The organism is Mesorhizobium sp. B2-3-7, assembly GCF_006442695.1.
GTDB lineage: Bacteria > Pseudomonadota > Alphaproteobacteria > Rhizobiales > Rhizobiaceae > Mesorhizobium.
The window spans coordinates 110,741-164,398 of record NZ_VFVV01000008.1 but is presented as its reverse complement, the minus strand read 5'-3'; the positions used below and the strand labels follow the sequence as shown (position 1 = coordinate 164,398).

The following is a 53,658-nucleotide window of genomic DNA, read 5'->3' as shown; positions in this document are numbered from 1 at the left end:
CAGCAGGATGTTGAGCGCGATCTCATTCGGGGTCTTCTGGCGCTCGGCGCCCTCGACCAGCGAGATCATGCGGTCGAGAAAGGTGTGGCCGGCGGCGGCGGTGATGCGCACGCGGATCCAGTCGGAGAGCACCTGCGTGCCGCCGGTGACCGCGGAGCGGTCGCCGCCGGATTCGCGAATGACAGGCGCCGATTCGCCCGTGATCGCCGCCTCGTTGACCGAAGCCACGCCTTCGATCACCTCGCCGTCGGAGGGGATGATGTCGCCGGCCTCGACCAGCACGGCGTCGCCCACCTTCAGGCTGGTGCCGGGCACCAGCTTGAATTTCGTCCGGTCCTCGCCGGTCAGGAGCTTGGCCTGGGTCTCGGTGCGCGCCTTGCGCAGCGAATCGGCCTGCGCCTTGCCGCGGCCTTCGGCGACGGCTTCGGCGAAGTTGGCGAACAGCACGGTGAACCACAGCCAGATGATGATCTGGATGGTGAAGCCGAGATTGCCGCCGCCGCTGGCGAGGTCCTTGACGAAAAGCACTGATGTCAGCGCCGAGACGACGGCAACGACGAACATTACCGGGTTCCTGGCCAATGTGCGTGGGTTCAGCTTTCTGAAGGCGCCGCCGATGGCGGGCCATAGGATGCCGGCATCCATGATGCTCGCTGATTTTGACTGGCTCATTTTGAAGCTCCAGCTTCGGTGTTGGTGAGCGGCACCGAGCGGTCGGATGCCGAAAGAAGATGCGGAAGCCCGTAGGCCAGCAACCACAGAACGATCATGACGGCGGCGATGCCGAGGAATGTCGACATGGTGGGGAAAGGAGGAGGCCGTTCCTCCTTTCCGTTGTCGGCGGGATGGCGATCGTTGCGATGCCTGTTGTTGAACCAGGACATTTCCGTTTCAGCCAGGACACTTCCGTCTCAGAATGTCTGCCCGTGGATGGCGGCCAGATGCTCGACGATCGGTCCGACGGCGAGTGCCGGGAAGAAGGTCAGGCCGCCGACGATGACGATGACGCCGACCAGCAGCCCGACGAACAGCGGGCCGTCGGTCGGGAAGGTGCCGGCCGAGGCGGGCACGGTCTTCTTCGCCGCCAGCGAGCCGGCGATGGCGAGCGCCGGGATGATGACCAGGAAGCGGCCCATGAGCATGCCGAGGCCCAGCGTGATGTTGTACCAGGGCGAGTTGCCGGTGAGGCCGCCGAAGGCCGAGCCGTTGTTCGCCGCCGCCGACGTATAGGCGTAGAGGATCTCGGAGAAGCCGTGCGGACCGCCATTGGCGATCGATGCCACGGCGCTCGGCAGGACCACCGCGATGGCCGTGAAGATCAGCATCGCCAGCGGCAGGCACAGGATTGCCAGCATCGCCATCTTGACCTCCTTGGCCTCGATCTTCTTGCCCAAATATTCGGGCGTGCGCCCGACCATCAGGCCGGCGACGAAGACGGCGATGAGGATGAACATCAGCATTCCGTAGAAGCCGGCGCCGACGCCGCCGACGATGACTTCGCCGAGCTGCATGTTGATGAGCGGGATCATGCCGCCGAGCGCGGTGAAACTGTCATGCATGGCGTTGACCGCGCCGCAGGAAGCCGCCGTGGTGATGACCGCGAACAGCGCCGAAAGCGCGATGCCGAAGCGGGTTTCCTTGCCTTCCATGTTGCCGCCGTCGATGCCCAGCGCATGGACCAGCGGATTGCCCGCGGCTTCCGCCCAATAGCAGACCGCGACCCCGGCGATGAACAGCGCGCCCATAGCGGCCAGGATCGCCCAGCCCTGGCGCTGGTTGCCGACCATGCGGCCGAAGACGTTGGTGAGCGCCGCGCCGATGGCGAAGATCGACAGCATCTGGATCAGGTTGGAGATGGCGTCCGGATTCTCGAAGGGATGCGCGGCATTGGCGTTGAAGAAGCCGCCGCCATTGGTGCCGAGCATCTTGATGGCGATCTGCGAGGCGACCGGCCCGACGGCGATGGTCTGCTGCACGCCTTCGAGCGTGGTGGCGTCGACATAGGCTCCCAGCGTCTGCGGCATGCCGAGCCAGACATAGACCAGGGTGAGCACGACGCAGAGCGGCAAAAGCACGTAGAGCGTGGCACGGGTCATATCGACCCAGAAATTCCCGATCGACTTGCCGGAAGCGCGGGCAAAGCCGCGGATCAGCGCCATGGCGATGGCGATGCCGGTGGCCGCCGACAGGAAGTTCTGCACGGTGAGGCCGGCCATCTGCACGAGATAGGACATCGTGCTCTCGCCGCCGTAGTTCTGCCAGTTGGTATTGGTCATGAAACTGGCGGCGGTGTTGAAGGCGAGCCCCGGTTCGACCGCGCTCATGCCGGCCGGGTTGTAGGGCAGGCCGCCTTGCAGGCGCTGCAGGAAATAGAGCGCCAGGAAACCGGCAAGGTTGAACAACAGCATGGCGGCGGCATAACCCGTCCAGTGCTGCTCCTGGTCGCCGGTTCCAGCCAGGCGGTAAAGGGCCCGCTCGACGGGGCCGAGCACCGGCGACAGCAAGGTGCGGTCGCCGGTGAAGACGCGATGCATGTAGCCGCCCAGCGGCTTCACGAGCAAAACCAGGATCCCGCAATAGAGAAGGATCTGTATCCATCCGTTGATAGTCATGATGTGGCTTTCCGTGCGCCGGTCAGAAGCGTTCCGGGCGGATCAGGGCGTATGTCAGATAGGCGAGCAGGAACAACGTCACGCCGCCACCGAGGATGTAATCGACAAGCATGGCCCGATCGCTCAAATTCTGTCGCAGGCTTTGACGTAGGCAAAGGAGAGGGCGAAAAACAAAACCCCGATCCCGAGAACAATGATGTCCATTGTGCTTGTCCTTGCTTTGATTTTTCCACTTTGCGCCCGCTCGAAGCAGCTTGGCGATTACGTGAGAACGCCCCGCCCACTTGGGTGACGGCGTCCGACGTTTTTCTCAAAGCGGAATATGGACCCGATCGCCATAAAGGTTCGAGACGGGGCAAAGCGGAAAGAAATAGGAATTTTATAAAGATTTTCGGCGGATGAATTGGAAGTGGTGAACGCGTCCTGGCGCTCCAGCGATATCGTCAGTCGTAAGGGGTAACAGGTTGGCCGACGAAACGGCTCGCCGCCGGTAAACGCATTCTACCCCTGCGGCTCGACCGCCTTGAGGGTCACGCCTTCTTTACGAACTCGGTTTTGAGCACGAGGCCCTTCACTTGCCTGGTACTGCATTCGATCTCACCGGGATTACCGTTAAGGCGAATGTTCTTCACCAACGTGCCCCGCTTGATCGTCTCCGAAGTGCCCTTGACCTTGAGGTCCTTGATCAGCGTAACGGAATCGCCGTCACTCAACTGAGCGCCGTTGCTGTCGCGCACCATTACATCGTCCGGCATGCCATCTCCTGTGATCGGGATTACCACTACCAGATCACCAGGAATTCCAAAACCGGGTCGTGTGCGGCGTGTTCATAGAATGCCCAAGGATCACTCGACGCGCTTCCCAAAGCGCTCGAAACTAACAGCTGCTTTTTTAATCGTGCAAGCCGGTCGGCAAGGTTGATGACCCTGCCCTCCTACGCTGAAGCTTCGGAGGGCATCCTGCTTCGCGCTGTCGATTGAGCCAATCCTGCGAAGCTCGAAGAGCGAAGCAGGATGGCGGAGAGAGCGGGATTCGAACCCGCGTTACGGTTTCCCGTAAACACACTTTCCAGGCGTGCGCCTTCAACCACTCGGCCACCTCTCCGTCCTTGCCTTTCGCGTCGGCCGGTTTCGCCGCGCGGGTTGGGGAGATGCTCTCCCTTTGGGCTGCGGAACTTTCCGCACCGGGCGCCGCCAACCAGCGGACGCCCTGCCCGCACCTGAGCCGTCAAAGCAACAGGCGCGGGGCTCATCTAGTCGATCCGGCGCCGAATGCCAAGCCATAACGGCGGTCAATTCGCTTTGCCGGCCGCACGGCGTTCATGGGGGCCGCCGGCACATCCGTTTGGAGTCCCGCCACTTCAATCGCTGCTTGATGATGTGCACGGGCAAGGCTGCGAGGCCAGCCGCGCTTGACTTCGTCCCGGGCGGCCTGTCGAGTGTCCGAAAGGCTTTGCGGGGGGCATCGTCGCAACATGGCGTCGAGCAGCGGAATTCCGGGCGGTACGCCGGACAACGGACAGCCACCAGCCGGGGGAAAGGTCCCGGCCGGACGTCCGGACAGCGGACTTTCCTACGTCCCGGTGGGCTGGCTCGTTATCGTCATGGCCCTGTCGGTCTATTGGCTGGCGTCGGCCTTGTGGCTGGTGGGGAGTTCAGGCCTGCCGGACGCCGTTTTCTATTTCCTCTTCAGCGGGCTCGTCGCCGACGTCATCACCATCCTATGGGGACTTTACCTGCTCGGCCTCGCCTTCGGCCGTTCGGCGCGCTTCCCCAGCCATTTCACCATCTGGCAGGCCGCCACGATCATCTGGCTGCTGGCAAGTCACGCTTACGCACTTGCCGTGCCGGGCTTCGTCTTCTCCGCCAGAAACCTGGCCATCACCGCCGCCGAGATCGCCATCGGCCTGCTTTGCATCTACCTGTTGCGCCGCGGCTCCGGCGCCGAGACCGTTTATGCCAGGCCCCGAGCCGAAGCGCCGTCGGTCTTCGTTTCCATTGTCGCCGCGCTGCTCGGCATCATCCTCGGCGCGGTCGTCGGCGCGGTGGGTGGCTTCCTGGCCGGTTCGCTCATCGCCGATATCACCGACGTGAGTTGCTTCGAGGGTGCGTGCGGCTACTTCGCCGCCTTCATCGGCCTGGCCGGGCTGGTGGTCGGCGCCATTGCCGGCGGCATTCTCGCCGTCTGGCTCGCCAACCGGCGCAAGCGCAGGCCGGCCGGCTAGGCTGCGTCGGCCGCGATTCAATTCGCGTGCCGTGATTGCGAATAGGGCCTGCGCGCTCTATTTCTCGTTCGGAACACCGCCGGAGATCCTCGGGAGGATGTTGAGGATCGGCCAGGGGAAAGGTCTTTGATGTTTCGCTTTGTCTTTCGTCTCGCGGCCATGGTCGCGCTGTCGATTTCGGTCATCATGGCGGTGCTTGACACGACACGCACTGTGGCCGCCTCGGCACTGGTGCTGACCCCGCTCAATGCGAGCTGGCTGGCCGTGTCGCCCGACACGCGCGCCGCCTTTGAAAGCTTCGTTCGCGCCAAGGCCGGCCCGCCGCTATGGGACGGCCCCATCGCCTGGGTGCTCAACCAGCCGGGCTTTGCCGTGTTCGCGGTGCTGGCCTTGCTGCTCTACGCCATCGGCTACAGGCGGCAGCGGCGCACGGGGCAGTTCGCCTGAAGGACACGGGCGTCACACCCCGCCATGCTTTTCCAAAAGGTCAAAATTCCACGTGAATTTTGTTTCGGGCCGTGCCAGATTGCCGCTGAGCGGGAGGGGAATATACACTCCTGGCTAACGTCGCGCGCATGCCGGAGAACCGGGCAGGCGCGCGGGGCGTAACGGAAAAAAATAACCGACAGGGTGTGGATCACATGAAACGTATCGTTCTCGGCCTTCTGGCCGCAACTGCAATGGTTCTTCCGGCTTTCGCCGCGGATGTGCAGCCGGCCATCCTCTATGATCTCGGCGGCAAGTTCGACAAATCCTTCAACGAGGCGGCCTATCATGGCGCCGAAAAGTTCAAGACCGAGACCGGCGTCCCCTATGTCGAGTTCGAGGTCTCCAACGCTTCGCAACGCGAGCAGGCGTTGCGCCGCTTCGCCGAGGACGGTCACAACCCGATCGTCATGGCCGGCTTCGCCTGGGAGGATGCGCTGAAGAAGGTCGCGACCGAATATCCTGACCTCAACTTCGCCATCATCGACGATGCCGTCGACCTGCCCAATGTCCGCTCGCTGGTATTCAAGGAGAATGAAGGCTCCTATCTCGTCGGCATCATGGCGGCGATGGCCTCCAAGACGAAGAAGGTGAGCTTTGTCGGCGGCATGGACATTCCGCTGATCCGCAAGTTCGAATGCGGCTATGTCGGCGGCGCCAAATCGGCAGGCGCGACCGACGTCATCCAGAACATGACCGGCGACACGCCGGCCGCCTGGAACGACCCGGCCAAGGGCGGCGAGATCGCCAAGACGCAGATCGACCAGGGTTCCGACGTGGTCTATGCGGCCGCCGGCGGCACCGGCGTCGGTGTGCTGCAGGCGGCGGCTGATGCCGGCAAGCTCGGCATCGGTGTCGATTCCAACCAGAACGGCCTCCAGCCCGGCAAGGTTCTGACCTCGATGCTAAAGCGCGTGGACGTTGCCGTCTACACCGCCTTCATGGACGGCAAGAACGGCACCTTCAAGGGCGGCGTCGAAAATCTCGGCCTCAAGGAAGGCGGCGTCGACTACGCCATGGACGACAACAACAAGGCGCTGGTGACCGACGAGATGAAGGCGGCGGTCGAGAAGGCCAAGGCCGACATCATCGCCGGCAAGGTCGAGGTGCACGACTACACCGCCGACAACGCCTGCCCGTATTGATCTGCCAAACCGACAGCAAACCGCCGGGCATGGTCCCGGCGGTTTTGTTTTGGAAGTCGCTGCCGGGTAGACGCAGACGTCTCGCAAGAAACACGACCCCAGGCCAATGGTGCAGTTGACAGTCGAACCCATGAACGAACGTGACATTGCAGCGGTGGCGCGATTGCGCGTTGCCGCCTTTTTCACGGGCACCGGACGAACGCTGGACGACGACGTGGCCGGACTTCGTAAACTGCTGCACGGCGACGGCTTCGAAACGGCGTTCGTGGCCCGGATCGGCGACGTGCCGGTCGGGACCTGCCTGCTGGTCCGCGACGAACTCGAACCGGCGCATGATCTGACACCATGGCTGGCCGGCCTGGCCATCGCTCCCGAGCACCAGCACCGAGGGATCGGCACTGCGCTGGTCAGGGCAATCGAAGCTCATGCCACATCGCTCGGCGTGGAGGCGCTTTATCTCTACACGTGGGAGGCGCGCGATTACTACATGAGGCTTGATTGGATGGTCGTCGAGCCGTTCAGGCAGAACGGGGAGCCGATGGCGCTGATGTCGCGCCAATGTGGGCTATAGCTTTCCCGCCAGATAACCCAATGCGAAAGCCACGACCAGTCCAATGGCGACCGCAAGTCCGCGCCGGTCGCCGAGAGAATAGAAGCCGACATCATGCGGCTTGGCGGGGCCCCGGATCACCGGTTTAGCGTCCTCAAGACCGACAGCGCGCATCTGCGGCAAGTCGCCGATGCGCTGCGTGATCTGCCGCCAGCGCTCCGCGCCACCGGCGGCTTCGGTGCGGTCGAAAATATGCAGGTGCTCAGCAAGCTGGACCACGGCATCGCGAAAGGCTGGATCGATCTCCAGATCGCGCTCGGCCCGTTCGCGCTCTGCATCGTTCATCAGGCCAAGCACGTAGTCGCCGGCTCTTGCGATGCGATCGCTGGCCATCGCTCGACTTCCCTCCCCTACCAGTGCGGCGGCTTAGTCACCGGCACGTCGGGTGCCGCCTGTTCCTCCAGCGCCAGGAAGCGGTCGGTCAGCGCGTCGAGCTTGCGCTGCATGCGCTCGATCACCTTCCACTGCTCGGCGATCTGGCCGGACAGTTCCTCGATGGTCTTCTCCTGCTCGGCGGAGCGGATCTCCAGCGTCGTCAGCCGGTCGGCGGGCATGGTCATGCAAAGTCCTCAGGTGTCGCGCGCAGTGTCAAATCGGCTTGCCATATTAGCGAATATGAGAGCTTCGGCCACGTTCGAAATTGACAAGCGCGCCGGGATTTGTCGAGAGTGGACGCTGCTCCGGCCAATTGGCACGGGCGGAGCGTCATGCTAGGCATTTTGACCAAGCGATAAAAAAATAAGAGTGGGACAGGCTGCATGGCGCATGCCGCGATTGAACTGGCCGCAATCGAACTGATTGGCATCAACAAGAGCTTTGGCGCCGTGCGCGCCAACCGTGACATCAACCTGGAAATCGCGCGCGGCACCATCCACGGCATCGTCGGCGAGAACGGCGCCGGCAAGTCGACGCTGATGTCGATTCTGTATGGCTTCTACCAGGCCGACAGCGGCGAGATCCGCGTCGGCGGCAAGCCGGCATCGATAAGCACGCCCAACGATGCGATCGCGCTCGGCATCGGCATGGTGCACCAGCATTTCATGCTGGTCGACAATTTCTCGGTCCTGGAGAACGTCATCCTGGGCGCCGAAAGCGACGCCTTGCTGAAGAAAAGCATCGCCAAGGCGCGTTCCGAACTGGAGCGGCTGGAGCGTGAATACGGCCTCGAGGTCGATCCCGACGCCATCGTCGAGGAATTGCCGGTCGGCCTGCAGCAGCGCGTCGAGATCCTCAAGGCGCTCTATCGCGGCGCCGAGATCCTGATCCTCGACGAGCCGACGGGCGTGCTGACGCCGGCCGAGGCCGACCACCTCTTCCGCATCCTCAAGCAATTGAAGGAGCAGGGAAAGACGGTGGTGCTGATCACCCACAAATTGCGCGAGATCATGGCCATCACCGACACGGTTTCGGTGATGCGCCAGGGCACGATGGTGGCGACCAGGGAAACGAAGAAGACCACCGTCGCGGAACTGGCCGAGCTGATGGTCGGGCGCCGCGTGCTCTTGCGGGTGGAGAAGGGCGAAGCGGAAGCCGGCGCGGTAAAACTCGCGGTCAAGAACCTGACGGTCAAGGATTCCCGCGGCGTCACCATGGTCGACGACATCTCCTTCGACCTGCGCGCCGGCGAGATCGTCGGCATCGCCGGTGTCGCCGGCAACGGCCAGTCCGAACTGCTCGAGGCGATCTCCGGCATCAGGCACGCCGTTTCCGGTTCGGTGATGCTCGAGGGCAAGCCGATCGATCTCACCGGCAAGGCCGATCCCGGCGAACTGCGCGACCGCGGCCTCGCCCATGTGCCTGAGGATCGCCATCATGTCGGGCTGGTGCTGGCCTTCGAGGAGAACGAGAATTCCATCCTCGGCTACCATGACGATCCCCGCTACCTCAGAGGACCCTTCCTCAACATCGATGCCATCGTTGCCGATGCCAAGGACAAGATCGAGAAATACGACATCCGCCCCGGCAATCCACGGCTGAAGACCGCCAACTTCTCCGGCGGCAACCAGCAGAAGATCGTGCTCGCGCGCGAAATCGAACAGGACCCCGGCGTTCTCATCGTCGGCCAGCCGACGCGCGGCGTCGACGTCGGCGCCATCGAGTTCATCCACAAGCGCCTGATCGCCATGCGCGAGCAGGGCAAGGCCGTGCTGGTCGTGTCGGTCGAGCTCGATGAGATCCGCTCGCTCTCGGACCGCATCCTGGTCATGTTTGCCGGCCGCATCGTCGGCGAACGCGGGCCGGAGGCGAGCGAGGGCGAGCTCGGCCTGCTGATGGCGGGTGTTGAGCGCCAGGAGGCGGCGCAATGAGCACGCCCTATGCCAAATTGCCGGCCTGGGCCGACTATGGGCTGATCCCGCTGATCAATCTGTCTGTGGCCTTCATCGTCGCGGGCTTCGTCGTGCTTCTGGTCGGCGAGAACCCGTTCCGTGCCGCCGTCATCCTGGTCGAGGGCGCCTTCGGCAAGGGAACAGGTATCGCCTTTACCCTCTTCTATGCCACCACCTTCATCTTCACCGGACTGTCGGTGGCGGTAGCAGCGCATTGCGGCCTGTTCAACATCGGCACCGAGGGGCAGGCCTACATCGCCGGCCTCGGCATCGCCATCGTCTGTCTTTCCTTCGACAGCGTGCTGCCATGGTGGCTGACATTTCCGCTGGCCATCGTGGCTTCGGCCGCCGTGGGCGCCTTGTGGGCGCTGATCCCCGCCTATCTGCAGGCCAGGCGCGGCTCGCACATCGTCATCACCACCATCATGTTCAACTTCATCGCTGCTTCGATCATGGTATACCTGCTGGTCGGCCCGTTGAAACCGGCAGCCTCGCAGGCGCCGCAGACGCGCAACTTCCTGGCGGGCGCGGAATTGCCGAAACTCAACTGGGTCATCGAGCTGTTCGGCGCCAAGATCCGGTCGGCGCCGCTCAACATCTCCTTCCTGCTCGCGCTGCTCATGGCCTTCCTGGTCTGGCTGCTGATCTGGCGCACCAAGCTCGGCTATGAGATGCGCACCTACGGCCACAGTCCAAAGGCGGCGCGCTATGCCGGCATTTCCGAAACCCGCATCATCATCACCGCCATGATGATCTCGGGCGCGCTCGCCGGCATGATGGCGCTCAATCCGGTGATGGGCGACCAGCACAATGTCGCGATCGACTTCGTCAGCGGCGCCGGTTTCGTCGGCATCGCCGTGGCGCTGATGGGTCGCCTGCACCCTGTCGGCATCGTGCTGGCGGCCATCCTGTTTGGCATGCTCTACCAGGGCGGCGCCGAACTCGCCTTCGAGATGCCTGCGATCAGCCGCGACATGATCGTGATCATTCAAGGGTTGGTCATCCTGTTCGCCGGTGCGCTCGAACACATGTTCAGGCCTTACATCCAGGCGCTGTTCGCCTCGCTCAGCCCGAGGTCGGTCGGCATGGAAGCGGTCAAGGGAAAAGGCGCCTGAATGGACACCTTCAACGCCATCGTCCAGACGCTGGATTCCACCATCCGCCTCTCGGTGCCGCTGCTGCTCGCCTGCCTGGCCGGCCTCTATTCGGAACGCGCCGGCATCTTCGACATCGGCCTCGAAGGCAAGATGCTGGTCGGCGCCTTCGCCGGTGCGGCGGCCGCGTCGGTCTTCCATTCCGCCTTCCTCGGACTGGGCATGGCGATCCTGATCTCGGTCGCGTTCGCGATGATCCACGGCTTTGCCTCGATCACCCATCGCGGCAACCAGATCGTTTCCGGCGTGGCGATCAACTTCATCGCCGCCGGCTCGACCATTATCCTCGGCCAGGCCTGGTTCCAGCAAGGCGGGCGCACGCCGGCGCTGCAACCAGCCGAGCGGTTCGAAGCCATTATCTGGCCCGGCGCCGAGGCCGTCCGAGGCGTGCCGGTCCTCGGGCCGATCTACGCGGAACTGATCTCCGGCCACTCGATACTGGTCTATCTCGCCTTCGCGATGGTGCCTTTCACCTGGTGGGTGCTGTTTCGCACGCGCTTTGGGCTGCGGCTGCGCGCGGTCGGCGAAAACCCGGCCGCCGTGGACACCGCCGGCATCTCGGTCGCCTGGCTGCGCTACAGGGCGCTGATCTGCACCGGCATCCTGACCGGCGTCGCCGGCGCCTATCTGTCGATGGTGCAGAATGGCGGCTTCGTGAAGGACATGACCGCCGGCAAGGGCTACATCGCGCTGGCCGCATTGATCTTTGCCAAGTGGAAGCCGGTCAACGCCATGTTCGCCTGCCTGCTGTTCGGCTTCCTCGACGCCCTGTCGATCCGCCTGCAAGGCTCGCCGCTGCCGCTCATCGGCAAGGTGCCGGTGCAGTTCATGCAGGCCCTGCCCTATATTCTCACCGTCATCCTGCTCGCCGGTTTCATCGGCAAGGCGATCCCGCCGCGCGCCGGCGGCGTGCCTTATGTCAAGGAACGCTGAGGATCGAGGGCGCGACGCAAAAGGCGCGCCGGCTTATGGACAAGATCATCGGAGAGAACACTGAAATGTCGCATGAATTGTTCGAAGCGGCGAAGGCTGCCATGGCCAAGGCTTATGCCCCCTATTCGAAATTTCCGGTCGGTGCCGCACTTCGCACCGAGGACGGGCGCGTCTTCACGGGCGCCAATATCGAGGTCGCTTCCTATCCGGAAGGCTGGTGCGCCGAGACGACGGCGCTCGGCCATTACATCATGGGCGGCGGCGGCAAGATCATGGAAATCGCCGTCCTTGCCGAGCGCATGGCCAAATGCTCGCCTTGCGGCGGCTGCCGGCAGCGGCTGGCCGAATTCTGCCGTCCGGAAACGAAACTCTATCTCTGCGACAATGCGGGCGTCGCCGAAACCGTGACCATGGGCGACATGCTGCCTTACGGCTTTCGCGGCGACATGCTGAAATGAAGGAAGCGCTCGACCATCTGATCGAACGGCTGGACGGCCTGGCGCCGACCACGGCGCTGGTGCTGGGTTCTGGCCTGGGAGGGCTGGTCAGCCAGGTCGAGAACCCGATCCGTGTCTCCTATGCCGATCTGTCCGGCTTTCCCAGAAGCGGCGTTTCCGGGCATGCCGGAGAGGTGGTGGTCGGGCTGTTTGCCGGCACGCCGGTGCTGATGCTGTCGGGCCGCGCCCACTATTACGAGCACGGCAACGCGGCGGCGATGCGGCCGGTGCTGGAGGTGCTTGCCGGCACCGGCATCACCAAGCTGATCCTCACCAATGCCGCCGGCTCGGTCGATCCGGAGATGGGGCCGGGTTCGGTGATGCTGATATCGGACCACATCAATTTCTCCGGCACCAACCCGCTGATCGGCGAGCCGAGCGACCGCCGTTTCGTCGGCCTGACCGAAGCCTACGATGCCGGCATCCGCAAGGCGATCGAACAGGCGGCAAAGGCGACCGGCACGGCGCTGCACAAGGGCGTCTACATGTGGTTCTCCGGCCCGTGCTTCGAAACGCCGGCCGAGATCCGCATGGCGCGCATCATGGGTGCCAACGCGGTCGGCATGTCGACCGTGCCGGAAGTCATCCTTGCCCGCTTCCTTGGCCTGCGTGTCGCCGCCTGCTCGATCATCACCAATCTTGCCGCCGGCATGACCGGAGCCGAGCTTTCGCACCAGGAGACCAAGGATATGGCCCCGGTCGGCGGCGCGCGGCTGGCGACGATCCTGAAGCGTGTGTTCCGCGACGGACTGTTGGAGAACTGATGCTTCCGCAGGAAATCATCCGCTACAAGCGCGACGGCCACAGACTGCCGGCGCGCGAAATCGCCGACTTCATCGCTGGCGTAACCGATGGCGCCGTCACCGATGGCCAGGTCGCGGCTTTCGCCATGGCGGTGTTCTTCAACGGCATGGGCCGCGACGAGGCCGTGGCGTTGACATTGGCCATGCGCGATTCCGGCGACGTGCTCGACTGGTCGGACCTGCCCGGCCCGGTCACGGACAAACATTCGACAGGCGGCGTCGGCGACAACGTCTCGCTGATGCTGGCGCCGATCGTCGCTGCCTGCGGCGCTTATGTGCCGATGATATCCGGCCGCGGCCTCGGCCACACCGGCGGCACGCTGGATAAAATGGATTCCATCCCCGGCTACGCCAGCCAGCCCGACATCACGCTGTTTCGCAAGGCGGTGCTGGAGGCGGGTTGCGCCATCATCGGCCAGACCGCGGACCTCGCGCCGGCCGACCGCCGGCTCTATGCCATCCGTGACGTGACCGGAACCGTGGAGTCGGTGCCGCTGATCACCGCCTCGATCCTGTCGAAGAAACTGGCGGCAGGCCTGGGGTCGCTGGTGCTCGACGTCAAGGTCGGCAATGGCGCCTTCATGGAGAAGTCGCGCGACGCGACGGCGCTCGCCAACAGCCTGGTCGAAGTCGCAAGCGGCGCCGGATTAAAAGTTTCGGCGTTGATCACCGGCATGAACGAACCGCTGGCCTCGGCCGCCGGCAATGCGGTCGAGGTGCGCAACGCCGTCGATTTCCTGACCGGCCGCCTTCGCGACCGGCGCCTGGAGGATGTGACACTGGCGCTCGCCGCCGAAATGCTGCAGGCGGCGGGTCTGGTGCCGTCCAACCAAGACGGCATGCGGCGGGCCACCGAAACGCTTGCCAGCGGCCGCGCCGCCGCCACCTTCGCGCGCATGGTGACGGTGCTCGGCGGCCCCGCCGATTTCATCGACAAGCCGGAACGATATTTGCCCGTTGCGCCAACGGAACACGCGGTGAGAGCGATCGCGGACGGCTTCGTCACCGGCATTGCCACGCGTGATATCGGCCTTGCCGTGGTCGGGCTGGGCGGCGGCCGCACCCGGCCAGACGACAAGGTCGACCCGGCGGTCGGCATCACCAGGCTGTTGCCGGTCGGCGCCGAGGTTCGAGCTGGCGAGCCGCTGGCGCTGGTCCATGCCCGCTCGGTGTCCGACGCCGAAGCCGCGGCGGCAACGGTGCTTTCGGCCTATGCGATCGGCGCTTCCAAGCCGCCTGCCGACAAGTCGGTCATCCGGCGCATCCTGCCGCGTGGCTGATATGACCCAGCCCCGAACGGCCGTGCCCGCTCACTGGACAAGAAGCAGCGTGCCGTTTTCGGCCTGATATTTGCCCAGCCGATTGAGAAAGCTCATGCCGATCAAATTGGTGTGCAGCGCCTTGTCGTCGAGCACGATAGCCTGCACGTCGTTGACGGTGATGCTGCCGATCTGCAAGCGGTCGATCATCACCACCGCCGCCTTGATCGTGCCGTTGGCCGTGTTGACCTCATGACTGAAATCCGACGGGTTCACCGACAATCCGATCCTGCGCGCCGTCGAGGTGTTGACGGCGACCAGTGTCGCTCCGGTATCGATCATGCCGTCGATCTGGCGTCCGTTCAGTTTGAAGGCCGACGAGAAATGCCCTCGCGCGTCGGCCGTGACGACAACCTTGCGGCCCATCGGCAACGGCGCCACCGGCTTGTCGGGAGCCGCTGCCAAGGCGACCTCCGGACGGGCGTCGGCCGCTGGCTTGGCCGTCACCGCCGTTTTCAGCAGGCTTTCGAACATCTGCGGATTCGACTGATAGACAATCGGGATGGATGCCGATGTACCGGCAAAGACGCTGAGGATAAGTAGCTTGCGCAGCATGGATCGGCCCCGACGCATGACCCCGAAAATCGGGATCGATTTCGGAAAGGATCACGCGCAAATCAAAGTGCCGCAGCGTCCGACAGGACGCACGGCGCTGTCGTGAAGGCCGATCCTTAACGCCGGGATGGTGTTTGCCGTTTTAACGCCGCTCGAAACCGCGCCGTTGCGTAAACTTTCGGTAAATCACTTTGTCCCGTACATGCGGTCGCCGGCGTCGCCGAGGCCGGGCATGATGTAGCCCTTCTCGTTGAGCTGGCGATCGATGGAAGCCGTGAAGACGGGAACGTCGGGATGTGCCTTGGTGAAGCGCTCGATGCCTTCGGGCGCCGCCAGCAGGCACAGAAAGCGGATGTTGGTGGCGCCGCGCCCCTTCAGCTTGTCGATCGCCGCGATGGCGGAATTGGCGGTGGCCAGCATCGGATCGACGACGATGACCAGCCGGTCGGCAAGGTCGCTCGGCGCCTTGAAGAAATATTCGACCGCCTCCAGCGTCTCATGGTCGCGATAGAGGCCGATATGGGCGACGCGGGCCGCCGGAACCAGGTCGAGCAGGCCTTCGAGCAAGCCATTGCCGGCGCGCAGCACCGAGGCGAAGACCAGCTTCTTGCCTTCCAGCGTCGGCGCCTCCATCGTTTCGATCGGCGTTTCGATGGTCGTCGTCGTGAGTTCGAGATTGCGTGTCACCTCATAGCCGAGCAGCAGCGAGATCTCGCGCAGCAGCCGCCGGAAACCGGCCGTCGATGTCTCCTTCTTGCGCATGATGCTCAGCTTGTGCTGGACAAGCGGGTGGTCGACGACGGTGACGCCCTTCATGATGTGCTCCGACGTGGTTCGTGGTGAGTAGCCAATAGTGAGTAGTGAATAGTGAGCCGATTTGCGAGTCCCGATGCGCGCTCCGCCAAACTGCTCACTGCTGGCCACTCCCTGTCCACCCAGCCTTCATTCACCTGGCCTTCGCATCCAGCCGGCTGAGCAGCGTTGCCTTGGTCTTCCTGTCGACGAAAGCGGCCTCGATGGCCGTTCGGGTAACGGCCGCCAGCGCCTTCTCGTTCATCGAGAAATACTCGGCCGCAATGTCGTATTCGCGTTTCAGCGAGGTCCAGAAATAGGGCGGATCATCCGAGTTGAGCGTCACCTTGCAGCCGGCCGCTAGCAGGGCGGGGAACGGGTGGGCGGCGAAACTGTCGAACACTTTCAACGCAATGTTGGAGCCGGGACAGCATTCCAGCACCACGCCCTCATCGGCGATGCGCCGGACAAGATCGGGGTTTTCGATGGCGCGCACGCCATGGCCGATGCGCGACGGGCGGATGTGATCGAGCGCCGCCTGGACCGTCTCCCACCCCGTCAGTTCGCCTGCGTGGACGGTAATGCCGAGCCCGGCCTCGCGGGCGATTTCGAATGCCCTGACGTAGTCCTCCATCTCGCCGACCCTCTCGTCGCCGGCGACACCGAAGCCGGTTACCAGCGGATGTCCGCAGCGCGCGGCAAAGCGCGCTGCCTGCTCGATGGACTCGACGCCGGCATGGCGCACGCCGGTGACGATCATGCGGCCCTCGATGCCGGTCTTGGCCTTGGCGCGGGCCATGCCTTCGCCGAGCGCGTCAGTATAGGCCTTGGGCGACAGGCCCGCCTTCATGGCATGATCCGGCGAGGTGAAGACCTCTGAGTAGATGGCGCCGTCACGAGCCAGGCTGGTCAGATAATGGTCAGCCAGCCGCGCATAGTCTTCCTCGGTCCGGAACAGGTCGGAGGCGAAATCATAGGCGGCGAGAAAAGAGGTGAAATCGTGCCAGACGAAAGAGCCGTTCTGGATATAGGGCGAGATGTCCTTGCCGTATTTCTGCGCCTGTCGGATGACGAGTTCCGGTGCCGCTGCCCCTTCGATGTGGCAGTGCAGTTCCGCTTTCAAAGGCATTCAAACATCCCGTCGGTCAGTCCAGGTCTCGAAACCCGCCACCTGGAAGCGCGGCCGAACACCGCGCCTTAAACAATAGCGCCCGCACCATCGATCGGCTATGGTCCCGCCGGTTTTATGACGGATCAAAAAAATGTCAGTTGAGAGAACCACGGCCGCCGGCGGCATGGAAACCTCCTATGGTTTCAAGCGTGTAGGGGCAGGCGACAAGCAGCCCCTGGTCAACGATGTTTTCCACAAGGTCGCCAACCGCTACGATCTGATGAACGACCTGATGTCGGGCGGCCTGCACCGGCTGTGGAAGGACGCCATGGTAGCCTGGCTCAATCCGCCGAAGCGGCCGGGCTGGTGCGTGCTCGATGTCGCCGGCGGCACCGGCGACATCGCCTTTCGCATCGTCGATGCCAGCCATGGGCATGCTCATGCCACCGTGCTCGACATCAACGGCTCGATGCTCGCCGTCGGTCGCGACAGGGCGCAAAAGAAAGGCATGTCCGGCAACACCGACTTCGTCGAAGCCAATGCCGAGGAACTGCCGTTCGCGGACGCCACCTTCGACGCCTACACCATCGCTTTCGGCATCCGCAACGTCCCCAGGATCGACGTCGCTCTCACCGAAGCGTTGCGCGTGCTGAAGCCGGGCGGGCGGTTCCTGTGCCTGGAATTTTCCGAGGTCGAGATGCCGTTGCTCGACAGGGTCTACGAGGCCTGGTCGTTCAAGGCCATTCCGAAGATCGGCAAGGCCGTCACCGGCGATGGCGAGCCTTATTCCTATCTCGTCGAGTCGATCGCGAAATTCCCCAACCAAGCGAATTTTGCTTCCATGATAACCCGCGCGGGCTTCGATCGGGTCTCGTTCCGCAACTATTCCGGCGGCATCGCCGCGCTTCATTCGGGCTGGAAACTTTGAGGCAGGCCCGGGCATGAGCACCGTCAGCGCTGGATTTCGGCTCATGCGGGCCGGCTGGGTGCTTGTGCGCGAGGGCGTCGTCGCCGCTTTGCCCGGCGAGGAACTGTCCGGCCTGCCGAAATTGGGCTGGCGGCTGGCGCGGCTGTTTACCCGCCGCCGCGCGCTCGCCTATGAGCGCAGCGATCGGCTGGCCAAGGCGGTGGTCCGGCTCGGGCCGTCCTATGTCAAGCTGGGCCAGTTTCTGGCGACACGACCCGATGTCGTCGGCAACGACATGGCGCTCGATCTCGCCATGCTGCAGGACAAGATGCACACCTTCCCGACGGCCGAGGCGGTGGCGGCCATCGAGGGCTCGCTCGGGCGCAAGCTCGGCGACCTCTACACGCGGTTCGGCGACCCGGTCGCCGCGGCCTCCATCGCCCAGGTCCATGCCGCTGAAACCGTCGATGGCGGCGTCGCCAGGAAGGTGGCGGTCAAGGTGATCCGGCCGGGCGTGCGCCGCCGCTTCTTCCAGGATCTCGAAAGCTATTTCCTCGCGGCCCGCCTGCAGGAGAAATACATCCCCTCCTCACGCCGGCTGCGGCCCGTGGAGGTGACCGAGACGCTGGCGCAGACCACCAAGATCGAGATGGACCTGCGCCTCGAGGCGGCCGCGCTTTCCGAACTTGGTCAAAGCACCAGGGAGGATCCGGGCTTTCGCGTCCCTTCCGTCGACTGGGAGCGCACCGGCCGCGACGTGCTGACCATGGAATGGGTCGACGGCATCAAGATGAACGACATCGCCGGACTCGCCGCCGCTGGACACGATCTGAGGGCAATCGCGGCCAACCTCATCCAGTCGTTCTTGCGCCATACGCTGCGCGACGGCTTCTTTCACGCCGACATGCATCCGGGCAACCTGTTCGTCGAGGCTGATGGCACGATCGTCGCGGTCGATCTCGGCATTGCCGGCAGGCTCGGCAAGAAGGAGCGCCGGTTCCTCGCCGAAATCCTCTACGGCTTCATCACGCGCGACTATCTGCGCGTCGCCGAGGTTCATTTCGAGGCCGGCTACGTGCCGCGCCAGCACAATGTCGCGGCCTTCGCCCAGGCGATCCGCGCCATCGGCGAGCCGATCCATGGCCAGCCGGCCGAGACCATTTCCATGGCCAAGCTTCTGACGCTGCTGTTCGAGGTGACCGAACTCTTCGACATGGCGACGCGGCCCGAACTGATCCTCCTGCAGAAAACCATGGTGGTGGTCGAGGGCGTGGCGCGCACGCTCGATCCGGCCTTCAACATGTGGAAGACCGCCGAACCCGTGGTCAGCGGCTGGATATCAGGAAATCTCGGGCCAAGCGGCCTGCTGGCCGACGCCCGCGACGGCGGCAAGGCGATGCTGACGCTGATCCGCCAAGCCCCCGAGTTGGCAGCGCGCACCGAGCGGCTGTCGCGCGAGATCGACCTGATGGCCGAGCATGGCCTGCGCTTCGACGAGGCGACGGCCCGCGCCATCGGAAAGGCCGAAGCGCGCTACAACCGCTCCGGCCGCGTGGCGCTGTGGGTGATAGCCCTGACGCTGGTCTATATAGCCTGGAAGCTGCTCTGAGTGACTGCAATGACAGCAATGCGGTCATTGCAGTCGAAAGACGGGATAGCTATATTGTGCGCAGGAGTGCGACTATGGCCAGGATTACTGTCCGGAATCTGGAAGATCATGTCATGCAGCGATTGCGTGAACGCGGTGCCGCGCGCGGCGTTTCCATGGAGCAGGAGGCGCGGGATGTGCTCGCGGCATCAGTTGGGCTTCCGACCACGAAAGGCTTCGATGGTGGACGCCTGACATTCAAGGACGAGGCCAAGGTTCAACCAATGGCAGGGAGGCAAAGTTAGCCATGGGTACCCTGACCATTCGCAATCTCGACGAGGATTTGAAACAAAGACTGCGCGAGCGGGCTGCCCGTCATGGTGTGTCGATGGAGCAGGAGGCAAGAAGTCTGCTGCTCAAGGAAGTGGCGCCCACCTTCAAAGGTGCCGAGGATTTCGTTACGGCGGAGGAGATCCTCGAATTCGGCCGGGAGCTGCAAAAAGCAGATTTTGATCAGAAGAAAGTCGCTGATGATCTCTGGTCCTTCATGAGCCTCTCCGGCAAGCGCATCCTGCTCATCATCGGCGGCGGCATCGCCGCCTACAAGGCACTCGACCTGATCCGCCGTCTGCGTGAAAGGGGTGCGGCGGTGCGCGTGGTCATGACGTCGGCTGCGCGGGAATTCGTCACCACGCTGTCGGCCGGTGCGCTCTCGGCAGACCATGTCTTTACCGATCTCTTCGATCGCAATGACGAGCACGATGTCGGCCATATCAGGCTATCGCGCGAGGCCGATCTGCTAGTCGTGGCGCCCGCCACCGCCGACCTGATGGCCAAGCTCGCCAACGGCCACGCCAATGATCTTGCCTCCACCGTGCTCCTGGCCACCGACAAGCCGGTGCTGATGGCGCCGGCCATGAACCCCAGAATGTGGGCGCATCCGGCGACGCGGCGCAATCGTGCGGCGCTGCACAAGGATGGCATCACCTTCGTTGGCCCCGCCAAAGGCGAGATGGCCGAGAGCAACGAGGCTGGCGAAGGCCGCATGGCCGAGCCGCTGGAGATCGTCGCCGCCATCGAGGCGCTGCTCGATACCGGATCCAAGCCGCTGGCCGGCAAGAAGATCATCGTCACGTCAGGCCCGACGCACGAGCCGATCGACCCCGTTCGCTACATCGCCAACCGATCGTCGGGAAAGCAGGGCCATGCCATAGCGGCGGCATTGGCCAGGCTCGGCGCCGACGTGAGGCTGGTCTCCGGTCCCGTCAGCATCGCCGATCCGGCTGGTGTGAAAACCATCCACGTCGAGCGGGCGCAGGAAATGCGCGATGCCGTGGAACAGCTTCTACCGGCCGATGCGGCGGTATTCGTCGCCGCCGTCGCCGATTGGCGCACCGACAGCCCAGCTGGCGAGAAGATCAAGAAAGCGCCGGGCGAAGGCCCGCCGGTGCTGCGCATGATCGAGAACCCCGACATCCTTGCGGGCGTCGGGCATCACAAGCAGCGGCCGGCGCTGGTGGTCGGCTTCGCCGCCGAGACGCAGGACCTTTTGCGCAACGCCGAAGCCAAGCTGAGGAAGAAGGGCGCCGACTTCATTGTCGCCAACGACGTGTCGCAGACCAGCGGCGTCGGCCCATCCGGTGTGATGGGCGGCGACCGCAACCGTGTTCGCATCGTCTCGAAGACCGGCGTCGAGGAATGGCCCGAGATGAGCAAGGACGAAGTGGCGACCCGGCTCGCCACCCTGATCGCGGAACGGCTGAAAACGACCGCAGCGTGACGAGCTGGACCGTCGGAATTCCTAAAACAAAGGCTTAGCGCAAGCTAGCGATTCTGTCGAACGCTGAACCGCTAGTCGGCAAGAAGCTCGGCCGTCCGGGCAAGCGCACTTCCGAAGCCATTGAGCGGGATGGAGAAGCTAACCGCTTGCCCCGTATCCGCCGCGAAGGCATCGACCTTCAAGGTGGTGCCCGCCTTGAGCACGGGGACGACGTTGGCATCGAACGCCACCGGCACCAGGCAGCCGACGGCTTGGCAAGTGTTGAACTGCAGACTGCCGTCCAGCTTCTGGTCGTCGATCGTCAGGGTGACGCCCTTGGCGAGCGCCAGGCCGAACGGCAAAGCGAGCGTACCGGTCGCGTCTTCGCCCGTCCTGCTCGACAGCTCTATCGCCAGCAGACGCTGGTTGCTTCGCTTGTTGAACTGCTGGTGTGACAGGCTGCATGCCTTGGCCGCGCCCGATATCTGGCAGTTGACCGCCCAGTCGCCATGGGTTTCGGACAGGGCCGATGCGCCGCCGGGCAACTGTGGCTGGTTGGCGGCGGGCGCGGCCGCCGCTTTGTCGCCTTTTGTCTGCGCCGCCGCGGCCGGCAGACCGGCGATGCAGGCAGCCCCCAGCATCGCCAGCAGATACGCATGCTTCCTCATAAGGACCCCTTTTGCCCGGCTCCATCCCTGAGCCAGCTGGAAGCTGACCCTGAAGGACGCACTGTCGGCGTTCTGTTTGACCGTTTCCTCGAAGGCGCCGTTACATCCGACGGACATGCCGACGCCGTTGACGCCATGGAATTCGAGGCCGGCGTCAGCCCGATAGAGCGGCGAATCGATCGCTTCCGTCAAGTGCGATGCGGGCGGCGGGGCAGATTCTCCTCCGCCGCGAAGGGGGCGCGATCACGCGATTTCCTGTTAATCGGCACTCTGGCGTGGCACGAGGGGACAAACGCACTATATGTAGAGGGAACTTTGTTTGTGCGGGAATGAGCAGATGTTGGCGCTTCGGCCATCAACGGTTTTCATGACGGCGGCATTGGCAGCCGCGACGCTGGCGGGCATCCGTCTGCCTGCTTCCGCGCAGGTGCTCATTCCCTCCGTCGACAACAACGCGTTGATCCAGCAGAACGATCTGCAGGCCTTGCAAAACCGTGTCCAGCGGCAGCAGTTTCAGCAGCAGCAGCAACAGAATCGGGCTCAGGACCGGGTGATCGTGCAACAGCCCCCGCCCATCGTGCCGCGGGTCAGGCCGAACTGCCAGACGCAGATAATCGGCAACACCGCCGTAAGCACCTGCCGCTGAGGCGGGCTTCTCTTTTATTTAGCCGACTTACATGGTAGGGGCGTTCAGGTGCCCCTGCCGCAGTTTGGGTTTTGTAACGACACCGCGTCACGGTATGGGCACTGCACCGACTGGATTTTCGAATGGCAGCCACCAAGAAAAAGGCCGTGCGCAAGGCCAAGAAGGGCGAGACGATCCGCCAGGTCGCGGCTATCCCTTTTCGGCTGGACCAGCGCGGCGACATCGAGGTCATGCTGGTCACCTCGCGCACCACCAGGCGCTTCATCGTACCCAAGGGCTGGCCGATGAAAGGCAAGAGCGGACGCAAGGCGGCCACCATCGAGGCGCAGGAAGAAGCGGGCGTGCTCGGCAAGACCCTGAAGCAGCCGGCGGGCACCTATTCCTATTGGAAGCGGCTGGCCAACCGGTTCGTGCGCGTCGATGTCATCGTCTATCTGTTGGAAGTAACGCAAGAGCTCGCCGACTGGCAGGAAGCCAAACGGCGGCAACGGGCCTGGCTGGCGCCGGCCGATGCGGCCATGCTCATCGACGAACCCGAACTTTCGACGCTGGTAAGGACCTTGAAGCTTCCCCAGCCGGCACAAATCGGCCCTACGTAAAGGCCTCACGCCCCGGCGCCGTCCTCTTCGGGGAGCGGTCGCACTGGCGTCCCGGCATAGGCCCACAGCCATTCGCGTGGCAGCGGACCTTTGTTCCGCTCGGCTTGCTGGGATTGTTCCCAGGCATGCGCCAGGATGCCGACCGAGCGCGACAGCACGAAAAGCCCCCGCGTTAGCGGTGGCGGAAAGCCGAGCTCGCCGTAAATGACGGCGGTCGCGCCATCGATGTTGAGCGGTATCTTTTTGCCCTTGCGCCGCGCGACCTCCGCCTCGATCGCCTCGGCGATATCGGCGAAGCGGCCATGGATCACGCCGCGCGCGGCAAACTCCCGAGTCAGTTCCATCAGGCGCGGCGCGCGCGGGTCGACCGGATGGAAGCGATGGCCCAGCCCCGGCACGTAGCCCTTTTCCCCGGCAAAGAATCGATCAAGCCGCCCCGAGACAGCCTCTTTCAGCGTCGTGCCGCCATCGAGCGCCGCGGCAATGTCGCCATAGAAGGCAAGCGCCTGCTCGCCGGCGCCGCCATGGACGTCGCCAAGCACGTTGATGGCCGAAGCCATGGCGCTGTTGATGCCGACACCGCAGGTCGCCGCCATGCGGGCGATAGCGATCGACGGCGCCTGCGGCCCGTGGTCGACTGCGGCGCCCAGCGCAATGCCGAGCAGCGCGGCCTGTTCCTCGCTGGGCAATTCGCCGCGCAGCATCAGCCAGATGACAGCCGGGAAGCTGACGCGGCCGATCAGGTCCTGGATTTCATAGCCGCGCAGCCGGATGACGCCCGGCCGCATTTCGATAATGCCGGTCTGCCACCACTCCTCTGCACGCTCGCGGCCCGTCTTTTGCTCACTCATATCGTCTTTTGCTCGTTCATGTGAGTGCCTTTGTCTTCGCTCGCGGCGACAGGCCGGCGAAAACCTCGTCCATGTGCTCGCCCAGGGCCGGTGGCGGGGAGGCCGGCAATGGAGCCGTGCCATCGACCATGAAGCCGCCGCGCAGAACCGTCAGCGGTCTCTCCATGTCAGCCACGCCGTCGAAAGCCCTGGTCATCTGGCGCTCCAGCACCTGCGGTTCGGCCAGCACTTGCGGGATCGTCAGCACCCTGCCCGCCGGCACCCCGGCGCGGTTCAGTTTTTCTTCCCACGCAGCCGCCGGGCCATTCGCCAGGGCCCCCTCGATCTCGATCTTCAGCGCCGCACGGTTCCGCTTGCGCGTCTCGCGCTCGGCAAAGCGTGGATCCGACGCCAGCTCCGGCCGTTCGATAAGCCGGCAAAGCGTTACGAACTGCTCCTGCTTGTTGGCGGCGATGTTGAGCAGACCGTCGCCGGTGCGAAAGGCGCCCGACGGTGCCGCCGTCATGTTCTCATTGCCCATCGGCTTGGGATCGACCCCGGCCGTCAGATAGTTGGAAACCGGCCAGCCAAGCGCCGACAATGTGCATTCAAGCATCGACACGTCGAGAAAAGCACCCTCGCCGCTCGTCTTCTGCCTTACCAGCGCCGAGACGATGGCGAAGGCCCCGACCAGTCCGCCCAGCGTGTCGGCGACGGGATAGCCGACCCGCAAGGGTGCCGTCTCCGGCGTGCCGGTGATGCTCATAATGCCCGAAAGGCCCTGGATGATCTGGTCATAGGCCGGATTGTCGCGCATCGGCCCGGTCTGGCCAAAGCCCGATATCGCGCAGTAGACAAGGCTGGGGCGAACCGCCTTCAGCGCCTCGTAACCGAGGCCAAGCCGGTCCATGACGCCGGGGCGGAAGTTTTCCACCAGCGCATCGGCGCTGGCGACCAGGTCGAGGAAGCGTTCGCGCTCGGCTTCCTTCTTGAGGTCGAGCACGACGGAGCGTTTGCCGGCATTCTGAGCCAGGAACGAAGCGCCCATGCCGGCCTGGTTGAGTTCCGGCGAACCGCCGAGCTGTCGCGCCAGGTCGCCGCCTTGCGGCGCCTCGACCTTGATGACGTCGGCGCCGAGCAGCGCCAACTGGTAGGCGCAGTAGGGCCCGGCCAGGACGTTGGTCAGGTCGAGCACGCGAATGCCGGAAAGCAGGTCTGTCATGTCACTTCAAATCGATCAGGCATCGCCCGGCACATGCTCCGGCCCCCGCAATCGGCGGCGTTCGATGTAGGCCCAGATATGCGGCCCGACCAGGCCGATGAAGGCCAGCGTCAGCAGGGTCAGCGACAGCGGGTGCTTGTAGAACACCGACCAGTCGCCGTTCGAGATCGTCATGGCGCGGCGGAATTGAGTTTCGGCGAGCGGTCCCAGGATCATGCCGATGATGACGGGCGCGGTCGGGAAATCGAAGCGCCGCATCAGGAAGCCGGCAGCACCCAGGAGATAGAGGATGGCGAGGTCGATCGGCGACTGCGAAATGCCGTAGGTGCCGACGGTGGCGAAAACCAGGATGCCGGCATAGAGCTGCGGCGCCGGGATCTTCAGCAGCCGCACCCAAAGCCCGATCAGCGGCAGATTGAGGATGACGAGAATGACGTTGGCGATGAACAGGCTGGCGATCAGTCCCCAGACCAGGTTGCCTTGTGTCGTCAGAAGCAGCGGGCCTGGATTGATGCCGTAGCTCTGGAAGGCCGAAAGCATGATTGCCGCCGTCGCCGAGGTCGGCAGCCCGAGCGTCAGCATCGGCACCAGCACGCCGGCGGCCGAGGCATTGTTGGCGGCCTCCGGACCGGCTACCCCCTCGATGGCGCCAACCGTGCCGAATTCCTGCTTGTGCTTCGAAAGCTTCTTTTCGATGGCATAGGACAGGAAGGTCGGGATCTCGGCGCCGCCGGCCGGCATGGCGCCGATCGGGAAGCCGATCGCGGCGCCGCGCAACCAGGGCTTCCACGAGCGCCTCCATTCGGCCGCCGTCATATAGAGCGAGCCCTTCAGCGGCACGATCTCGTCCTTGCCAGCATAACGGCGCGAGGCCATGTAGAGCGTCTCACCGACGGCGAACAGGCCGACGGCGGCGATGATGACGTCGACGCCGTCGAGCAGTTCGGTCATGCCGAAGGTGAAGCGCGGCTGGCCGGTCTGCAGGTCGACCCCGATCATGCCGATAACAAAGCCGGCGAACAGGCTGGTCAAGCCGCGCACCGAGGACGAGCCCAGCACCGCCGAAACCGTGATGAAGGCCAGCACCATCAGCGAGAAATATTCGGCCGGGCCGAAGGCCAGCGCGAACCTGACCACGATAGGCGCCAGGAAGGCGACGCCCAGCGTGCCGAGAGTGCCGGCGACGAAGGAGCCGATCGCCGAGGTGGCAAGTGCGGCGCCGCCGCGCCCGGACCGGGCCATCTTGTTGCCTTCCAGCGCGGTGACGATGGTAGCGCTTTCGCCTGGCGTGTTGAGCAGGATCGAGGTCGTCGAGCCGCCATACATGGCCCCGTAATAGATGCCGGCAAACAGGATGAAGGAGGCCTCCGGCGCAACCTGGTAGGTGATCGGCAGAAGCAGCGCGATGGTCAGCGCCGGTCCGAGGCCGGGCAGCACGCCGATGGCGGTGCCAAGCGTGGTGCCGAGCAGGCACCACAGAAGGTTGACCGGAGTGAAGGCGACGGCGAAACCGTGTGCCAGATGGCCTAGCGTTTCCATGGCGTCAGCCCCTCAGCGTGCTGGTGAACGCATCGATCACCGTATTCAGCTGGTTCTCGATGAAACCGGCGCCGATATTGACGCCGAGCGCCCTGGCGAAGCCGAAATAGGCGGCCAGCGCCAGCACGAGGCCAGTGAGCGCATCGCGCAGCGTATGCCGGCTGCCGAAGCCGTAGCAGACCAGAACGAACATGATGACGGATGCCGCGGTAAAGCCGAGCGGCTGGATCAGGAGCAGGTTGGTGACAAGGCCGATGACGACGAAGCCCATCGCCTTCCAGTCGGTCGGCGTCTCCTTTTCCTCTTCCGGCTGCCAGCCGCCGCGCAGTGCGGCGACGATGAGCAAGAGCGAAAGAACCACCAGGCCGAACATGGTGAGGTAGGGAAAGACGGTCGGGCCGACCTTGGAGTAGAGCGGCGACACCGGGATCGCCAAGGTCTGCCAGGCGACCGCCCCGGCACAGGCCAGAAGCCCGATGCCGATCAGCAGTTCGGGTACGGCAAGGCGCGAGGACGCAGCCTGCTGGTCGCTGGTGCTCATGAATGTCCTCCCAAGACAGCCGGCGTCTCACAGCCGGCTTTTATCCTATCTTCATCCCCGGTGGATCGCATGTCCATGCGAACGGCGGGAGGAAAAAGGGCGGACCATGGACCCGCCCCCTTCAGGGAAATCAGGCGAGCCCGAGATCCTTGAGGATGGCTTCGATGCGAGCCGTATCCTCGGCAAGGAACTTCGCATAGTCGTCGCCGGTGAGCAGGATGGGCGTCCAGTTGCGGTTCTTGCATTCCGTGGCCCAGGCATCGCTCTTGGCCATGGTCTCGACCAGCGTGATCATCGCCGCCTTATCGGTATCGGAGACGCCGGGGGGTGCGAAGACGCCGCGCCAGTTGAACAGTTCGACGTCGATGCCGGCTTCCTTCAGCGTTGGCGCATCGATGCCCTCCTGCCGCTTGTCGGCGGAAATGGCGAGCAGCCTGAGCGCCCCGGCCTTGACCTGTTCGGAGAACTCGCCAAAGCCGGAAATGCCCGCCGCCACCTGGTTGCCGAGCAGCGCTGACAGCGCCTCGCCGCCGCCCGCGAACGGCACGTAGGACAGGTTTGTCGCCGGCACGCCCGCCGTCTTGGCGATCAGGCCGAACAGGATATGGTCCGAACCGCCGGCCGAGCCGCCGGCGACGGGAACCTTCGTCGGATCCTCTTTAAGCGCGGCGACGAAGTCGGCGGCCGTCTTGAACGGCGAGGCCGCCGGCACCACCAGCGCTTCGAACTCGCCGGTGAGCCGGGCGATCGGCGTGACCTGCGTCAAATTATTGGCAGCCTTGTTGGCGATGATGGCGCCGACCATGACCATGCCGCCAACCATCAGCGAATTGCCCTTGCCGTTCCATTGACTGATGAATTGCGGCAGCCCGACCGTGCCGCCGGCGCCGCCGACATTGGTGATCTGCGAGCCGGAGATCAGCTTCTCGCTGCGCAGCACCTGGTCCATCGTGCGCGCGGTCTGGTCCCAGCCGCCACCGGGCGCCGCCGGCACGAAAATCTGTATCTGCGGCGTGCCTTGGGCAAGAGCGGGAGAAAGACGCGACGCCACCAGCCCGGCGGCCCCCGCGGCAGCGGTGCTCATCAAAAATTTGCGTCTGTTCAGCATGGGATTCCTCCAAATCACGACACCTCCTCCGGTGCCCGCCAAAAACGCGCCTGAAACCAGACCCGTGCTTGAGTTCAAGCAGACTTTACCGCGTTCCGTCAACAGGAACGATATTCTGCTGGACAGAATGCTTGAGCTGCGCGACACAATCGCGCCGCTCGACCTTTGTTCGACTGGGAACCAATGAATTCGGCAGGCAAACCAGCTGGCATCGAAATCCGGAGCGCGTCAGCCGACGGTGTTGCCGCGCTTGACCGGGCCATTGCCATCCTCGATGCATTCACCACGGCGGACCGCTCGCTCAGCCTTTCCGAGATCGCGGCCCGAACCGGCCTCTATAAGAGCACCATTCTGCGCCTGGCCAATTCGCTTTTGCGCGGACAATTGCTCGAACGCCTGGACGACGGACGCTACCGCATCGGGCCGGCCAGCTTCCGGCTCGGCGCGCTCTATCAGCGGTCGGTCGTGGCGGTCGACATCCTGCTGCCGATCATGCGCGATCTCTGCGAGCTAAGCTGGGAAAGCGTTGCGTTCTATGTCCGGTCGGGAGACGTGCGCACCTGTCTCTATCGCGTCGAGTCCAAGCATCCTATCCGCTATACGATCCGCGAGGGTGACGTCCTGCCGTTGCTGGTGGGCTCCGGCGGGCGTGTGCTGGCGGCGTTTTCCGGACAGCCGGGCGAACCGTACGAAACCATCCGCAAGACCTGCAACTGCCTCGCCATCGGCGACCGCGACCCGCAGACGGCGGGCGTCTCGGCGCCGGTGTTCGGGCCTGGGCGGGTTCTGCTCGGCGCCTTGACCCTGGCCGGCCCGAGCACACGCGTCGACGCGGCCTTCCTGCGGCGCATGCGGCGGCCGCTGCTCGAGGCTGCGGCCCGTGCCACCCGCGCCTTCGGCGAGGATGCCTCGATGCTCGATGAAGCGGCTCGCGAAGCCGCGGTGCAAACGGATAATGCCAGTCCCGGCGCGGTTATCAGGAGCAGACGGCGTTCTCGGATCATTTCGACGCCCTTGCGGAACGACCGCTAATGCATGCCGCCCAAAGGGACCTCGGCTTTGGGAGAACGACGTAAAACAAGAAAGCTAAGCGCAGCGCATGAATCCGTTTCGACGCCGCGCGCTTTAGGCACTTGGCGAGTGCTCAGGCCAACCGCTCCAGCAGGATGGTCGGGGTTTCGTGATAGATGGTCCGCGCCACCTCCCGGTAGCCGCACTTCGTCGCCACGTTCAAGGAAGCGGTGTTTTCGGGGTCGATGATGCAGACGGTTTTGCCACGTCCGAAGGTCTCGTCGCCCCAGCCAAGCACGCGGCTGACGATCTCGGTGGCGAGGCCGGCGCCGTGGGCGGCCGGAGCGAGCGCCCACCCGGCCTCCGGAATGCCCTCTATCGGCGGCTCCATATCGCGCTTGAGGTCGTGAAACCCGGCCTCACCGACGAAACGGCCCGTCGCCTTGTCCTCGATCGCCCAGAAACCGTAGCCGAGCAGCGACCAGAGCCCGGCGTGACGCAGGAAGCGCATCCAGCTCTCTTCCCGCGTGCGCGGCCTGCCGCCGATGAAGCGGGTGACGACCGGATCGGCCCACATGGCGACATAGGCGTCGAAATCCTCCAGCCGGTGCGCTCGCAGGATGGCGCGCGTCGTTTCGATAATCGGAACGCCGCTTGTGTCGTGATGGTTCATGGGTCGCCCTCGCTCAAACCTGCAAAGCACCTAGCAAATCACCGGCCGCGAGCAAGGGCCAGGCCGGCGCGGATCATCTTCCAGACAGACGGCGCGCGCTTGGCGTGTCTCGATCCAGCCGGGACAGTCGTTCCTCCGATGGTCCGGCCGCGCCTCATGGGCCGCCAGCCAGAACGGTTGCGGATATCAGCACTTTGCCATTTGAGTACGATTGCAATCTGTTAGCCTGCCCTAGTTGTACCCGTGCAGCCGGTGTCGAGGAGAACTCCGCGCAGCGGTTGAAGATTTAAGCTCTGGGAGGAAATCACGATGAGAAGATTTGTCGCCGCTCTGGCTGCCGCCGTGGCCGTCACGCTTTATCCGGTCGCCGCAGGCGCGCAAACCTATCCCGAACGCACCATCACCGTCGTGGTGCCGTTTGCGGCCGGCGGCCCGACCGACACGGTCACGCGTCTTGTCGCGGAAGCCATGTCCAAGGATCTCGGCCAGCAGGTCATCGTCGAGAATGTCGGCGGCGCCGGTGGCACGCTGGGCGCTGGCCGCGTCGCGAAGGCCGAGCCGGACGGTTACACCCTGCTCCTCCATCACATCGGCATGGCCACCAGTGCCACACTCTACCGAAAGCTCGCCTACGACACGCTGAACGCCTTCGAATATGTCGGCCTCGTCACCGAGGTGCCAATGACCATCGTTGGCCGAAAGGACCTCGAGCCGGCCGATTTGAAGGGATTGGTCGAGTACGCCAAGGCCAACAAGGATAGCGTCACCGTAGCCAATGCCGGCATAGGTGCTGCCTCGCATCTCTGCGGCATGCTGTTCATGAGCGCTATCAAGACGCCGCTGGTCACCGTCCCCTACAAGGGCACCGGCCCGGCCATGACCGATCTCCTCGGCGGCCAGGTCGACATCATGTGCGACCAGACGACCAACACCACCAAGCAGATCCAGGGCGGCACGATCAAGGCTTACGCCGTCACCTCGCCGGAGCGCCTCGATGTGCTGCCCGATGTCCCGACGACGACGGAAGCCGGCCTTCCCGACGTGCAGGTCAGCATCTGGCACGGTCTTTATGCCCCCAAGGGCACTCCGGCGGAGATCACCGAACGGCTGTCGAAATCCCTGCAGGTCGCGCTGAAGGACGAGAACGTCGCCGCCCGCTTCGCCGAGCTCGGCACCAGGCCGTCGCCGCAGGCCGACGCGACGCCGGCCGCGCTGAAGGCCAAGCTGGAAAACGAGATCGCGCGCTGGAAGCCGATCATCGAAGCCGCCGGCCAATACGCCGACTGAGTTTTGAACGGGGCGCCGCCGGCGCCCCGTTTTCGCTTCGGTATCGTCGCGCGCCCGCAGCTTGGGAGGAATGTCATGAAGGCTTTCGCAATCGACAGGACGAACGGCATATGCGCTGCGCTGTTCATCGTTTTCGGCGCATTTTTCGCGTTGCAGTCGCTCGGCCTGGAAATCGGCACCGCCTTCCGCATGGGGCCGGGCTATTTCCCGCTGGTGCTGGCGATCGTGCTGATCCTGCTTGGCCTCGTCATCCTCGTCCAGGCGATGCGATTCGAGGGCGATCCGATCGGCTACATTGCGTGGCGCGGCTCGCTGTTCATCCTTCCCGCTCCGATCTTCTTCGGCCTGACGGTGCGCGGCCTCGGCTTCATTCCGTCTATCTTCCTGACGGCGCTGATCGCATCGTTCGCCAGCGGCCGCATGAAACCGCTGACCGCGTTCGTGCTGTCGACCGGCCTGACCCTGTTTGCATTCCTCGTCTTCAGCTACGCGCTCGGCCTTCCGTTCCGGCGCTTTGGCCCATGGCTGCCATTGTGAGGAGATGAGCATGGAGCTCCTCGGCAATCTGGCGCTCGGCTTTTCGACCGCTTCATCGCTGACGAACCTTGGATTCTGCTTGATCGGCGTCCTTCTTGGCACGCTGATCGGCGTCCTGCCCGGGATTGGCGCCACCGCGACCATCGCCATGCTCTTGCCGATCACCTTTCAGATCGGCGACCCGGTTTCCTCCCTCATCATGCTCGCCGGCATCTATTACGGTGCGCAATATGGCGGCTCGACCACAGCCATTCTCATCAACATGCCCGGCGAATCGTCCTCGGCCGTCACGGCGATCGACGGCTATCAGATGGCCAGGAACGGCCGCGCCGGCGCGGCACTCGCGATCGCGGCGATCGGTTCGTTCTTCGCCGGCACGGTGTCGACCTTCCTCGTTGCCATCTTCGCCCCGCCGCTGACCTCGATCGCGCTGGAATTCGGCGCGGCCGAATATTTTTCGCTGATGGTCGTCGGCCTCGTCTCGTCGGTCGCGCTTGCGCACGGTTCGATCGTCAAGGCGCTGGCGATGGTCGTGCTCGGTCTGTTGCTCGGCATTGTCGGCACCGATATCTACACCGGCACGCCGCGCTTCACGCTCGGTATCCCCGAATATGCCGACGGGCTGAATTTCGTCGCCGTGGCGGTCGGCGTCTTCGGCATCGCCGAGATCCTTCGCAACCTCGAAAACGAGCATGAGCGCTCAGTGATGATCCGAAAGGTTTCCGGCCTCATGCCCACCCGCGACGACTTCAGGCGCATGGCGGCGCCCATCGTGCGCGGAACGATCATCGGTTCAGCGCTCGGCATCCTGCCGGGAGGCGGCGCGATCCTCGCGGCCTTTGCCTCCTACACGGTCGAAAAGCGCGTATCGAAAAACCCCGAAGAATTCGGCAAGGGCGCGATCGCAGGTGTCGCCGGGCCGGAATCGGCCAACAATGCCGGCGCGCAGACCTCCTTCATCCCCATGCTGACGCTCGGCATTCCAGCCAATCCGGTCATGGCGCTGATGATCGGCGCGATGATCATCCAGGGCATCGTGCCCGGCCCGAATGTCGCGACCGAACAGCCGGCGCTTTTCTGGGGCATCATCGCCTCCATGTGGATCGGCAACCTGATGCTGATCGTCCTGAACCTGCCGCTGATCGGGCTCTGGGTGAAGCTGCTTACGATCCCCTATTACGTGCTTTTCCCGATCATCATGGCGTTCTGCTCGATCGGCGTTTACAGCGTCAACACCAATGTCTACGACCTCTACGCCGTCGCCTTTTTCGGCTTCCTCGGCTATCTCCTGACCAAACTGCGCTGCGAACCCGCGCCCCTGCTGCTCGGCTTTGTGCTTGGCCCCCTGCTTGAGGAAAATCTCCGCCGGGCCATGATTCTGTCGCGTGGCGATCCCAGCGCCTTCGTGACGAGACCGATCAGCGCCGGCCTGCTCCTCATCGCGCTCGCCGTGCTCGTCATCGTCTTCCTGCCCGCGGTCAAGAAGAAGCGCGAAGAGGTGTTTGTGGAGGAGAGTTAACTTATTGAATTCCGCTCGCTTCCTCGAGCGGAGCGATCTCGACCAGCGGCGCCGGCACGCTGGTCGTCTTTTCCTGCGCCTTGCAGAGGTCGGCGATGACGCAGGCCGGGCAATCCGGCTTGCGCGCCTTGCAGACGTAGCGGCCATGCAGGATCAGCCAGTGATGCGCGTGGCGCATATATTCGTCGGGAATGATCTTCAACAGCCCCTGCTCGACCTGGTCGGGCGTCTTGCCGGGCGCCAGTCCTATGCGGTTGCCGATGCGGAAGATGTGCGTGTCAACGGCCATCGTGTGCTGGCCGAAGGCCATGTTGAGCACGACGTTGGCGGTCTTGCGCCCGACCCCCGGCAATTTGACCAGTTCGTCCCGGCTGTCCGGCACCTCGCCACCATGATCGCGAATCAATGCCTGCGACAGCGCGATGACGTTCTTGGCCTTGTTGCGCCACAGACCGATGGTCCTGATATAGTCGCCGACCCTGGCCTCACCCAGATCCAGCATTTTGCGCGGCGTATCGGCGATCTTGAACAGCGCCCGCGTCGCCTTGTTGACGCCGGCGTCGGTCGCCTGCGCCGACAGCACGACGGCCACCAGCAGGGTGAAGGGATTTACATGTTGGAGCTCGCCCTTCGGCTCCGGCCGCTGGACGGCAAAGCGCCGGAAAATCTCGTGCACCTCCGCCGGACTGTAGAGCGTTCTGGATCGGGCCGGCCTGGGGCTCGGCTTGGCGTTCGAGCCGTCGCGCCGTCCAGGCGGTGGCTTCTTTTCGGATTGTGCGGGTACTTTGGACTTGGGGCTTGCCATTTCCTTCCTATAATATCCAGATATGAACGACACAAATGCCTCGTTCCAGGCGGACGAACCCTTCTTCAGCGCCTTGCTGACCCCGCACCGGTCGCTGGGCAAGACCGGCTTCGCCGTGCTGATGGTCGCGCTGCTGTTCGGCTGGCTGGTGACCGGGGCTTTTTTCCTGTCGCGCGGCGCCTGGCCGGTTTTCGGCTTCTTCGGTCTGGACGTTGTCGCCGTCTACATTGCCTTCCGCATGAACTACCGTGCCGCCCGCGCCCGCGAGGAGGTGTCGATCTCGCGCACCAGCCTCGATATCCGCAAGACCGCGCCGTCGGGAAAATCGGAAGCGCACCGCTTCAACCCGTTCTGGGCGCGCTTTTCGGTCGCCCGTCACGCCGAAATCGGCATCACCCGGATGGCGGTCGAGGCGCAGGGACAAAACGTGGCGATCGGCGGCTTTCTCGACCCCGATTCCCGCGAAAGCTTCGCCACCGCCTTTTCACGTGCGCTCGCCACCGCCAAGGCGCGCTAGCCGAACAGCTTGCGTCCGGACCGCGTCGAACAAGGGTACGACGTTTCAGAAGCGATAGCGCAAAAGCCTGCCGATCTTGCGCAGTGCGGGAATGTATTTCCAAAGCCGAACGAACAGCTGCGCGGGCCAGCCCATGCGGGCGGCGTGTTCAGGTCCATAGGCCGGGATGTCTTCGATGAATCGGAGCTTCGGGACAGCCAGTTCCAGTTCGTGCGGATCCTCGATCGCCCAGTGGACCTCGGCGCCTGTCGCCCTGATCGCTGGATTGAGGCGCAGCAGCTTCAGGCCGAAACCGCTGTAAGCGTCGAAAATCAGGTCGCCGCCGGCAAGATGTATGACCAGGCGCGAGAACAGGCGGAACCCTTCCTCGGCCGGGAGATAGGGCGTCAGCCCCTCCGCCACCACGATGGCCGGTCGGTTCCGGGGCACTTCAGCCAGCCAGTCCGGCTCTGTTACCGACGAAGCGATGAGGCGATAGCGGTCGCGCGGCGGGTAAAGCTTGCGCCTGAGTTCAATGACTTCCGGATAGTCGACATCGAACCAGTCGACGCCTGGTAGCGGATTGACCCGGAAGATGCGCGTGTCGAGCCCGCACCCCAGATGCAGCACGATGGCATCAGGATTTCTGGCCAGAAACTCCTCGACGCGGACGTCCAGCGTCTTTGCCCTGATCGCCAGGCCGATGCCGAGATTGCTGTCGACCTTGAGCCTTGAGAAATCATAGTCGATCTTGCGCACCGCCTCGTCGGCGAAACGATCCCCAAGCAGCGAATGGGGCATCCGGCTTTCCAGCGCCTTGCCGTAGAGCGTCATCAGCAAGGTTTCTTTCGCGCCGGCGAGATTTACCTTTTCACCCGCCATGGCGACTCCTGGGCTCGAAAACCAGAGTTTATCTGGGTATGCGCCGCAAGAAGGCAAGTTTCGGGTGGTGATCGGCGCCCCAAGGGCTGATATTCCGGCTCAAGGAGAAGTCCCATGAGTACACAGACAGCAGTCCTCAAGAAGGACATCACGCCCGAAGGCAGCGACTACGAAATCGTGCGCCGCGCCATCGAGAAGATCAGCCTCGACTATCGCGACCAGCCTTCCCTCGAGGAGCTTGCAGAGGAGGTCGGCGAGACGCCGACCGGCCTGCAGAAGCTGTTCACACGCTGGGCCGGCCTTTCGCCCAAGGCTTTCCTGCAGGCGGTGACGCTGGACCATGCCCGCAGGCTGCTCGATTCCGGCATGCCGCTGCTTGAAACATCGTTCGAGCTCGGCATGTCCGGCCCCGGCCGGCTGCACGACCTGTTCGTCACCCATGAGGCGATGTCGCCGGGCGACTACAAGACGCGCGGCGCCGGGCTCACCATCCGCTATGGCTATCATAGCTCGCCATTCGGCACCGCCCTGATCATGGCCACCGACCGCGGGCTTGCCGGCCTCGCCTTTAGCGATCCGGGCGAGGAACGCGCCGCTTTCGCCGATATGTCCAGCCGCTGGCCGAATGCCGTCTATGTCGAGGACATGGCCGCGACCGGTCCCTACGCCGCACGCATCTTCGACCCGACGCTGTGGCGCCCGGACCAGCCGCTGCATGTCGTGATGATCGGCACCGACTTCCAGGTTCGCGTCTGGGAGGCCTTGCTCCAGATTCCGATGGGCAAGGCTCGCACCTATTCCTCGATTGCCGCCAGCATCGGCGCGCCGAGCGCCAGCCGCGCCGTCGGCGCCGCCAACGGCGCCAACCCGCTCTCCTTCGTGGTGCCTTGCCACCGCGCCATCGGCAAATCCGGCGACCTCACCGGCTACCACTGGGGCCTGACCCGCAAGCGCGCCATTCTGGGCTGGGAGGCTGGACAGGTCACCTCTTGAAATCGGGAACGCCGGCAACTTCCGCCGGCATTGTCACGTGGAAAACGACGACGCCCCGCTGACTCGCATGACGCGGCACCGCAGCGCTTGCCATATCGGCATGCACTGGAAAGCAACGATCTTACAGGATAGCTTCCCGCTCATTCATGAGGAGGCATTCCTTGATCATCGTCGTCGGCTCGATCAATCTCGACCTTATTGCCAATGTCGACCGCTTGCCGAGCCCTGGCGAGACGGTGAGCGGCTCCGGTTTCGCCACCGCGCCCGGTGGCAAGGGCGCCAACCAGGCGTTGGCCGCCGCGCGCGCCGGCGCCAAGGTGCGCATGGTGGGAGCCGTCGGCAAGGATAGTTTCGCCGGCGAGGCCCTGGCGCTGCTGCGCCAGGCCAAGGTGGATCTGTCTGGCGTGGGCGAAACTTTTGCCTCGACGGGCACCGCGCTGATCATGGTCGGCGACGATGGCGAGAACATTATCGCCGTGGTGCCGGGTGCCAACGCCTCGGTGCTGCCCGGCGACCTGGCCAAGGCCTTCCCCCGAAAAGGCGATGTCGTGCTCCTGCAACACGAGATCCCGCTTGCGACCGTCGAAGCCGCGCTCGATCAGGCAAGCGCGGCCGGTGCCGTCACCGTGCTCAACACCGCACCCTTCCATCGCGACGCGGCCGGCTTGCTCGGCAAGGCCGACTATGTCGTCGCCAACGAGACCGAGTTCGACCTGTATGGCGAGGTGCTGTCGCTGAGCGGGCGCGACCGCGCGGCACGGATGCGCGACTTTGCCGGGAAAACCGGCCGCACCATCGTCGTCACGCTCGGCGGCGACGGCGTGATGGCGGCGACGCCGACCGATTCCCTGACGGTTCCCGCTTTGAAGATCACCCCGGTCGACACGGTTGGTGCAGGCGACACCTTTTGCGGCTATTTCGCCGCCGGCCTGTCGTCGGGCCTGCCCCTCGAACAGGCGCTCGCCCGGGCCGGCGCGGCCGGCTCGCTGGCATGCCTGAAGCCGGGCGCCCAGCCGGCCATCCCGTTGGCCGCCGATGTCGACCAGGCACTCCTGAAATCCCGCTGAGACGACCAGAATGCGCCCCCAGACAAAGCATGCCGCGCCACCGGCCGGTGATATATGCCGCCTGCCCGCCGTCGAACTGGCCGACGCGATCCGGCAAAGGAAACTTTCGGTACGTGAGGTCGTGACGGCATTCCTCGACCGCATCGAAGCCGTCAACCCGCTCGTCAACGCCATCGTTTCCATGCGCGATCGCAGCGATATCCTGCGCGAGGCCGACGCAGCCGATGCCCGTCCGGACCGGGCCGGTGCGCTTTTCGGCCTGCCGATCGCGGTCAAGGATCTCGCAATGACCCGCGGCCTGCGCACTTCCTTCGGCTCGCCGATCTTCGCCGATTTCGTGCCGCAGGAGGACGATTTCTTCGTCGAGCGCATGCGCAACGCCGGTGCCATCATCATCGGCAAGACCAACGTTCCCGAATTCGGCCTCGGCTCCAACACCTACAATCCCGTGTTCGGCCCGACGCTGAACGCCTTTGATCCAGATTTGAGCGCCGGCGGCTCGAGCGGCGGCGCCGCGGTGGCGCTGGCGCTGGACATGGTGCCCGTCGCCGATGGCAGCGACTTCGGCGGCTCGTTGCGCAATCCAGCCGCCTGGAACAATGTCTATGGTTTCCGGCCATCGCAGGGGCTCGTCCCCGGCGGCCCGGACGTCGAGGTCTTTCATGCCCAGATGGGCGTCGATGGGCCGATGGGGCGCAATGTCGGCGACATGGCGCTGCTGCTCGACGTGCAGGCGGGCCATCATCCGCACGCACCCCTGTCCTATGAGAAACAAGGCTCCTTCCTCGAAGGCCTGCGGATGCCCGCCACGGGCGGCCGTATCGCCTGGCTCGGCGATCTGGGCGGGCATTTGCCCATGGAGCCCGGCATTCTCGAGCTCTGCCAAGCCGCGCTCGACCGCTTCGGGGAGGCATCGTTCAAGGCCGAGGCACTGGTACAGGATTTTGATTTCGAGGCCTTGTGGCAGGCCTTCGTGACGTTGCGCCAGGCAAGCAGCGGCTGCGCGCTGAAAGTGCATTATGACGATCCCGCCAGGCGCGCCCTGTTGAAGCCCGAAGCCGTCTGGGAGGTGGAGAACGCGCAACTCCTGACGGCGCCCCGGATTCGCGCCGCCTCGGTCGTCCGGACGTCCTGGTACCGGATGCTGCTGTCGCTGTTCGACCGCTTCGACCTGATTGCATTGCCGACCGCGCAAGTCTTTCCGTTCGACGTCGGCACCCATTGGCCGCGCGAGATCGCCGGCCGGCCGATGGACAGCTATCACCGCTGGATGCAGGTTTCGGCGCCCGCGACCATGGGCGGCTGCCCGGCCGTCAGCGTGCCGGTCGGCTTCGACGCCAGAGGCCGGCCGATGGGCATGCAGCTGATCGGCCGGCCGCGTGGCGACATGGCTGTGCTGAAGGCGGCGGCGGCCTATGAGACGACACTGCCGTGGCCGTCCGGCGCCTGAATCCGGTGCATCTGCGTATCGCGCGGCTCCATGTGCCGGCTTGCACCGGCATCGCCGCCGTGCATTGATTGTGGCGCCGCACAGGCGGCATTCTCCCCGAGGGAAAAATCATGTCGCTGGAACTCTATGCCGCCTATGTCCTTGCGTGCGTCGTCATCATCCTGGTGCCAGGGCCGACGGTCACGCTGATCATCGCCAACAGCATCCGTCATGGCGCCCGCGCCGGCCTGGCCAATGTCGCCGGCACGCAGGCCGGCCTGGCGGTCATGATCGCCATCGTCGGCATCGGCCTCAACACGCTGATATCGGGCATGGGGCACTGGTTCGAATGGGTGCGGCTGATCGGTGCCGCCTACCTGATCTGGATGGGCGTGCAGATGTTCCGGTCCAAGGGCAAGCTGAACGCCGACGGAACGGCGCGGAAGCCGCGCGGCGGCTTTTTCCTGCAGGGCCTGCTGGTAGCGCTCAGCAACCCGAAGACGCTGATCTTCTTCGGCGCCTTCTTTCCGCAATTCATCGCGCCGCAAGGCAATTATTCGCTGCAGATCGCCGTCATGGGCCTCACCGCCATGATCTTCGCCGCCATGTCGGATTCGACTTATGCGCTGGCCGCCGGCCGCGCCGGTCGCATCCTGTCCGCCCGCCGCGTCAAGCTCCTGTCCAGGATCAGCGGCAGCTTCATGGTCGGCGGCGGCCTGTGGCTGGCGTTTTCGCGGTCGAAGTAAGCACCGCCGCCTTTCCTTCCCCCTTGTGGGGAGGGTGGATCGGCGCGCAGCGCCGAGATGGTTGAGGGGTGCTCCAGCGGAGTGAGGCGTTGGCGTTCCCTGGAACAACCTCATCCGGCCTCGCTTCGCGAGGCCACCTTCTCCCGCAAGGGGAGAAGGTAAGGAGGCGGATTTAAAGCCGCCCCAGCCGTTCCAGCAACAGCGCGAAGAAGCCGTCATGGTCGATGTCGCCCATCACCTTGGCGTTCTTTTCCCGCTTGGTGACGCCCCACCAGTCGATCACGGTCATGCCCATGGTCAGTTCCGAGCTGGTTTCCACGCTGACATTGCAGTTGCGGCCTTTGAACAGCTCCGGTTTCAACAGGTAGGCGATGACGCAGGGGTCATGCAGCGGCCCGCCATCGGTGCCGTATTTCTCCTCGTCGAAACGCTCGAAAAACTCCAGCATCTCGGCCGTTGCGGTACCGACCTTGGTGCCGAGCTTGCGAAAGGCCTGGGTGCGCTTGGCGGTGGTCAGCGCCTTGTGGGTGACGTCGAGCGGCATCAGCACGATCGGAATGCCGGATTTCAACACCACCTCGGCCGCGTGCGGATCGACATAAATGTTGAATTCGGCCGCCGGCGTGACATTGCCGCCTTCGAAGAAGCCACCGCCCATCAGGATGATTTCCTTGATGCGCGGCGCGATCTTCGGCTCGCGGATCAGCGCCAGCGCGATATTGGTGAGCGGCCCGAGAGCGCACAGCGTGATGCTGCCGCTCTCTTCCTTCATCAGCGTCTCGACGATGAAATCGACGGCGTACTTATCCTGCAGCTTCATCGTCGGTTCGGGCAATTGTGGCCCGTTGAGGCCAGTTTGGCCATGCACCGCCTCGGCCGTAACCAGTTCACGCGCCAGCGGACGGACGGCGCCGGCATAGACCTTGATGTCGGGTCGGCCGGCCAGTTCGCAGATCTTGCGGGCGTTCTTTTCGGTAAGGTTCAGCGGCACGTTGCCGGCTACGGCTGATATGCCGACGATCTCCAGCTCGGGGCTGCCAAGCGCCAGCAATATGGCGACGGCATCGTCCTGGCCAGGATCCGTGTCGATGATGATCTTGCGTGTTTGGGGCATTTCAATTCCTTGTTTGGCCATGAGCTCATGCGTCCGAGCGAGCATGCGAAACGCACCGAACCGGCCTTGAGCTGCCGAACCGCTCCGCCCGGGGGACGAATCCCGGCGCAGCGCTTCTCCTTGCATCTCACTGCCGTTTCAAGCGCCATGTCGATCATTCTTGTGAGTCCACGACGTGGTCTTTTTGGGCGGGTGTTTTGATGGCTTGAACTTGGTCGTGGGGCGGACCATATCAAGACCATCGGGAAAAATGCCATCTGGGTTTTTCCAGTTTATGTCGCTCTTGAGAGGACAATGTAACATGAGCCGAATGACGCCTTTCTCCAGCCCGCTTCTCCTGGGTTTCGACGCCATGGAAAAGACGCTGGAGCGCCTGGCGAAATCCGGTGACAGCTATCCTCCTTACAACATCGAGCGGCTCAGCGGCGCCGACGGCAAGGCCGAAAGGCTGCGCATCACGCTCGCTGTCGCCGGTTTCGCCGAAAGCGATCTCGATGTCACCACGGAGGAAAACCAGTTGGTCGTGCGCGGTCGTCAGACCGACGATACCGAGCGCGAATTTCTTCACCGCGGCATCGCCGCACGCCAATTCCAGCGCTGCTTCGTGCTGGCCGACGGCATGCGGGTGATTGCGGCGGAGCTGAAGAACGGCCTTTTGTCGATCGATCTCGATCGGCCCGAGTCCGAGCGGCTGGTACGGAAAATAAACATATCGGTGAAAGACTGATCTTTGCCGATGGCTCTCATGCGGGATGGCCTACTGCCCAGAACCAGGGCGGCGTCTCGCGCCAAGGAGGCTTGAAATGACCAGAACTGACCAAAATCCTACACAAAATCCCACCATGACCAGCGGTGAATTCGCCCATCTCGGCGAGGGCTCGGTCGCTTATCTGCGCAAGGTTACGAGCGAGGAACTGCTCGGCCGTTTCCCGGGCATTGGCGAAATCGCGCCCGGCATGGAATTGTGGGCGCTGTTTGCCGCCAACGGCCAGCCGATCCTGCTTTCAGATGCGCGCGATCGCGCGCTGGCCGGCGCCATGGAAAACGACCTGACCACGGTCGCCATTCATTAAGGCGATTTTCCGCTGAAAACGAACGGGGCCGCCCGTGGCGGCCCTACCATTGTTCATCCAGAAAACGTCAGGCCGCGTGCGAGGCCTGGGTGTCCGATAAAAGCGCGTGGATCGCCACGGCGTCGCGCGTTCCCCTGATCTTGGCCACCGTATCGGCGTCGCGCAGCACCCGCGCGATGCGCGACAGCGCCTTCAGATGATCGGCGCCGGCCCCTTCAGGGGCCAGCAGCAGGAACACCAGGTCGACCGGCTGGTCGTCGAGCGCCTCGAAATCGACCGGCGTCTCCAGGCGGGCGAACACGCCGGCGATGCGCTTCACGCCGGCCAGCTTGCCGTGCGGAATGGCGATGCCGTTGCCGACCCCCGTCGAGCCGAGCCGCTCGCGCTGCAGGATCGTGTCGAACACCTCCCGCTCCGGAATGCCGGAAATCGCGGCCGCCCTCTCCGACAGCAATTGCAGAAGCTGCTTCTTGGAGTTCGCCTTCAACGCCGGCAATATCGCCGGAACGTTGATGAGATCGCTCAGATCCATACTTGAAAATCCCTTGTTCGCCTGCCGTCACCAGTCCCCATCCCTCGTGCGGCCGGTTTTATCCCTGTGCGACCTTGGTCGTGGACGGATCGATCCAGCCGATGTTCCCATCCGGCCGGCGATAGACGATGTTGACGTGATTGTTTCCGGCGTTGCGGAAGACGAAGACCGGACTGTCCTTTGTGTCGAGTTCTATGACCGCCGACGCCACCGACATGGTCTTCAGCGTCATGGTCGATTCGGCGACGATGGCCGGCGCAAAATCCTCCGGAATGTCCTCGTCGTCATCGGCGAGCGGCGCCATCACCGTGTAGGCGATATCGGTGAGCTCGCCATTGCCCGAATTGTGCGATTTCAGCCGGCGCTTGTAGCGCCGAAGCCGGGTTTCCAGACGATCCGCCGCGGCCTCGAAAGCCAGCGTCGGGTCCTGGGCATCGCCGGTCGCCTGCAGCGAAGCGCCGGAATCCAGCCGGATCATGCAATCCGCCGAATAGCGCGAGCCCGATTTGATGACGGTGACATGTCCGGCAAAGCCGCGGTCGAAATATTTGCCGATCGCCTCGCCGACACGATCGTTGATGCGCGTACGGAACGCATCGCCGATATCCATGTGTTTTCCCGATATGCGCAGATTCATCTGAAAACTGACCTTCCTTGCTCAGGCTTCAAACTGGCCGGAGTTTATACTCGTGGTCCGTGCGCACAAGCTTTGCGGCGTCACTCGCGCCGATTTAAATCCAAACTTTCCGGTTGATCACAAGCCGCCTTCTTGACCATCCCTAGGCCATTGTCGTGACGGACCATCCGCTAGCGGGCGCCGAGCCCGTCTCATGCGGGCGGGCTTCTAGCCACTTCACCGCAGCTTGTCAATGAAGCACGAACCCTGTGGAAATCGCCGAACCTAGCGCCCGGCGCTGGCAAGGGCCCGCTTCTCGCGCCGGCGCTGCACCGAGGACGGGATATTCATGCCTTCCCTGTATTTGGCGACCGTACGCCTGGCGATATCGACGCCGCTTTCGCGCAACATGTCGACGATCGCGTCGTCGGACAGGACGTCGACGGTTTTTTCCTCGTCGATCAATTGCTTGATGCGGTCGCGCACCGCTTCCGACGAATGCGCCTCGCCACCGCCCGACGAGGCGATCGAGGCGGTGAAGAAATAGCGCAGTTCGAACACGCCGCGCGGCGTCAGCATGTACTTGTTCGCGGTGACCCGGCTGACGGTCGATTCGTGCATGCCTATGGCGTCGGCCACCGTGCGCAGGTTGAGCGGCTTCAGCTGGCGCACGCCATGGACGAGGAAGGCATCCTGCTGGCGCACGATCTCCGATGCGACCTTGAGAATGGTCTTTGCCCTCTGATCGAGGCTGCGCGTCAGCCAATTGGCGTTCTGCAGGCACTCGGCCAGGAAATCCTTTTCGGCCTGGTTCTTGGCGTGCGGCGAAACCTGGGCGAAATAGATGTGGTCGACCAGCACGCGCGGCAGCGTTTCGGCGTTGAGCTCGACCGTCCAGCTGCCGTCATTGGCCGCGCGCACCTCGACATCGGCAATGACGGCGTCGCTGGCGCCGCCCGAAAATGCCATGCCCGGCCGCGGATCGAGCGCCCGGATCTCGGCCAGCATGTCCAGCAGGTCCTCTTCGTCGACGCCGCAGATCCGCTTCAGCGTGTGGAAATCGCGGCGCGCCAGGAGTTCGAGGTTGGCAATCAGCGCCTTCATCGCCGGATCGAGCCTGTCGCGCACGGCAAGTTGCAGCGACAGGCATTCGGCAAGGTCGCGGGCGAACAGGCCGGCCGGCTCGAAGGTCTGGCACACCGACAGCACCTTGGCCACGGCGTCGGCGCCGCTACCAAGGCGCGAGGCTATCTCAGCCGTATCGGCGCGCATATAGCCGGTCTCGTCGAGGCCGTCCGCGAGTTCGCCGGCGATCAGGCGCGCCGCCGGATCGGCGAAAGCGAGCGCGATCTGCTCGCTGACATGATCGCGCAGCGTGATCGCGGTCGCCGCCATGTCGCCGGCATCGAAGCCTTCGGACGAGGACGTGCCGCCATTGCCGGTCGCCGATTTCCACTGTGCCGTGAGGTCTGGTCCGAGTCGCTCGCTGGTGCCCGGGTCGTCCGGGAACAGGTTCTCCAGCGATGTGTCGAGCTTTTCCGAGATCGCCTCGGCGCTCCATCCCGCTTCGGTCTCGAACCAGTCGCCGTCGGCCGCCGTTTCCGGTGCCGCCTCGGTCCTCGGCACCTGGTCGCTGGCGGCGTCGTCCTGCGGCTCGGCGCGCTCCAGCAACGGATTGCGCTCGATCTCCTCGTCGATGAAGTGCTCGAGTTCGGCATGGGTGAACTGCAGCAGCCGGATCGACTGCATCAGCTGCGGCGTCATCACCAGCGACTGCGACTGTCGTAGCTGTAGTTTCGCCGCCAACGCCATGGTTCGGTTTCAAATGCCTCGTCTGCATCCGGACTGCCGGAAGAATTTTCGCGAACCGATAGAAACTGGCCCGGCTTTTGCTTGTCAAGGCAAACGCTAGCAAAACCCGCTTACCGGAGCGTTATCCCGGAGCAAGATCGCGAGAAAATGGCCCCTGACAGGAAAAAAATCGCGTCAGGAAACAAATTTCACGCTCAAAGCGTGAATCCCTCGCCCAGATAGAGCCGCCGCACGTCGGGATTTGCGACCACTTCATCAGCCCGGCCATGAGTGAGCACCTGGCCGGCATGGATGATGTAGGCGCGGTCGATCAGGCCGAGCGTCTCGCGCACATTGTGATCGGTGATGAGCACGCCGATGCCGCGCGCCGTCAAATGACGCACCAGTTGCTGGATGTCGGCGACGGCGATCGGGTCGATGCCGGCGAAAGGCTCGTCGAGCAGCATGTAGGCCGGGCGCGTGGCCAGCGCACGCGCGATCTCCAGGCGCCGACGTTCGCCGCCGGAAAGCGACATCGAGGGCGCCTTGCGCAAATGGCTGATATGGAACTCCTCGAGCAGTTCGTCGAGGCTGCGCTCGCGCTCCTTGCGGCTCTTTTCGACCACTTCCAGCACGGCGCGAATGTTCTGCTCGACGCTGAGGCCGCGGAAGATCGAGGCCTCCTGCGGCAGATAGCCGATGCCCAGACGCGCACGCCGGTACATCGGCATGGAGGTGACATCGAAGCCGTCTATCTCGATCGTGCCCTCGTCCACAGGCACCAGGCCGGTGACCATGTAGAAACAGGTGGTCTTGCCGGCACCGTTCGGACCGAGCAGCCCGACGGCCTCGCCGGCACGCACCCCGAGCGTGACGCCGCTGACCACCTTGCGACCCTTGTAGCTCTTGGTCAGGCCCTTGGCGATCAAGGTTCCCTTGAACTTCGCCTTATCGGCGGTGACCGTGGCCGGAGCCGAAACCTTGCCGGCGGCCCGCCCCGGAAGACGCGCCGTCAGCGACGACAGGCTGGCCATCAGGGGTTCGTCGCTCCCGATTTCGGCGGTGGCGTCATCGACATGATGACACGTCCGCCGCAGCCGTCGACATTGGCGAGGCCGGTCTTCATCTGCACGGTGAGCTTGCAGCCCTTGAGGACATTGGGGCCTTGCGACAGCACCACTTCCTTGCCGGACAGGACCAGCACCTGCGTCTTCATGTCGAAGGTGCCATTATCACCGGTCGCGATCTGGTCATTCGACTTGATGTAAACTTTTCCGCTGACTTCAAGGTGGTCGATGTTGGCGGAGCCGGTCATCGCCGCTCCCGCTGCTTCCGTCCCCTTTGCGGCCGCGTTCGGGTCCTTGACGTAGTAGACCATCATCTTGCCGGACTTGAGCAGGGTCGGTCCCTGCACGACCGTGACGTTGCCGGTGAACACGGCGACGTTGTCCGCCTGCCGGACCTCCAGCTTGTCGCTCTCGATCTGGATGGGCTTGTCGCCCGACAGTTTGAGCCCGGACGCGCTCTCGGCGCTGGATTGCGCCTGCGCCGGCGCAAGCCCCAGCAAGAGCAGCGCCGAAGCTGCGGCGGCAAGCCGTGTCGAACTAATGAGCCACATTCGCTTCTTCGCCCTTTGCCTCTGCCGCCTTCAGATTGGCGGGATCGATATTGACGCGCACCTTGTTCTCGAACACCAGAACCTTGCCATTGTCCTGCACCGACAAGGAATTCGCGGTGATCTGCGACCCGTCACGGCTGACGTCCACGGGGTCATCCGTCTTCATAGTGCCTTTGCCCATGTCGAGGAAGACCGATTTGAACTTGGCCTGAAGGCCGTCGGTCGTGGCGATCGTGACGTCGCTGGTCAGGTGCATCGTATTGCCGTCGCGATCGTAGGTGCCATGCGTGGCTTTGATCGCAGCGACATTGTCGGCCGCGATCGGCACCTTGGCGTCGATGCCGTCGAGTTCGATGATGCCTTGCGTGCTGACGTCCTGTATGGCGCGCAATGCCGTCATGGAATAGGGCAATTTCTGCTTGGTGAAGCCGTTGAGCTTGGGGTTGGCCATCACCAGCTTGCCGTTGGAAAAGGCGGTGCCTTCCGCCTGGACCGCGACGGACACCGGTGCGGCGAGGTAGGAATAGACCGGGAAGGCAATGGCGATCAACGCCGCCAGCACCGGCACGGCGAATTTGAGCACGCGCACCCGGCGCGAATGCCGCCGTGCGCGATCGAACGCGTCCCCCCTCGCCGGGCCGTCCGCCGGGGGAGCCAACTCCGTCTCGGTGCTGCTCGCTTCACTCGTTCGCGCTAACATAACTGCTTTCTTCTAAAACCCCTGCCCCGCCGGGCAACACCGCCTATAGGTGGGACGTCGGCGCTTTCAAGCAAGCACAAGCCGACGAAAACCGCGAAAATGTGACAGTTGCTGTCGTGCAGATCAGAACGGATCAACACCGACAGCCCTGCTTCATAGCAGAAATAGACGTCTGGCGTACATTTTTCGTTACCATCGGCTCTCCCCTTATCTGCCGTTCGTTTCACGGACCAATCACGAAACTGACGTCTTGGCGGACGCTGACGCGCACTTGCCTCGCGTGCGCCGCGCGCGGATTGCCGCGTCATGCGCAGACGGAACTGCTTCCAGACCGGGACGTCATGGTCTAAAAGCATCTCTTTCCATCGACCGTGAGGCTGACCATGGCATTGAGAGCCGACGACCTGATCGACCGCCGCCGCTTGCGGCGTAAGCTGACCTTCTGGCGCGCTGCGGCCATCGCCATCGTTGCGCTCGGCGTCATTGCGATCTCGGCCTGGTTCTATCGCGACGATTTCGGCGGCTCGGCCGTCGATCATATCGCCAAGGTCAGGATCGAAGGCACCATAACCGAGGACGACGAACTGATCGAGCGGCTGGAAGCCATCCGCAAGTCGCCGAGGGTGAAAGGCGTGATCCTCGCCATCGATTCCCCCGGCGGCACCACCGTCGGCGGTGAATCGATCTATGAGGAGGTGCGCAAGCTCGCCGCCGACAAGCCTGTCGCGGCCGAGGTCGGCACGCTCGCCGCGTCGGCCGGCTACATGATCGCGAGCGCCACCGATTACATCGTCGCCCGCAAGACCTCGATCGTCGGCTCGATCGGCGTGTTGATCCAGTATCCTGATGTCAGCGGCCTGATGGACAAGCTCGGCGTCAAGCTGGAGGAAGTGAAATCCTCGCCGCTCAAGGCCTCGCCCTCGCCTTTCAAGCCGACCAACGAAGACGAGCGCGCCATGGTCCGCAAGCTCATCCTCGACAGCTACGACTGGTTCGTCGGCATCGTCGCCGAACGCCGCAAGATGACCCGCGAGCAAGCGCTGGCGCTCGCCGACGGATCGATCTTCACCGGTCGCCAGGGGGTCGTCAACGGCCTGATCGACGCCGTCGGCGGCGAGACCGAGGCGATCGACTGGCTGGTGACCAAGGGCGTCGACTCGAAACTCAAGGTGGTCGAATGGAAGGACACGGAGCGGCGCGGCGGCTTCCTGTTTTCCAAAGCGATGGTGCGCACGATCGCCGGCGCGCTCGGCCTGCCGGACTACAGCGGCGATATCATCCATGAACTTGGCGCCGACCGCTTGTTTCTTGACGGTCTCGTTTCCGTCTGGCACCCTTGAGATGCCGTTTGGGGTGGATGAAAAAGCAAACAAAATCATCCTCATAATTTCGACCGCACCGATTTCAGGGGACCCGTCCGATGATCAAGTCCGAACTTGTGCAGATTATTGCCACGCGCAATCCGCATCTTTTCCTGCGCGACGTTGAAAACATCGTCGGCGCGATTTTCGACGAGATCACCGACGCGCTCGCCGAAGGCAACCGGGTCGAATTGCGTGGCTTCGGCGCCTTTTCGGTGAAAAACCGCCCCGCCCGCACCGGCCGCAACCCGCGCACTGGTGAATCCGTCGAGGTCGAGGAGAAATGGGTGCCTTTCTTCAAGACCGGCAAGGAACTGCGCGAAAGGCTGAATGGCGGAAAGTAGGCGCGACGCCAGACCGGCCCTTCCCGGGAGGTCGATTTCCGACGGAAAACATCATGCTCAATCGCTTCATGCTCATCGTGGTCTTCGTGCCCCTGGCGATCATCCTGATCGCGCTGGCCGTCGCCAATCGCGAACTCGTCGCCTTCACGCTGGATCCATTCAATCCCGGCAATCCGGCGCTGACGCTCACTTTGCCGCTGTTCATCTTTCTGTTCCTGGCCCTCGCCGTCGGCATGGTCGTCGGCAGCCTGGCGACCTGGGTCAAGCAGGGACGCTACCGCAAGCTGGCGCGCCAGCGCGGCGTCGAGGCCGAGAACCTGCGCCAGGCGATCGGCCGCACCCCGTCGACACCGCAGGGACCGGTGCTGCCGAAGCCGACCAACTGACCGCCGCACGGCGCTGTGGGCCCTCTCGGGCCCGCGATTTTCTTCACGGAGTTTCCCATGCTGACCATTTCGGCCGCAGAGGTCGACCAGTCGTTGACCTTCCCGGGCCTAGTGGAGACGCTGCGCGTGGCTTTCCGTGATGGCGCGGTGCAACCTGTCCGGCACCATCACACGGTCGAACGGCCGGACGGTGCGGCCTCGACCTTGCTGCTGATGCCGGCCTGGACCGACTTCAACGCAGCCGACATCTCGGCCGGGGGACACATCGGCGTCAAGATCGTTACCGTCTCGCCCGACAACAATGCCATCGGCAAACCGGCGGTGATGGGACTCTACCTCCTGCTCAACGGCGCCACCGGCGAACCGGAGGCCCTGATCGACGGCCAGCGGCTGACGCAATGGCGCACGGCCTGCGCCTCGGCGCTCGCCGCATCCTATCTGGCGCGCGAAGACGCTTCCCGGCTGCTGGTGATCGGGGCCGGTGCGCTGTCGCCATTCCTCGCCAAGGCGCATTGCGCCGTGCGGCCGATCAGGACCATCCGCATCTGGAATCGCACCTTGGACAACGCCGAGAAGGTCGCCGCCGGACTGCGCGCCGAGGGCTTCGCGGCGAGCGCAGCGACCGATCTCGATGCCGAGCTCGGCCAGGCCGATATCGTCTCGTCGGCGACGATCGCCACCGATCCGCTGATCAAGGGCGCCCGCCTGAAGCCGGGAAGCCATGTCGACATGGTCGGCGGCTTCACCCCGACAATGCGCGAAAGCGACGACGAGGCGATAGGGCGCGCCCGCGTCTATGTCGACACCCGCGCCGGCGCCACCAAGGAAGCGGGCGACATCGTCATACCGCTCGCTTCGGGCGTGTTGAAACCGGAAGCCATCATAGCCGACTTGCATGAGCTGGCGCGCGGTCAGAAGCAAGGGCGCCGGAGCGCCGACGAGATCACGCTGTTCAAGTCGGTCGGCGCCGCGCTCGAGGACCTTGCCGCCGGCATTGCCGTCTACAAGGCGCTCAGGAGCTAGCTTACTGTCCCGGCTGGTTAGCGCCCATAGCTTCGGCGATTACGGCGAAATCGGCCGCGCTTATCGAGAACAGGCCGAAGCGCAGTTGATACCCCCAATTCGGCTTGCCGGCCGTGAAGTCCAGCCTGCCGAGCAATGGCTTGATCGGCGCTTCCCCGGCCGCCGCCCAGTCGACGTCGCGGCGAAAGGGCGTGAAGCCGCCGCCCATGTCGCCTTGATAGGGTTCTCCCTCCCGTACCGTGCCGATCGCCGTGAACGCCCGCAGCCCGTCTTTCTCGCCCAAAATCGTTGTCGGCGAATAATAAACAATGCCGTCCCCGGGCTGCATCCGCCGCAGCGGCGCCGCCTTGCCGTGGTTGACCTGCATAAAGCCGCCCTCGCGGCCGCGCCGGACGTGCTGCGCCGACGCCACCGCGATCCAATACGCGCTCATTCCTGCTCCCCGTCGGCCTGCTGCCCGTCCGACAGCCAGTAGACCCGCAGGCGATGGTTGTCGGGATCGAGCGCAACGAAGGTGCGGCCGAAATCCATGTCGGTCGGCGCCTGCAGGATCTTCAGCCCACGTCCGGACCAGTCGGCATGGGCGGCGTCGACTGCCTCGGGCGTCTCCAGCGCAAAGACCAGCTCCGCCCCGCCGCCGGCCGCTGCAGCCGCCGGTTCCACCGTATGCCTCGACCAGAGACCGAGTTTGAAACCGTTGTCGAGCACGAACAGCACGAATGTCGGCGCGCTTTCGACCGGCTCGCGACCGAGCAGCGCGCTGTAGAAGGTGCCGCTTCGCTGCGGCTGGTCGACGTAGAGGATGACGAAATTCGGGGTGACCATGTCTGTTCTCCAGGGGTTTCGACCGGGACAGACATAAAGCGCATCACTGTCAGATTCTGGCAGTATCCGTCACGAAAGGCGCCCTGGACAGCTTACACACCGCTAACGCCGTGGGGTGTCGAGCGTTGCCCGCCATTCCTTCAGCAGCGCCTGACGGCGGCGCGGATAGCGCAGATCCGTCGTCTTGAGCTCGGCTATGCGGTCGGTGCGAAAATGCCGGAAATCCTGCCGCATTTCGCACCACGCCACCACGACCCGCACCTTGTCGAAGAACCCAAGCGCGAACGGCCACACGATGCGCCGCGAGCCCGCGCCACCGGCATCGCGATAGAAGAAGTCCAGCTTGCGCTCGTTGCGGATCGCCTGCCGCACCAGGCCGAGATCGATGCCTTCGACAGTCCCGCTGGGCGGCCCGACCAGCAGTGCGGTGGCGTCGAGATCCTCGCGCAGGTCATCCGGCAGCACCGACGCGATCTTGGCAAGCGCGTTGACGGCCGCTGTCGAAAGCCGCGAATCCGGCTGCTTGGCGACCCAGCGCGAACCGAGCACAATTGCCTCGATCTCCTCGTCGCTGAACATCAACGGCGGCAGCATGAATCCGGGCTTCAGCACATAGCCGAGCCCCGCCTCGCCCTCGATCGGCGCCCCCTGGCCCTGCAGCGTTGCGATGTCGCGGTAAAGCGTGCGAATTGAAATCCCGAGTTCGTCGGCGAGCGACTGCCCGCTCACCGGCATGCGATGCCGGCGCAATGTCTGGATCAGGTCGAGCAGGCGTTCGGAGCGGGACATATCGAAGATTTGCCTGTTTCTTTGACATTGGTCCATCGCAAGCCGACATGACCAAGCGACGGCCGCGCGGCGGACTTGGTTGCGAAGCCGGTTGCCCTATGTCAAAAGCGGCCACGCCTCGGAGATGCTCCTGCTTGAAATCTTTTCGCGACAAACGCCGCGACAGCGGTCCGCCCGCAAAAAGCGGTGCGCAACGGGTGCGTCCGCATGAAGGCCGTGGAACGGCCAGGCCGCAGGAGCGGCCCGAGGCCAGGGTCGACGGGCGCCCCGAGCAGAAGTCGGCGCCCCGCATCCTGGCCCGTCGCGACGGCGCTCTTCCGGCCGAACAGCTTCCGCTGATCCTCGAAGTGGCGCCGAATGCCGACTATGCGCTGCTCGACAGCGGCGCCGGCCAGAAGCTCGAACAATACGGTCCTTATCGGATCGTCCGCCCCGAGGGCCAGGCGATCTGGCAGAAGGCGCTGCCGGCAAGGGAATGGGACCGCGCCGACGCTGTCTTCACCGGCGATACCGACGAGGAAGGCATTGGCCGCTGGCGCTTCCCCGGGACGCCGCTCGGCGAGACCTGGCCTATGAAGCACGACGGCATCGACTATCTCGGCCGCTTCACCTCGTTTCGCCACGTCGGCGTGTTTCCCGAGCAGGCCTCGCACTGGGATCACATGGCCGGACTGATCGCGGCGGCCAGGCGGCCGGTCAAGGTGCTCAACCTGTTCGGCTATACCGGTCTTGCCTCGCTGGTGGCGGCGCGCGCCGGCGCCGAGGTCACCCATGTCGATGCCTCGAAAAAGGCGATCGGCTGGGCCCGCGAAAACCAGGAGATGGCCGGGCTTGGCAACAAGCCGATCCGCTGGATCGTCGAAGACGCGGTGAAATTCGCCGAGCGCGAGGAGCGCCGCGGCAGCCGCTATGACATCGTTCTGTTCGACCCGCCCGCCTATGGCCGCGGCCCCAAGGGCGAGGTCTGGCAGTTGTTCGAGGACCTGCCGGCATTGACCGATCTCTGCCGATCGATCCTGACGCCGAAACCGCTTGCCGTGGTGCTGACCGCTTATTCGATCCGCGCCTCCTTCTTCGCCATCCATGCCCTCATGCGCGACACCTTTGCCGGCATGGGCGGCAAGGTTGAATCGGGCGAATTGATCATCCGCGAAAAATCGGCGGGCCGCGCGCTGTCGACCTCGCTGTTCTCGCGCTGGGTGGCCTGATGAGTGGATATGACGGCGCCCGTCCGGTCGGGCAGGTGAAAGAGGTCACCAGCCTCGCCAATCCGCTGGTCAAGGACATCAAGGCGCTGGCCTTGAAAAAATTCCGCGACCAGCAGAACGCCTTCATGGCCGAGGGACTGAAGCTGGTCATCGATGCGCTCGACCTCGGCTGGCAGATCAGGACCCTGGTCTTCGCCAAGGCCGGACGCGGCAACGCGGCGGTTGAGAAGGTCGCTGCGCGCACGGTGGCTTCCGGCGGCACGGTGCTTGAAGTCTCGGAAAAAGTGCTTGTCGCCATAACCCGCCGCGACAATCCGCAAATGGTGATCGGCGTTTTCTCGCAGAAATTCCTGGCCCTGAAGGATATCCGCGCCGACAATGGCGATGTCTGGGTGGCGCTCGACCGGGTGCGTGATCCCGGCAATCTCGGCACCGTCATCCGCACGGTGGACGCCGTAGGCGCGAAGGGCGTGATCCTGGTCGGAGACACCACCGATCCCTTTTCGGTGGAGACGGTGCGCGCCACCATGGGCTCTATCTTCGCCGTTCCGGTGGCCAAGGCGACGACCGAGGCATTCCTCGCCTGGCGCGGCGGGTTTTCGGGCCTCGTCGCCGGCACACACCTCAAAGGCGCGGTCGACTACCGCTCGGTCGATTTTTCCCGGGGGCCGGTGCTGCTGATGATGGGCAATGAACAGCAAGGCCTGCCCGAAAGCCTGGCGGCGAGTTGCGACAGGCTGCTCAGGATTCCGCAGGCAGGCCGAGCCGATTCGCTCAATCTTGCCGTCGCCACCGGCGTCATGCTGTTCGAGATCCGCCGCGGCGCGCTGAAGCTGGATCCAATGGTGGATCCGCAAT

62 protein-coding genes and 1 tRNA gene (2 of these 63 only partly in view) are annotated in these 53,658 nt (G+C 64.1%); 33 read left to right on the top strand and 30 right to left on the bottom strand.

Translation table 11 applies throughout. The features are described from left to right. The 6 genes from kdpB to FJ940_RS17485 form a co-directional block, all read right to left on the bottom strand. Positions 1-672, bottom strand: partial view of a potassium-transporting ATPase subunit KdpB gene (gene kdpB, locus FJ940_RS17510; protein WP_140496343.1) — the beginning only. It extends 1,422 nt beyond the left edge of the window; 672 of the gene's 2,094 nt are visible here — the first part of the coding sequence; its start codon is at positions 670-672; its stop codon lies beyond the left edge, outside the window. After that, the gene (locus tag FJ940_RS17505) at positions 669-884 is read right to left on the bottom strand and encodes a hypothetical protein (protein ID WP_140496344.1); all 216 of its coding nucleotides are present in this window, start codon (positions 882-884) and stop codon (positions 669-671) included. The genes kdpB and FJ940_RS17505 overlap by 4 nt, the downstream gene beginning before the upstream one ends. A 27-nt stretch (positions 885-911) precedes the next feature. After that, a complete protein-coding gene (gene kdpA / locus FJ940_RS17500) occupies positions 912-2,612 on the bottom strand; it encodes a potassium-transporting ATPase subunit KdpA (RefSeq protein ID WP_140657312.1) in 1,701 nt (566 codons plus the stop codon). Positions 2,613-2,634: 22 nt separating this feature from the next. Continuing rightward, positions 2,635-2,724: a K(+)-transporting ATPase subunit F gene (kdpF, locus tag FJ940_RS17495; protein ID WP_015315765.1), complete on the bottom strand. Its 90-nt coding sequence runs from the start codon at positions 2,722-2,724 to the stop codon at positions 2,635-2,637. A 418-nt stretch (positions 2,725-3,142) separates the two neighbouring features. Continuing rightward, positions 3,143-3,367, bottom strand: coding sequence for an alkylphosphonate utilization protein (locus FJ940_RS17490; protein WP_140513729.1), 225 nt, complete (start codon positions 3,365-3,367; stop codon positions 3,143-3,145). A gap of 259 nt (positions 3,368-3,626) precedes the next feature. After that, positions 3,627-3,716 (bottom strand) — tRNA-Ser (locus FJ940_RS17485). Between the two features lie 478 nt (positions 3,717-4,194). On the opposite strand from FJ940_RS17485, the gene FJ940_RS17480 reads away from it, so the two are divergent. From FJ940_RS17480 to FJ940_RS17465, 4 genes are all read left to right on the top strand, one after another. After that, the gene (locus tag FJ940_RS17480; protein ID WP_246671037.1) at positions 4,195-4,836 is read left to right on the top strand and encodes a hypothetical protein; all 642 of its coding nucleotides are present in this window, start codon (positions 4,195-4,197) and stop codon (positions 4,834-4,836) included. A 129-nt stretch (positions 4,837-4,965) separates the two neighbouring features. After that, entirely contained in the window at positions 4,966-5,283 is a 318-nt protein-coding gene (locus FJ940_RS17475; protein WP_140657310.1) for a hypothetical protein, read from the top strand. Between the two features lie 194 nt (positions 5,284-5,477). Continuing rightward, the gene (locus tag FJ940_RS17470) at positions 5,478-6,467 is read left to right on the top strand and encodes a BMP family ABC transporter substrate-binding protein (RefSeq protein ID WP_140496350.1); all 990 of its coding nucleotides are present in this window, start codon (positions 5,478-5,480) and stop codon (positions 6,465-6,467) included. A 130-nt stretch (positions 6,468-6,597) separates the two neighbouring features. Further along, positions 6,598-7,038: a GNAT family N-acetyltransferase gene (locus FJ940_RS17465; protein ID WP_246671038.1), complete on the top strand. Its 441-nt coding sequence runs from the start codon at positions 6,598-6,600 to the stop codon at positions 7,036-7,038. Here the strand turns inward: FJ940_RS17465 and FJ940_RS17460 are convergent. Both FJ940_RS17460 and FJ940_RS17455 read right to left on the bottom strand, forming a co-directional pair. Beyond that, a complete protein-coding gene (locus tag FJ940_RS17460) occupies positions 7,033-7,410 on the bottom strand; it encodes a hypothetical protein (protein WP_140496352.1) in 378 nt (125 codons plus the stop codon). The two genes, FJ940_RS17465 and FJ940_RS17460, sit on opposite strands and share 6 nt — an antisense overlap. 17 nt (positions 7,411-7,427) lie before the next feature. Further along, the gene (locus FJ940_RS17455) at positions 7,428-7,637 is read right to left on the bottom strand and encodes a SlyX family protein (protein ID WP_140513732.1); all 210 of its coding nucleotides are present in this window, start codon (positions 7,635-7,637) and stop codon (positions 7,428-7,430) included. 213 nt (positions 7,638-7,850) lie between these two features. On the opposite strand from FJ940_RS17455, the gene FJ940_RS17450 reads away from it, so the two are divergent. The 6 genes from FJ940_RS17450 (at position 7,851) to deoA (ending at position 14,071) form a co-directional block, all read left to right on the top strand. Next, positions 7,851-9,383, top strand: a complete 1,533-nt coding sequence (locus FJ940_RS17450; protein WP_140657428.1) for an ABC transporter ATP-binding protein — start codon at positions 7,851-7,853, stop codon at positions 9,381-9,383. Further along, entirely contained in the window at positions 9,380-10,519 is a 1,140-nt protein-coding gene (locus tag FJ940_RS17445) for an ABC transporter permease (protein ID WP_140513733.1), read from the top strand. Before FJ940_RS17450 ends, FJ940_RS17445 begins: the two co-directional genes overlap by 4 nt. After that, positions 10,520-11,491 (top strand): ABC transporter permease, encoded by a 972-nt coding sequence (locus FJ940_RS17440; protein WP_140657308.1) that lies wholly within the window; start codon positions 10,520-10,522, stop codon positions 11,489-11,491. 65 nt (positions 11,492-11,556) lie between these two features. After that, a complete protein-coding gene (cdd, locus tag FJ940_RS17435; RefSeq protein ID WP_140522725.1) occupies positions 11,557-11,949 on the top strand; it encodes a cytidine deaminase in 393 nt (130 codons plus the stop codon). Continuing rightward, positions 11,946-12,752, top strand: a complete 807-nt coding sequence (locus FJ940_RS17430) for a purine-nucleoside phosphorylase (RefSeq protein WP_140657306.1) — start codon at positions 11,946-11,948, stop codon at positions 12,750-12,752. The genes cdd and FJ940_RS17430 overlap by 4 nt, the downstream gene beginning before the upstream one ends. Further along, a complete protein-coding gene (gene deoA, locus FJ940_RS17425) occupies positions 12,752-14,071 on the top strand; it encodes a thymidine phosphorylase (protein WP_140657304.1) in 1,320 nt (439 codons plus the stop codon). Before FJ940_RS17430 ends, deoA begins: the two co-directional genes overlap by 1 nt. A gap of 30 nt (positions 14,072-14,101) precedes the next feature. Here the strand turns inward: deoA and FJ940_RS17420 are convergent, their stop codons facing one another. From FJ940_RS17420 to FJ940_RS17410, 3 genes are all read right to left on the bottom strand, one after another. Continuing rightward, positions 14,102-14,665 (bottom strand): TIGR02281 family clan AA aspartic protease, encoded by a 564-nt coding sequence (locus FJ940_RS17420; protein ID WP_140657302.1) that lies wholly within the window; start codon positions 14,663-14,665, stop codon positions 14,102-14,104. Between the two features lie 186 nt (positions 14,666-14,851). Continuing rightward, complete coding sequence (upp, locus tag FJ940_RS17415; RefSeq protein WP_140496366.1) at positions 14,852-15,481, bottom strand: uracil phosphoribosyltransferase; 630 nt, start codon at positions 15,479-15,481, stop codon at positions 14,852-14,854. A 130-nt stretch (positions 15,482-15,611) separates the two neighbouring features. Beyond that, positions 15,612-16,586: an adenosine deaminase gene (locus FJ940_RS17410; protein WP_140513737.1), complete on the bottom strand. Its 975-nt coding sequence runs from the start codon at positions 16,584-16,586 to the stop codon at positions 15,612-15,614. Between the two features lie 133 nt (positions 16,587-16,719). Between FJ940_RS17410 and ubiE the strand changes: the two genes are divergently transcribed. From ubiE to coaBC, 4 genes are all read left to right on the top strand, one after another. After that, positions 16,720-17,496, top strand: coding sequence for a bifunctional demethylmenaquinone methyltransferase/2-methoxy-6-polyprenyl-1,4-benzoquinol methylase UbiE (gene ubiE, locus FJ940_RS17405; RefSeq protein ID WP_140560260.1), 777 nt, complete (start codon positions 16,720-16,722; stop codon positions 17,494-17,496). Between the two features lie 13 nt (positions 17,497-17,509). Next, complete coding sequence (ubiB, locus tag FJ940_RS17400) at positions 17,510-19,084, top strand: 2-polyprenylphenol 6-hydroxylase (protein ID WP_140496372.1); 1,575 nt, start codon at positions 17,510-17,512, stop codon at positions 19,082-19,084. 74 nt (positions 19,085-19,158) lie between these two features. Next, positions 19,159-19,368, top strand: coding sequence for a plasmid stabilization protein (locus tag FJ940_RS17395; RefSeq protein WP_140496375.1), 210 nt, complete (start codon positions 19,159-19,161; stop codon positions 19,366-19,368). 2 nt (positions 19,369-19,370) lie between these two features. Continuing rightward, on the top strand, positions 19,371-20,843 hold the full coding sequence (gene coaBC, locus FJ940_RS17390) for a bifunctional phosphopantothenoylcysteine decarboxylase/phosphopantothenate--cysteine ligase CoaBC (RefSeq protein WP_210240544.1): 1,473 nt from the start codon (positions 19,371-19,373) through the stop codon (positions 20,841-20,843). Between the two features lie 71 nt (positions 20,844-20,914). Here the strand turns inward: coaBC and FJ940_RS17385 are convergent, their stop codons facing one another. After that, a complete protein-coding gene (locus FJ940_RS17385) occupies positions 20,915-21,682 on the bottom strand; it encodes an invasion associated locus B family protein (RefSeq protein WP_246671039.1) in 768 nt (255 codons plus the stop codon). Between the two features lie 175 nt (positions 21,683-21,857). Here FJ940_RS17385 and FJ940_RS17380 point away from each other — a divergent pair, with 175 nt between their 5' ends. Next, entirely contained in the window at positions 21,858-22,136 is a 279-nt protein-coding gene (locus tag FJ940_RS17380; protein ID WP_224646479.1) for a hypothetical protein, read from the top strand. 122 nt (positions 22,137-22,258) lie between these two features. Further along, positions 22,259-22,735 (top strand): NUDIX hydrolase, encoded by a 477-nt coding sequence (locus tag FJ940_RS17375; RefSeq protein WP_140496381.1) that lies wholly within the window; start codon positions 22,259-22,261, stop codon positions 22,733-22,735. Positions 22,736-22,740: 5 nt separating this feature from the next. On the opposite strand, the gene FJ940_RS17370 is transcribed toward FJ940_RS17375, so the two are convergent. The 5 genes from FJ940_RS17370 to FJ940_RS17350 form a co-directional block, all read right to left on the bottom strand. After that, positions 22,741-23,586 carry a citryl-CoA lyase gene (locus tag FJ940_RS17370; RefSeq protein WP_140560259.1) on the bottom strand — a complete coding sequence of 282 codons (846 nt, stop codon included), beginning with the start codon at positions 23,584-23,586 and terminating at the stop codon, positions 22,741-22,743. Between the two features lie 16 nt (positions 23,587-23,602). Continuing rightward, on the bottom strand, positions 23,603-24,787 hold the full coding sequence (locus FJ940_RS17365; RefSeq protein WP_140522488.1) for a CoA transferase: 1,185 nt from the start codon (positions 24,785-24,787) through the stop codon (positions 23,603-23,605). A gap of 15 nt (positions 24,788-24,802) precedes the next feature. Beyond that, positions 24,803-26,326: a tripartite tricarboxylate transporter permease gene (locus tag FJ940_RS17360; RefSeq protein ID WP_140556474.1), complete on the bottom strand. Its 1,524-nt coding sequence runs from the start codon at positions 26,324-26,326 to the stop codon at positions 24,803-24,805. 4 nt (positions 26,327-26,330) lie between these two features. After that, a complete protein-coding gene (locus FJ940_RS17355; protein ID WP_140522492.1) occupies positions 26,331-26,867 on the bottom strand; it encodes a tripartite tricarboxylate transporter TctB family protein in 537 nt (178 codons plus the stop codon). A gap of 130 nt (positions 26,868-26,997) precedes the next feature. Then, complete coding sequence (locus tag FJ940_RS17350) at positions 26,998-27,975, bottom strand: tripartite tricarboxylate transporter substrate-binding protein (RefSeq protein ID WP_140496391.1); 978 nt, start codon at positions 27,973-27,975, stop codon at positions 26,998-27,000. Between the two features lie 183 nt (positions 27,976-28,158). On the opposite strand from FJ940_RS17350, the gene FJ940_RS17345 reads away from it, so the two are divergent. Then, positions 28,159-29,007, top strand: a complete 849-nt coding sequence (locus FJ940_RS17345; RefSeq protein WP_224680568.1) for an IclR family transcriptional regulator — start codon at positions 28,159-28,161, stop codon at positions 29,005-29,007. 112 nt (positions 29,008-29,119) lie between these two features. On the opposite strand, the gene FJ940_RS17340 is transcribed toward FJ940_RS17345, so the two are convergent. Beyond that, positions 29,120-29,659 carry a GNAT family N-acetyltransferase gene (locus FJ940_RS17340; protein ID WP_140560257.1) on the bottom strand — a complete coding sequence of 180 codons (540 nt, stop codon included), beginning with the start codon at positions 29,657-29,659 and terminating at the stop codon, positions 29,120-29,122. Positions 29,660-29,968: 309 nt separating this feature from the next. Between FJ940_RS17340 and FJ940_RS17335 the strand changes: the two genes are divergently transcribed. The 3 genes from FJ940_RS17335 (at position 29,969) to FJ940_RS17325 (ending at position 33,002) form a co-directional block, all read left to right on the top strand. Next, on the top strand, positions 29,969-30,946 hold the full coding sequence (locus FJ940_RS17335) for a tripartite tricarboxylate transporter substrate-binding protein (protein WP_140496395.1): 978 nt from the start codon (positions 29,969-29,971) through the stop codon (positions 30,944-30,946). Positions 30,947-31,021: 75 nt separating this feature from the next. Next, the gene (locus tag FJ940_RS17330) at positions 31,022-31,483 is read left to right on the top strand and encodes a tripartite tricarboxylate transporter TctB family protein (RefSeq protein ID WP_140496398.1); all 462 of its coding nucleotides are present in this window, start codon (positions 31,022-31,024) and stop codon (positions 31,481-31,483) included. Between the two features lie 10 nt (positions 31,484-31,493). Beyond that, positions 31,494-33,002 carry a tripartite tricarboxylate transporter permease gene (locus FJ940_RS17325; protein ID WP_140657300.1) on the top strand — a complete coding sequence of 503 codons (1,509 nt, stop codon included), beginning with the start codon at positions 31,494-31,496 and terminating at the stop codon, positions 33,000-33,002. Between the two features lies 1 nt (position 33,003). Here the strand turns inward: FJ940_RS17325 and nth are convergent, their stop codons facing one another. Further along, positions 33,004-33,807: an endonuclease III gene (gene nth / locus FJ940_RS17320; RefSeq protein ID WP_140500181.1), complete on the bottom strand. Its 804-nt coding sequence runs from the start codon at positions 33,805-33,807 to the stop codon at positions 33,004-33,006. 22 nt (positions 33,808-33,829) lie between these two features. Here nth and FJ940_RS17315 point away from each other — a divergent pair, with 22 nt between their 5' ends. Continuing rightward, positions 33,830-34,324, top strand: a complete 495-nt coding sequence (locus FJ940_RS17315; RefSeq protein WP_140500184.1) for a DUF2244 domain-containing protein — start codon at positions 33,830-33,832, stop codon at positions 34,322-34,324. Positions 34,325-34,369: 45 nt separating this feature from the next. Here the strand turns inward: FJ940_RS17315 and FJ940_RS17310 are convergent, their stop codons facing one another. Next, on the bottom strand, positions 34,370-35,185 hold the full coding sequence (locus FJ940_RS17310) for a class I SAM-dependent methyltransferase (protein WP_140500186.1): 816 nt from the start codon (positions 35,183-35,185) through the stop codon (positions 34,370-34,372). 114 nt (positions 35,186-35,299) lie between these two features. Between FJ940_RS17310 and FJ940_RS17305 the strand changes: the two genes are divergently transcribed. The 4 genes from FJ940_RS17305 to FJ940_RS17290 all read left to right on the top strand — a co-directional run bounded on the left by FJ940_RS17305 (position 35,300) and on the right by FJ940_RS17290 (position 39,420). Further along, positions 35,300-36,178: a bifunctional helix-turn-helix domain-containing protein/methylated-DNA--[protein]-cysteine S-methyltransferase gene (locus tag FJ940_RS17305; RefSeq protein ID WP_140500187.1), complete on the top strand. Its 879-nt coding sequence runs from the start codon at positions 35,300-35,302 to the stop codon at positions 36,176-36,178. A 161-nt stretch (positions 36,179-36,339) separates the two neighbouring features. Further along, on the top strand, positions 36,340-37,245 hold the full coding sequence (locus tag FJ940_RS17300; protein ID WP_140500189.1) for a ribokinase: 906 nt from the start codon (positions 36,340-36,342) through the stop codon (positions 37,243-37,245). Between the two features lie 10 nt (positions 37,246-37,255). Continuing rightward, positions 37,256-38,695, top strand: a complete 1,440-nt coding sequence (locus FJ940_RS17295) for an amidase (RefSeq protein ID WP_140500190.1) — start codon at positions 37,256-37,258, stop codon at positions 38,693-38,695. Positions 38,696-38,805: 110 nt separating this feature from the next. Continuing rightward, on the top strand, positions 38,806-39,420 hold the full coding sequence (locus FJ940_RS17290; RefSeq protein WP_140500192.1) for a LysE family translocator: 615 nt from the start codon (positions 38,806-38,808) through the stop codon (positions 39,418-39,420). 172 nt (positions 39,421-39,592) lie between these two features. Here the strand turns inward: FJ940_RS17290 and FJ940_RS17285 are convergent, their stop codons facing one another. After that, the gene (locus FJ940_RS17285) at positions 39,593-40,534 is read right to left on the bottom strand and encodes a nucleoside hydrolase (RefSeq protein WP_140500193.1); all 942 of its coding nucleotides are present in this window, start codon (positions 40,532-40,534) and stop codon (positions 39,593-39,595) included. A gap of 301 nt (positions 40,535-40,835) precedes the next feature. On the opposite strand from FJ940_RS17285, the gene FJ940_RS17280 reads away from it, so the two are divergent. Together FJ940_RS17280 and FJ940_RS17275 are read left to right on the top strand one after the other, a co-directional pair. Continuing rightward, on the top strand, positions 40,836-41,261 hold the full coding sequence (locus FJ940_RS17280; RefSeq protein ID WP_013893014.1) for an Hsp20 family protein: 426 nt from the start codon (positions 40,836-40,838) through the stop codon (positions 41,259-41,261). A gap of 76 nt (positions 41,262-41,337) precedes the next feature. Continuing rightward, the gene (locus tag FJ940_RS17275) at positions 41,338-41,607 is read left to right on the top strand and encodes a DUF1150 family protein (protein ID WP_140500195.1); all 270 of its coding nucleotides are present in this window, start codon (positions 41,338-41,340) and stop codon (positions 41,605-41,607) included. A 67-nt stretch (positions 41,608-41,674) separates the two neighbouring features. On the opposite strand, the gene ptsN is transcribed toward FJ940_RS17275, so the two are convergent. The 6 genes from ptsN to lptC all read right to left on the bottom strand — a co-directional run bounded on the left by ptsN (position 41,675) and on the right by lptC (position 46,864). Further along, a complete protein-coding gene (gene ptsN / locus FJ940_RS17270) occupies positions 41,675-42,139 on the bottom strand; it encodes a PTS IIA-like nitrogen regulatory protein PtsN (RefSeq protein WP_135898701.1) in 465 nt (154 codons plus the stop codon). 58 nt (positions 42,140-42,197) lie between these two features. Then, positions 42,198-42,776, bottom strand: a complete 579-nt coding sequence (gene raiA / locus FJ940_RS17265; RefSeq protein WP_140500197.1) for a ribosome-associated translation inhibitor RaiA — start codon at positions 42,774-42,776, stop codon at positions 42,198-42,200. A 264-nt stretch (positions 42,777-43,040) separates the two neighbouring features. Beyond that, a complete protein-coding gene (rpoN, locus tag FJ940_RS17260; protein WP_140500199.1) occupies positions 43,041-44,567 on the bottom strand; it encodes an RNA polymerase factor sigma-54 in 1,527 nt (508 codons plus the stop codon). A gap of 194 nt (positions 44,568-44,761) precedes the next feature. Continuing rightward, the gene (gene lptB, locus FJ940_RS17255) at positions 44,762-45,580 is read right to left on the bottom strand and encodes an LPS export ABC transporter ATP-binding protein (protein WP_140500202.1); all 819 of its coding nucleotides are present in this window, start codon (positions 45,578-45,580) and stop codon (positions 44,762-44,764) included. Beyond that, positions 45,580-46,164 carry an LptA/OstA family protein gene (locus FJ940_RS17250; protein ID WP_140560248.1) on the bottom strand — a complete coding sequence of 195 codons (585 nt, stop codon included), beginning with the start codon at positions 46,162-46,164 and terminating at the stop codon, positions 45,580-45,582. The genes lptB and FJ940_RS17250 overlap by 1 nt, the downstream gene beginning before the upstream one ends. Next, positions 46,151-46,864 (bottom strand): LPS export ABC transporter periplasmic protein LptC, encoded by a 714-nt coding sequence (gene lptC / locus FJ940_RS17245; protein WP_140560247.1) that lies wholly within the window; start codon positions 46,862-46,864, stop codon positions 46,151-46,153. Before lptC ends, FJ940_RS17250 begins: the two co-directional genes overlap by 14 nt. A 383-nt stretch (positions 46,865-47,247) precedes the next feature. On the opposite strand from lptC, the gene sppA reads away from it, so the two are divergent. From sppA to FJ940_RS17225, 4 genes are all read left to right on the top strand, one after another. After that, positions 47,248-48,204 (top strand): signal peptide peptidase SppA, encoded by a 957-nt coding sequence (sppA, locus tag FJ940_RS17240; RefSeq protein WP_140657298.1) that lies wholly within the window; start codon positions 47,248-47,250, stop codon positions 48,202-48,204. Positions 48,205-48,284: 80 nt separating this feature from the next. Further along, positions 48,285-48,569, top strand: coding sequence for an integration host factor subunit beta (locus FJ940_RS17235; protein WP_006200394.1), 285 nt, complete (start codon positions 48,285-48,287; stop codon positions 48,567-48,569). A 53-nt stretch (positions 48,570-48,622) separates the two neighbouring features. Continuing rightward, positions 48,623-48,955, top strand: a complete 333-nt coding sequence (locus FJ940_RS17230; RefSeq protein ID WP_140500210.1) for a DUF1049 domain-containing protein — start codon at positions 48,623-48,625, stop codon at positions 48,953-48,955. Between the two features lie 57 nt (positions 48,956-49,012). After that, entirely contained in the window at positions 49,013-49,978 is a 966-nt protein-coding gene (locus FJ940_RS17225; RefSeq protein ID WP_140657296.1) for an ornithine cyclodeaminase family protein, read from the top strand. A gap of 1 nt (position 49,979) precedes the next feature. On the opposite strand, the gene FJ940_RS17220 is transcribed toward FJ940_RS17225, so the two are convergent. From FJ940_RS17220 to FJ940_RS17210, 3 genes are all read right to left on the bottom strand, one after another. Continuing rightward, positions 49,980-50,411, bottom strand: coding sequence for an EVE domain-containing protein (locus tag FJ940_RS17220; protein ID WP_140657294.1), 432 nt, complete (start codon positions 50,409-50,411; stop codon positions 49,980-49,982). Continuing rightward, positions 50,408-50,803 (bottom strand): VOC family protein, encoded by a 396-nt coding sequence (locus FJ940_RS17215; RefSeq protein WP_140657292.1) that lies wholly within the window; start codon positions 50,801-50,803, stop codon positions 50,408-50,410. The genes FJ940_RS17220 and FJ940_RS17215 overlap by 4 nt, the downstream gene beginning before the upstream one ends. A gap of 102 nt (positions 50,804-50,905) precedes the next feature. Continuing rightward, a complete protein-coding gene (locus FJ940_RS17210; RefSeq protein WP_140657290.1) occupies positions 50,906-51,592 on the bottom strand; it encodes a YafY family protein in 687 nt (228 codons plus the stop codon). A 134-nt stretch (positions 51,593-51,726) separates the two neighbouring features. Here FJ940_RS17210 and FJ940_RS17205 point away from each other — a divergent pair, with 134 nt between their 5' ends. Continuing rightward, positions 51,727-52,800 carry a class I SAM-dependent rRNA methyltransferase gene (locus FJ940_RS17205; RefSeq protein WP_140657288.1) on the top strand — a complete coding sequence of 358 codons (1,074 nt, stop codon included), beginning with the start codon at positions 51,727-51,729 and terminating at the stop codon, positions 52,798-52,800. Continuing rightward, on the top strand, positions 52,800-53,658 hold the 5' portion of the coding sequence (locus tag FJ940_RS17200) for an RNA methyltransferase (RefSeq protein WP_140657286.1). Its footprint extends 2 nt past the window's final position; only the first 859 of its 861 coding nucleotides appear in the window; the start codon lies at positions 52,800-52,802; the stop codon is cut by the window's right edge — 1 of its three bases falls inside, at position 53,658. Before FJ940_RS17205 ends, FJ940_RS17200 begins: the two co-directional genes overlap by 1 nt.

Excerpts from the sequence above, each read along its gene's own strand:
- FJ940_RS17430 (WP_140657306.1), top strand. The coding sequence starts at position 11,946 with ATGAAGGAAGCGCTCGACCATCTGATCGAACGGCTGGACGGCCTGGCG.
- FJ940_RS17350 (WP_140496391.1), bottom strand. The coding sequence starts at position 27,975 with ATGCTGAACAGACGCAAATTTTTGATGAGCACCGCTGCCGCGGGGGCC.
- FJ940_RS17325 (WP_140657300.1), top strand. The coding sequence starts at position 31,494 with ATGGAGCTCCTCGGCAATCTGGCGCTCGGCTTTTCGACCGCTTCATCG.
- ubiB (WP_140496372.1), top strand. The coding sequence starts at position 17,510 with ATGAGCACCGTCAGCGCTGGATTTCGGCTCATGCGGGCCGGCTGGGTG.
- FJ940_RS17365 (WP_140522488.1), bottom strand. The coding sequence starts at position 24,787 with ATGACAGACCTGCTTTCCGGCATTCGCGTGCTCGACCTGACCAACGTC.
- FJ940_RS17275 (WP_140500195.1), top strand. The coding sequence starts at position 41,338 with ATGACCAGAACTGACCAAAATCCTACACAAAATCCCACCATGACCAGC.
- FJ940_RS17410 (WP_140513737.1), bottom strand. The coding sequence starts at position 16,586 with ATGCCTTTGAAAGCGGAACTGCACTGCCACATCGAAGGGGCAGCGGCA.
- FJ940_RS17360 (WP_140556474.1), bottom strand. The coding sequence starts at position 26,326 with ATGGAAACGCTAGGCCATCTGGCACACGGTTTCGCCGTCGCCTTCACT.
- nth (WP_140500181.1), bottom strand. The coding sequence starts at position 33,807 with ATGGCAAGCCCCAAGTCCAAAGTACCCGCACAATCCGAAAAGAAGCCA.
- ptsN (WP_135898701.1), bottom strand. The coding sequence starts at position 42,139 with ATGGATCTGAGCGATCTCATCAACGTTCCGGCGATATTGCCGGCGTTG.
- kdpF (WP_015315765.1), bottom strand. The coding sequence starts at position 2,724 with ATGCTTGTCGATTACATCCTCGGTGGCGGCGTGACGTTGTTCCTGCTC.
- FJ940_RS17335 (WP_140496395.1), top strand. The coding sequence starts at position 29,969 with ATGAGAAGATTTGTCGCCGCTCTGGCTGCCGCCGTGGCCGTCACGCTT.
- FJ940_RS17455 (WP_140513732.1), bottom strand. The coding sequence starts at position 7,637 with ATGACCATGCCCGCCGACCGGCTGACGACGCTGGAGATCCGCTCCGCC.
- lptC (WP_140560247.1), bottom strand. The coding sequence starts at position 46,864 with ATGTTAGCGCGAACGAGTGAAGCGAGCAGCACCGAGACGGAGTTGGCT.
- lptB (WP_140500202.1), bottom strand. The coding sequence starts at position 45,580 with ATGGCCAGCCTGTCGTCGCTGACGGCGCGTCTTCCGGGGCGGGCCGCC.
- FJ940_RS17370 (WP_140560259.1), bottom strand. The coding sequence starts at position 23,586 with ATGAGTGAGCAAAAGACGGGCCGCGAGCGTGCAGAGGAGTGGTGGCAG.
- FJ940_RS17440 (WP_140657308.1), top strand. The coding sequence starts at position 10,520 with ATGGACACCTTCAACGCCATCGTCCAGACGCTGGATTCCACCATCCGC.
- FJ940_RS17470 (WP_140496350.1), top strand. The coding sequence starts at position 5,478 with ATGAAACGTATCGTTCTCGGCCTTCTGGCCGCAACTGCAATGGTTCTT.
- FJ940_RS17285 (WP_140500193.1), bottom strand. The coding sequence starts at position 40,534 with ATGCCCCAAACACGCAAGATCATCATCGACACGGATCCTGGCCAGGAC.
- FJ940_RS17465 (WP_246671038.1), top strand. The coding sequence starts at position 6,598 with ATGAACGAACGTGACATTGCAGCGGTGGCGCGATTGCGCGTTGCCGCC.
- ubiE (WP_140560260.1), top strand. The coding sequence starts at position 16,720 with ATGTCAGTTGAGAGAACCACGGCCGCCGGCGGCATGGAAACCTCCTAT.
- FJ940_RS17445 (WP_140513733.1), top strand. The coding sequence starts at position 9,380 with ATGAGCACGCCCTATGCCAAATTGCCGGCCTGGGCCGACTATGGGCTG.
- raiA (WP_140500197.1), bottom strand. The coding sequence starts at position 42,776 with ATGAATCTGCGCATATCGGGAAAACACATGGATATCGGCGATGCGTTC.
- FJ940_RS17235 (WP_006200394.1), top strand. The coding sequence starts at position 48,285 with ATGATCAAGTCCGAACTTGTGCAGATTATTGCCACGCGCAATCCGCAT.
- rpoN (WP_140500199.1), bottom strand. The coding sequence starts at position 44,567 with ATGGCGTTGGCGGCGAAACTACAGCTACGACAGTCGCAGTCGCTGGTG.
- FJ940_RS17250 (WP_140560248.1), bottom strand. The coding sequence starts at position 46,164 with ATGTGGCTCATTAGTTCGACACGGCTTGCCGCCGCAGCTTCGGCGCTG.
- FJ940_RS17420 (WP_140657302.1), bottom strand. The coding sequence starts at position 14,665 with ATGCTGCGCAAGCTACTTATCCTCAGCGTCTTTGCCGGTACATCGGCA.
- FJ940_RS17355 (WP_140522492.1), bottom strand. The coding sequence starts at position 26,867 with ATGAGCACCAGCGACCAGCAGGCTGCGTCCTCGCGCCTTGCCGTACCC.
- FJ940_RS17490 (WP_140513729.1), bottom strand. The coding sequence starts at position 3,367 with ATGCCGGACGATGTAATGGTGCGCGACAGCAACGGCGCTCAGTTGAGT.
- FJ940_RS17210 (WP_140657290.1), bottom strand. The coding sequence starts at position 51,592 with ATGTCCCGCTCCGAACGCCTGCTCGACCTGATCCAGACATTGCGCCGG.
- FJ940_RS17475 (WP_140657310.1), top strand. The coding sequence starts at position 4,966 with ATGTTTCGCTTTGTCTTTCGTCTCGCGGCCATGGTCGCGCTGTCGATT.
- FJ940_RS17215 (WP_140657292.1), bottom strand. The coding sequence starts at position 50,803 with ATGGTCACCCCGAATTTCGTCATCCTCTACGTCGACCAGCCGCAGCGA.
- FJ940_RS17330 (WP_140496398.1), top strand. The coding sequence starts at position 31,022 with ATGAAGGCTTTCGCAATCGACAGGACGAACGGCATATGCGCTGCGCTG.
- FJ940_RS17345 (WP_224680568.1), top strand. The coding sequence starts at position 28,159 with ATGAATTCGGCAGGCAAACCAGCTGGCATCGAAATCCGGAGCGCGTCA.
- upp (WP_140496366.1), bottom strand. The coding sequence starts at position 15,481 with ATGAAGGGCGTCACCGTCGTCGACCACCCGCTTGTCCAGCACAAGCTG.
- deoA (WP_140657304.1), top strand. The coding sequence starts at position 12,752 with ATGCTTCCGCAGGAAATCATCCGCTACAAGCGCGACGGCCACAGACTG.
- FJ940_RS17225 (WP_140657296.1), top strand. The coding sequence starts at position 49,013 with ATGCTGACCATTTCGGCCGCAGAGGTCGACCAGTCGTTGACCTTCCCG.
- FJ940_RS17315 (WP_140500184.1), top strand. The coding sequence starts at position 33,830 with ATGAACGACACAAATGCCTCGTTCCAGGCGGACGAACCCTTCTTCAGC.
- cdd (WP_140522725.1), top strand. The coding sequence starts at position 11,557 with ATGTCGCATGAATTGTTCGAAGCGGCGAAGGCTGCCATGGCCAAGGCT.
- FJ940_RS17295 (WP_140500190.1), top strand. The coding sequence starts at position 37,256 with ATGCGCCCCCAGACAAAGCATGCCGCGCCACCGGCCGGTGATATATGC.
- FJ940_RS17305 (WP_140500187.1), top strand. The coding sequence starts at position 35,300 with ATGAGTACACAGACAGCAGTCCTCAAGAAGGACATCACGCCCGAAGGC.
- kdpA (WP_140657312.1), bottom strand. The coding sequence starts at position 2,612 with ATGACTATCAACGGATGGATACAGATCCTTCTCTATTGCGGGATCCTG.
- FJ940_RS17340 (WP_140560257.1), bottom strand. The coding sequence starts at position 29,659 with ATGAACCATCACGACACAAGCGGCGTTCCGATTATCGAAACGACGCGC.
- coaBC (WP_210240544.1), top strand. The coding sequence starts at position 19,371 with ATGGGTACCCTGACCATTCGCAATCTCGACGAGGATTTGAAACAAAGA.
- FJ940_RS17290 (WP_140500192.1), top strand. The coding sequence starts at position 38,806 with ATGTCGCTGGAACTCTATGCCGCCTATGTCCTTGCGTGCGTCGTCATC.
- FJ940_RS17220 (WP_140657294.1), bottom strand. The coding sequence starts at position 50,411 with ATGAGCGCGTATTGGATCGCGGTGGCGTCGGCGCAGCACGTCCGGCGC.
- FJ940_RS17505 (WP_140496344.1), bottom strand. The coding sequence starts at position 884 with ATGTCCTGGTTCAACAACAGGCATCGCAACGATCGCCATCCCGCCGAC.
- FJ940_RS17375 (WP_140496381.1), top strand. The coding sequence starts at position 22,259 with ATGGCAGCCACCAAGAAAAAGGCCGTGCGCAAGGCCAAGAAGGGCGAG.
- FJ940_RS17310 (WP_140500186.1), bottom strand. The coding sequence starts at position 35,185 with ATGGCGGGTGAAAAGGTAAATCTCGCCGGCGCGAAAGAAACCTTGCTG.
- FJ940_RS17280 (WP_013893014.1), top strand. The coding sequence starts at position 40,836 with ATGAGCCGAATGACGCCTTTCTCCAGCCCGCTTCTCCTGGGTTTCGAC.
- sppA (WP_140657298.1), top strand. The coding sequence starts at position 47,248 with ATGGCATTGAGAGCCGACGACCTGATCGACCGCCGCCGCTTGCGGCGT.
- FJ940_RS17380 (WP_224646479.1), top strand. The coding sequence starts at position 21,858 with ATGACGGCGGCATTGGCAGCCGCGACGCTGGCGGGCATCCGTCTGCCT.
- FJ940_RS17230 (WP_140500210.1), top strand. The coding sequence starts at position 48,623 with ATGCTCAATCGCTTCATGCTCATCGTGGTCTTCGTGCCCCTGGCGATC.
- FJ940_RS17460 (WP_140496352.1), bottom strand. The coding sequence starts at position 7,410 with ATGGCCAGCGATCGCATCGCAAGAGCCGGCGACTACGTGCTTGGCCTG.
- FJ940_RS17395 (WP_140496375.1), top strand. The coding sequence starts at position 19,159 with ATGGCCAGGATTACTGTCCGGAATCTGGAAGATCATGTCATGCAGCGA.